48 protein-coding genes and 1 tRNA gene (1 of these 49 only partly in view) are annotated in these 47050 nt (G+C 28.7%); 21 read left to right on the top strand and 28 right to left on the bottom strand.

What is annotated here, in order from left to right; genetic code table 11:
• The 5 genes from rsmA to prfA form a co-directional block, all read left to right on the top strand.
• Positions 1-628: the 3' portion of a 16S rRNA (adenine(1518)-N(6)/adenine(1519)-N(6))-dimethyltransferase RsmA gene (gene rsmA, locus L8V85_RS02735; RefSeq protein WP_012660773.1), read on the top strand. It extends 194 nt beyond the left edge of the window; 628 of the gene's 822 nt are visible here — the last part of the coding sequence; its start codon lies off the left edge, out of view; the stop codon is at positions 626-628.
• A complete protein-coding gene (locus L8V85_RS02740; protein ID WP_263661398.1) occupies positions 594-2552 on the top strand; it encodes a ribonuclease J in 1959 nt (652 codons plus the stop codon). Before rsmA ends, L8V85_RS02740 begins: the two co-directional genes overlap by 35 nt.
• A 9-nt stretch (positions 2553-2561) precedes the next feature.
• Positions 2562-3323, top strand: coding sequence for a pseudouridine synthase (locus L8V85_RS02745; protein WP_263737433.1), 762 nt, complete (start codon positions 2562-2564; stop codon positions 3321-3323).
• Positions 3324-3412: 89 nt separating this feature from the next.
• A complete protein-coding gene (rpsT, locus tag L8V85_RS02750) occupies positions 3413-3676 on the top strand; it encodes a 30S ribosomal protein S20 (RefSeq protein ID WP_039617063.1) in 264 nt (87 codons plus the stop codon).
• 3 nt (positions 3677-3679) lie between these two features.
• The gene (prfA, locus tag L8V85_RS02755) at positions 3680-4747 is read left to right on the top strand and encodes a peptide chain release factor 1 (protein WP_133319093.1); all 1068 of its coding nucleotides are present in this window, start codon (positions 3680-3682) and stop codon (positions 4745-4747) included.
• A gap of 8 nt (positions 4748-4755) precedes the next feature.
• On the opposite strand, the gene L8V85_RS02760 is transcribed toward prfA, so the two are convergent.
• The 3 genes from L8V85_RS02760 to L8V85_RS02770 form a co-directional block, all read right to left on the bottom strand.
• Positions 4756-5334, bottom strand: coding sequence for a lytic transglycosylase domain-containing protein (locus L8V85_RS02760; RefSeq protein WP_133319092.1), 579 nt, complete (start codon positions 5332-5334; stop codon positions 4756-4758).
• 68 nt (positions 5335-5402) lie between these two features.
• The gene (gene recJ / locus L8V85_RS02765) at positions 5403-6974 is read right to left on the bottom strand and encodes a single-stranded-DNA-specific exonuclease RecJ (protein ID WP_263659219.1); all 1572 of its coding nucleotides are present in this window, start codon (positions 6972-6974) and stop codon (positions 5403-5405) included.
• Complete coding sequence (locus L8V85_RS02770) at positions 6964-8601, bottom strand: CTP synthase (protein ID WP_263659220.1); 1638 nt, start codon at positions 8599-8601, stop codon at positions 6964-6966. Before L8V85_RS02770 ends, recJ begins: the two co-directional genes overlap by 11 nt.
• Before the next feature lie 100 nt (positions 8602-8701).
• On the opposite strand from L8V85_RS02770, the gene thyX reads away from it, so the two are divergent.
• Complete coding sequence (gene thyX / locus L8V85_RS02775) at positions 8702-9334, top strand: FAD-dependent thymidylate synthase (RefSeq protein ID WP_039617054.1); 633 nt, start codon at positions 8702-8704, stop codon at positions 9332-9334.
• A 14-nt stretch (positions 9335-9348) separates the two neighbouring features.
• Here the strand turns inward: thyX and L8V85_RS02780 are convergent, their stop codons facing one another.
• From L8V85_RS02780 to dnaA, 15 genes are all read right to left on the bottom strand, one after another.
• Entirely contained in the window at positions 9349-9558 is a 210-nt protein-coding gene (locus L8V85_RS02780) for an alkylphosphonate utilization protein (RefSeq protein WP_133319089.1), read from the bottom strand.
• Positions 9559-9567: 9 nt separating this feature from the next.
• A complete protein-coding gene (locus L8V85_RS02785; protein ID WP_263737434.1) occupies positions 9568-10212 on the bottom strand; it encodes a porin family protein in 645 nt (214 codons plus the stop codon).
• Positions 10213-10264: 52 nt separating this feature from the next.
• Positions 10265-10651 (bottom strand): preQ(1) synthase, encoded by a 387-nt coding sequence (queF, locus tag L8V85_RS02790; RefSeq protein WP_039617048.1) that lies wholly within the window; start codon positions 10649-10651, stop codon positions 10265-10267.
• 46 nt (positions 10652-10697) lie between these two features.
• A complete protein-coding gene (locus tag L8V85_RS02795) occupies positions 10698-11450 on the bottom strand; it encodes an urease accessory protein UreD (protein WP_263659223.1) in 753 nt (250 codons plus the stop codon).
• A gap of 1 nt (position 11451) precedes the next feature.
• On the bottom strand, positions 11452-12051 hold the full coding sequence (gene ureG / locus L8V85_RS02800) for an urease accessory protein UreG (protein ID WP_214125663.1): 600 nt from the start codon (positions 12049-12051) through the stop codon (positions 11452-11454).
• Positions 12052-12061: 10 nt separating this feature from the next.
• Positions 12062-12730 (bottom strand): urease accessory protein UreF, encoded by a 669-nt coding sequence (locus L8V85_RS02805; RefSeq protein ID WP_263661393.1) that lies wholly within the window; start codon positions 12728-12730, stop codon positions 12062-12064.
• Between the two features lie 2 nt (positions 12731-12732).
• Positions 12733-13200, bottom strand: coding sequence for an urease accessory protein UreE (locus tag L8V85_RS02810; RefSeq protein WP_263737435.1), 468 nt, complete (start codon positions 13198-13200; stop codon positions 12733-12735).
• The gene (gene ureC, locus L8V85_RS02815) at positions 13200-14897 is read right to left on the bottom strand and encodes an urease subunit alpha (RefSeq protein ID WP_263737436.1); all 1698 of its coding nucleotides are present in this window, start codon (positions 14895-14897) and stop codon (positions 13200-13202) included. Before ureC ends, L8V85_RS02810 begins: the two co-directional genes overlap by 1 nt.
• Positions 14894-15565: an urease subunit beta gene (ureB, locus tag L8V85_RS02820; protein WP_133319084.1), complete on the bottom strand. Its 672-nt coding sequence runs from the start codon at positions 15563-15565 to the stop codon at positions 14894-14896. Before ureB ends, ureC begins: the two co-directional genes overlap by 4 nt.
• Positions 15566-15613: 48 nt before the next feature.
• On the bottom strand, positions 15614-16141 hold the full coding sequence (locus L8V85_RS02825) for an adenylate kinase (RefSeq protein WP_263737437.1): 528 nt from the start codon (positions 16139-16141) through the stop codon (positions 15614-15616).
• On the bottom strand, positions 16138-17133 hold the full coding sequence (locus tag L8V85_RS02830) for an adenosine deaminase (protein WP_263737438.1): 996 nt from the start codon (positions 17131-17133) through the stop codon (positions 16138-16140). Before L8V85_RS02830 ends, L8V85_RS02825 begins: the two co-directional genes overlap by 4 nt.
• Positions 17130-18842 carry a DUF262 domain-containing protein gene (locus L8V85_RS02835; RefSeq protein ID WP_263737439.1) on the bottom strand — a complete coding sequence of 571 codons (1713 nt, stop codon included), beginning with the start codon at positions 18840-18842 and terminating at the stop codon, positions 17130-17132. The genes L8V85_RS02830 and L8V85_RS02835 overlap by 4 nt, the downstream gene beginning before the upstream one ends.
• A 21-nt stretch (positions 18843-18863) precedes the next feature.
• Positions 18864-21182 carry a DNA topoisomerase (ATP-hydrolyzing) subunit B gene (gene gyrB, locus L8V85_RS02840; RefSeq protein ID WP_263671557.1) on the bottom strand — a complete coding sequence of 773 codons (2319 nt, stop codon included), beginning with the start codon at positions 21180-21182 and terminating at the stop codon, positions 18864-18866.
• Between the two features lie 9 nt (positions 21183-21191).
• Positions 21192-22259 carry a DNA polymerase III subunit beta gene (gene dnaN / locus L8V85_RS02845; RefSeq protein WP_039617031.1) on the bottom strand — a complete coding sequence of 356 codons (1068 nt, stop codon included), beginning with the start codon at positions 22257-22259 and terminating at the stop codon, positions 21192-21194.
• Between the two features lie 132 nt (positions 22260-22391).
• The gene (gene dnaA, locus L8V85_RS02850) at positions 22392-23720 is read right to left on the bottom strand and encodes a chromosomal replication initiator protein DnaA (RefSeq protein WP_263659229.1); all 1329 of its coding nucleotides are present in this window, start codon (positions 23718-23720) and stop codon (positions 22392-22394) included.
• 122 nt (positions 23721-23842) lie between these two features.
• Between dnaA and ruvC the strand changes: the two genes are divergently transcribed.
• Complete coding sequence (gene ruvC / locus L8V85_RS02855; RefSeq protein WP_039627288.1) at positions 23843-24319, top strand: crossover junction endodeoxyribonuclease RuvC; 477 nt, start codon at positions 23843-23845, stop codon at positions 24317-24319.
• A 2-nt stretch (positions 24320-24321) separates the two neighbouring features.
• Here the strand turns inward: ruvC and L8V85_RS02860 are convergent, their stop codons facing one another.
• Complete coding sequence (locus L8V85_RS02860) at positions 24322-24954, bottom strand: hypothetical protein (RefSeq protein ID WP_133319079.1); 633 nt, start codon at positions 24952-24954, stop codon at positions 24322-24324.
• Between the two features lie 121 nt (positions 24955-25075).
• On the opposite strand from L8V85_RS02860, the gene L8V85_RS02865 reads away from it, so the two are divergent.
• On the top strand, positions 25076-25696 hold the full coding sequence (locus L8V85_RS02865) for a DUF305 domain-containing protein (protein ID WP_263664528.1): 621 nt from the start codon (positions 25076-25078) through the stop codon (positions 25694-25696).
• Between the two features lie 25 nt (positions 25697-25721).
• On the opposite strand, the gene L8V85_RS02870 is transcribed toward L8V85_RS02865, so the two are convergent.
• The 3 genes from L8V85_RS02870 to L8V85_RS02880 all read right to left on the bottom strand — a co-directional run bounded on the left by L8V85_RS02870 (position 25722) and on the right by L8V85_RS02880 (position 28207).
• Positions 25722-25797 (bottom strand) — tRNA-Val (locus tag L8V85_RS02870).
• A 47-nt stretch (positions 25798-25844) separates the two neighbouring features.
• Positions 25845-27035 (bottom strand): replication-associated recombination protein A, encoded by a 1191-nt coding sequence (locus tag L8V85_RS02875; protein WP_263737440.1) that lies wholly within the window; start codon positions 27033-27035, stop codon positions 25845-25847.
• Positions 27032-28207 (bottom strand): YdgA family protein, encoded by a 1176-nt coding sequence (locus L8V85_RS02880; RefSeq protein ID WP_263737441.1) that lies wholly within the window; start codon positions 28205-28207, stop codon positions 27032-27034. Before L8V85_RS02880 ends, L8V85_RS02875 begins: the two co-directional genes overlap by 4 nt.
• A gap of 131 nt (positions 28208-28338) precedes the next feature.
• On the opposite strand from L8V85_RS02880, the gene glmM reads away from it, so the two are divergent.
• Genes glmM through hemJ form a run of 3 tightly spaced genes read left to right on the top strand, consistent with a single transcriptional unit; the run spans position 28339 to position 30567 of the window.
• Complete coding sequence (glmM, locus tag L8V85_RS02885; RefSeq protein ID WP_263737442.1) at positions 28339-29676, top strand: phosphoglucosamine mutase; 1338 nt, start codon at positions 28339-28341, stop codon at positions 29674-29676.
• Positions 29669-30124, top strand: coding sequence for a signal peptidase II (lspA, locus tag L8V85_RS02890; RefSeq protein WP_220555579.1), 456 nt, complete (start codon positions 29669-29671; stop codon positions 30122-30124). Before glmM ends, lspA begins: the two co-directional genes overlap by 8 nt.
• Entirely contained in the window at positions 30118-30567 is a 450-nt protein-coding gene (gene hemJ / locus L8V85_RS02895) for a protoporphyrinogen oxidase HemJ (protein WP_039629243.1), read from the top strand. Before lspA ends, hemJ begins: the two co-directional genes overlap by 7 nt.
• A gap of 21 nt (positions 30568-30588) precedes the next feature.
• Here the strand turns inward: hemJ and L8V85_RS02900 are convergent, their stop codons facing one another.
• The gene (locus L8V85_RS02900) at positions 30589-31926 is read right to left on the bottom strand and encodes a coproporphyrinogen III oxidase family protein (protein WP_133319070.1); all 1338 of its coding nucleotides are present in this window, start codon (positions 31924-31926) and stop codon (positions 30589-30591) included.
• Between the two features lie 75 nt (positions 31927-32001).
• Between L8V85_RS02900 and L8V85_RS02905 the strand changes: the two genes are divergently transcribed.
• Complete coding sequence (locus L8V85_RS02905) at positions 32002-32193, top strand: mini-MOMP protein (RefSeq protein ID WP_133319069.1); 192 nt, start codon at positions 32002-32004, stop codon at positions 32191-32193.
• 17 nt (positions 32194-32210) lie between these two features.
• Here the strand turns inward: L8V85_RS02905 and L8V85_RS02910 are convergent, their stop codons facing one another.
• The 5 genes from L8V85_RS02910 to ccoG form a co-directional block, all read right to left on the bottom strand.
• On the bottom strand, positions 32211-33653 hold the full coding sequence (locus tag L8V85_RS02910) for an efflux transporter outer membrane subunit (protein ID WP_263737443.1): 1443 nt from the start codon (positions 33651-33653) through the stop codon (positions 32211-32213).
• The gene (locus L8V85_RS02915) at positions 33646-36768 is read right to left on the bottom strand and encodes an efflux RND transporter permease subunit (RefSeq protein WP_220566942.1); all 3123 of its coding nucleotides are present in this window, start codon (positions 36766-36768) and stop codon (positions 33646-33648) included. Before L8V85_RS02915 ends, L8V85_RS02910 begins: the two co-directional genes overlap by 8 nt.
• On the bottom strand, positions 36768-37865 hold the full coding sequence (locus L8V85_RS02920; RefSeq protein ID WP_133319066.1) for an efflux RND transporter periplasmic adaptor subunit: 1098 nt from the start codon (positions 37863-37865) through the stop codon (positions 36768-36770). Before L8V85_RS02920 ends, L8V85_RS02915 begins: the two co-directional genes overlap by 1 nt.
• Before the next feature lie 83 nt (positions 37866-37948).
• The gene (locus tag L8V85_RS02925) at positions 37949-38572 is read right to left on the bottom strand and encodes a TetR/AcrR family transcriptional regulator (RefSeq protein ID WP_263737444.1); all 624 of its coding nucleotides are present in this window, start codon (positions 38570-38572) and stop codon (positions 37949-37951) included.
• 1 nt (position 38573) lies between these two features.
• Positions 38574-39947: a cytochrome c oxidase accessory protein CcoG gene (gene ccoG / locus L8V85_RS02930; RefSeq protein ID WP_133319064.1), complete on the bottom strand. Its 1374-nt coding sequence runs from the start codon at positions 39945-39947 to the stop codon at positions 38574-38576.
• A 185-nt stretch (positions 39948-40132) separates the two neighbouring features.
• On the opposite strand from ccoG, the gene rpsU reads away from it, so the two are divergent.
• The 9 genes from rpsU to L8V85_RS02975 all read left to right on the top strand — a co-directional run bounded on the left by rpsU (position 40133) and on the right by L8V85_RS02975 (position 46968).
• Positions 40133-40345, top strand: coding sequence for a 30S ribosomal protein S21 (gene rpsU, locus L8V85_RS02935; RefSeq protein ID WP_002780697.1), 213 nt, complete (start codon positions 40133-40135; stop codon positions 40343-40345).
• 42 nt (positions 40346-40387) lie between these two features.
• Complete coding sequence (locus tag L8V85_RS02940; protein WP_220566939.1) at positions 40388-40993, top strand: LysE family transporter; 606 nt, start codon at positions 40388-40390, stop codon at positions 40991-40993.
• Between the two features lie 76 nt (positions 40994-41069).
• The gene (locus tag L8V85_RS02945) at positions 41070-41690 is read left to right on the top strand and encodes a UPF0323 family lipoprotein (protein ID WP_133319062.1); all 621 of its coding nucleotides are present in this window, start codon (positions 41070-41072) and stop codon (positions 41688-41690) included.
• An 11-nt stretch (positions 41691-41701) separates the two neighbouring features.
• The gene (locus L8V85_RS02950; RefSeq protein WP_258107722.1) at positions 41702-42874 is read left to right on the top strand and encodes a glutathionylspermidine synthase family protein; all 1173 of its coding nucleotides are present in this window, start codon (positions 41702-41704) and stop codon (positions 42872-42874) included.
• 3 nt (positions 42875-42877) lie between these two features.
• On the top strand, positions 42878-43810 hold the full coding sequence (locus L8V85_RS02955) for a D-2-hydroxyacid dehydrogenase (protein WP_263737445.1): 933 nt from the start codon (positions 42878-42880) through the stop codon (positions 43808-43810).
• Entirely contained in the window at positions 43800-44291 is a 492-nt protein-coding gene (locus L8V85_RS02960; RefSeq protein ID WP_263737446.1) for a YajQ family cyclic di-GMP-binding protein, read from the top strand. Before L8V85_RS02955 ends, L8V85_RS02960 begins: the two co-directional genes overlap by 11 nt.
• Positions 44288-44767 (top strand): hypothetical protein, encoded by a 480-nt coding sequence (locus L8V85_RS02965; RefSeq protein WP_220566936.1) that lies wholly within the window; start codon positions 44288-44290, stop codon positions 44765-44767. Before L8V85_RS02960 ends, L8V85_RS02965 begins: the two co-directional genes overlap by 4 nt.
• Positions 44768-44775: 8 nt before the next feature.
• Positions 44776-46488, top strand: a complete 1713-nt coding sequence (locus L8V85_RS02970; protein WP_263666512.1) for an ATP-binding protein — start codon at positions 44776-44778, stop codon at positions 46486-46488.
• 60 nt (positions 46489-46548) lie between these two features.
• On the top strand, positions 46549-46968 hold the full coding sequence (locus tag L8V85_RS02975; RefSeq protein ID WP_263737447.1) for a PepSY-like domain-containing protein: 420 nt from the start codon (positions 46549-46551) through the stop codon (positions 46966-46968).
• Positions 46969-47050: the final 82 nt, after the last annotated feature.

Genomic DNA, 47050 nt, shown 5'->3' on the forward strand with positions numbered 1-47050 from the left:
TCCTATTTTAAATAAAAAATTTCAAAATGAGATTGAAGGTGGAAATTTTGAGCTTATTCATCAAAATGCAAGTGATGCTTTTGATCAAGGAAGTTTAAGCGATAAAGAGTACTTTTTAGTAGCAAATTTACCATATTATATTGCTACAAATTTGATTTTAAAAGCCCTAGAAGATCAAAATTGCCTTGGGCTTATAGTAATGGTGCAAAAAGAAGTGGCACAGAAATTTTGTGCGAATGAAAAAGAAAGTAATTTTTCGGCCTTAGGGGTGCTTTGTGCATTAATATGCCAAAGACAAATGCTTTTTGATATACAACCACAAAGCTTTAATCCTCCACCAAAAGTTACTTCAGCTGTAATGAAGTTAATAAAAACTACTCATTATCAGCAAAAATGTGAAAATATAGAAGCTTTTAAAGAATTTCTTAGAGCTTGTTTTCAAAATCCTAGAAAACAACTCTTATCTAATTTTAAAAATAAAAAAGAAAAAATTCTAAAAGCATTTGAAGCACTAGACATCTCTTCTACCTCAAGAGCTCATGAAATTAGCGTTGATTCATACCTTAAAATTTATGACTATTTAAAGGATGACTATGAGCGAAGAAAACAAAACTCAAGAACAAAATAAAACTAAAAGATTTAATAAATTTAGAAACAAAAGAAAAAAAGATTCACAAAATCAAGAGCAAAATAGTGAAATTAAAAATGAAACAAAAGTAGAAAATGCTCAAACTGAAGCTAGCGAAGAAAAAAAGAAAAAGAAAAAAAATAGAAATTTACCATCTAAATTAAGTGGTAATGAAGAATGGCAAATAGAACTTGCCAAAAGTATAGAAGCTAATAAAATCATGCACGAGCTAAGACTTCACCCTTTAAAACACAACAACTCAAGCGAACATAAAATTCGTATTACACCTTTGGGCGGGCTTGGGGAAATCGGTGGAAATATCACTGTTTTTGAAACTAATAATGATGCGATTATCATTGATATAGGTATGAGTTTTCCAGATGGAACTATGCATGGAGTAGATATTATCATACCTGATTTTGACTATGTAAGAAAGATTAAAAATAAAATTCGTGCTATCATCATCACTCATGCTCATGAAGATCACATCGGTGCTGTGCCATATTTTTTCAAAGAATTTCAATTTCCTATCTACGCAACACCTTTAGCACTAGGTATGATTTCAAATAAATTTGAAGAGCATGGTTTAAAGGCTGAGCGTAAATGGTTTAGACCTATAACAAAAAGACAAATTTATGAAATAGGTGAATTTAATTTAGAATGGATTCACATAACCCACTCTATCATCGATGCTTGTGCTTTGGCTATTAAAACTAAAGCAGGAACCATCATACACACTGGCGATTTTAAAATAGATCAAACACCAATTGATGGCTATCCAACGGATTTAAGTCGTTTAGCTCAATATGGCGAAGAAGGCGTACTTTGTCTTTTAAGTGATAGTACAAACTCATATAAAGAAGGTTATACAAAAAGTGAAAGCTCCGTAGGACCTACTTTTGATCAAATTTTTGCCAAAACTAAAGGCAGGGTAATCATGAGCACCTTTAGCTCTAATATCCACCGTGTATATCAAGCTATTAGTTATGGTTTAAAATATGGCAGAAAAGTGTGCGTTATAGGGCGTTCTATGGAAAGAAATCTCTATACTACTATGGAACTTGGCTATATCAAGCTTGATAGAAAAATTTTCATTGACGCTGATGAAGTAAGCAAATATAAAGATAATGAAGTGCTAATTGTTACCACAGGAAGTCAAGGCGAGACTATGAGTGCTTTATATAGAATGGCAACTGATGAGCATAAATTTATCAAAATCAAACCTAGCGATCAAGTTATCATTTCAGCTAAAGCAATACCAGGTAATGAAGCAAATGTTTCTGCTGTGCTTGATTTTCTTTTAAAAGCAGGAGCTAAAGTAGCTTATCAAGAATTTAGTGAAATTCATGTAAGCGGACATGCTAGTATAGAAGAACAAAAACTCATGCTAACTTTAGTAAAACCTAAATTTTTCTTACCAGTGCATGGAGAGTATAATCATATCAATAAACACAAAGAAACTGCTCTAAAATGTGGTATACCTGAAAGAAACATCTACTTAATGAGTGATGGGGATCAAGTAGAGCTTTGTCAAAAATACATCAAACGTGTAAAAACAGTTAAAACAGGAAAAGTCTTTGTGGATAATCAAATCAACAAACAAATCGCAGATGATGTGGTAATTGATAGACAAAAACTAGCAGATAGCGGTATAGTTGTCATCATCGCCCAGCTTGATAAAGCAAGTAAAACACTAATTAATAAACCAAGAGTATTTAGTTATGGCTTGGTAGCTGATAAACAAGATGGAGCATTCTCAAAAGAAATGAGTGATGTTTTAAGTCAATTTTTCCCAAATGTAAAAGATGAAATTTTAGATAATCCAAAAGTTTTAGAAGCTCAAATTAGACAAGTACTAAGAAAGCATATTTTTAGAAAAATCAAAAAATATCCAACCATAGTACCAACTATTTTTGTGATGTAAAGTAAAATTATGAGAATTAATAAATTCATCTCACACAATAGCAAATATTCTCGCCGTGAAGCTGATGAGCTAATCAAGCAAGGCTTAGTAAAAATCAATAAAAAAACAGCCTTACTAAGTGATAGTGTAAATGCTGAAGATAAAGTTTTTATCAATGGTAAAAAGCTTCATAAAAAAACACAATTTTCAGTCATCATTTATCATAAACAAAAAGGTGAAATAGTTAGTAAAAAAGATGATAGAGGCAGAAAAACCATCTATCATACTTTACCAAAACAATTTAGCACTTGGCTTAGCGTAGGAAGACTTGACTTTGCAAGCGAGGGATTGCTTTTATTAACTGATTCACCTGTAATAGCAGATGCACTTATGCATAGTGATTTAGAAAGAGAATATTACTTAAAAGTAAAAGGTAATATAGATAAAAATGTCATCGAAGCTATGCAAAATGGCTTAGAAATTCAAAATGAAAAAAAAGGGGCTCACGCCAAAACTAAAATAACCTCAATGAGTTTTGCTCCATTTTTAGGCTTTGAAATTTTTGGCTCAAGCGGAGGCTATACGAAACTAAAAGTAATCATTAATGAAGGTAAAAATAGGGAGCTAAGACGCTTTTTTGGACATTTTGATTTAGAAGTGATGGATCTTAAAAGAGTGGCATTTGGAGCATTAGATCTTGGTATGTTAAAAGCTGGCAAATATCGTTATTTGGAAAATGGTGAGTATGAAAAACTGCGCGATTTTTTAAAAATAAATGATATTAGGTATTAAAATTAATACTTTAAAAATACTTAAATTAATTAAAATTTAATTTTAATTTTGTATAATTAGCAATTTAATTTATATAAAAAAGGAAAATTATGGCAAACCATAAATCTGCTGAAAAAAGAGCAAGACAAACTATCAAAAGAACTGAAAGAAATAGATTTTATAGAACAAGATTAAAAAACATTACAAAAGCGGTTCGTGAAGCAGCGGCAAATAACGATAAAGAAGCTGCACAAAATGCATTAAAAGTAGCTAATAAAAGCATTCACGCTATGGTAAGTCGCGGATTTTTGAAAAAACAAACTGCATCACGCCGTGTTAGCAGATTAGCATTATTGGTAAACAAATTAGCATAATTAATGTTAGCTGATAAACTCAAACCTTTTTTAGCACGCTTTGATGAGTTAAATACTCTTCTTAGTGATGTTAATATCTCTAATGATATTTCTAAAATGACAGCTCTATCTAAAGAGCAAAAAAATTTAGAACCCATAGTAGAAAAAGCAAAAGAATATCTCAAAACCTTAGATGATATAGAAGAAAATAAACTTCTTTTATCTGATCCTGAACTAGGTGAACTTGCAAAAGAAGAACTTAAAAATCTCGAAGTTTTAAAGCCACAACTTGAAGAAAAATTAAAAATTCTCTTATTACCTAAAGATCCAAACGATGATAAGAATATCTTTTTAGAAATTCGTGCAGGCACAGGTGGTGATGAAGCTTCTTTATTTGTTGGGGATTTAGTAAAAGCTTATATACGCTATGCTGAAAATCGTGATTACAAATATGAAATTGTAAGTTCAAGTGAAGGTAGCGTAGGTGGATTTAAAGAAATCATCATTCTTATCAAAGGAAATGGAGCTTATTCAAGGCTAAAATACGAAGGTGGCACACATAGAGTTCAAAGAGTACCTGAAACAGAATCTCAAGGTAGAGTTCATACTTCAGCTATTACAGTGGCTATTATGCCTGAAGTTGATGATGTTGAAATTCAAATCAATCCAAATGATTTAAAAATCGATGTAATGCGTAGTAGCGGTCATGGTGGTCAAAGCGTAAATACCACAGATAGTGCTGTAAGAATCACTCACATTCCAACAGGTATAGTTGTAGTAAATCAAGATGGCAAAAGCCAACATAAAAACAAAGAAAGTGCCATGAAAGTCTTAAAGGCAAGGCTTTTTGAAATGCAAGAACAAGAACGCTTAGCTAAAGAAAGTCAAGCAAGAAAATCACAAGTTGGAAGTGGTGATAGAAGCGAACGCATACGCACTTATAATTTCCCTCAAAATAGAATTAGTGATCATAGAATAAATCTTACTTTATATAGACTTGATGCGATTTTAGAAGGTGGACTTTTTGATGAAATCATCGAGCCATTAATCGCTTATTATCAAGCAGAGGCTTTAAAACAAGAAAATTTATAATTCTTGTTTTAATTATTGCTTGCTAATAAAATTCTATATTGTTCTTTATCAACATTTATCAAAAGTGAAACTAATTTAAAAGCTCTAAATTTTTCCATTACAAAAAGATCTTTACTATCTTTTAAAACTATAGCAACTAAATTTTTCATTACTTTATCAAGCCAAATATTTTTATATTTATCATTTGCTGAATGATATCTTCCAATAGCATTCCAATTAAACCCGTATCGTTGTATAATTTCATAAAGTAATCTTGCTGCTATGTCTATATTTGCACTAACTTTTACAATCTCTTTTTCGCTAACACCATAACGCTTTAAATGAATACTATTAATTTGCATTAAACCATAATCTCTTGTTTGATTTTTATTTCTACCAATGATATTATGTTCATAAGCTGCATTCTCTGTCAAAGCTATGGCTTTAAGTAATGCCATGGGTATATTATACTTTCTAGCCGCGATTTTAAAATCTTTATCATATTTATAAAAATTTTCAGGTATATAAATATCACCTATAAAAATTTTTGTATCAAAAGCAAAAGTAAAATTAAAAAATATTGCTAATAATAAAATCCTTTTTAACATTTTACTCCTTTATAGTACTTATGCTATAGCAAATTTATAAATAAAAATTATGCAAATAAGTTAATAAATTATCTAAGAATTTCTTTTATAGTAAGTTGAGGGGTGATTAATCCTCTAAAATTATTTTTAGAAATACTAGCTATAAAATCAATATTTTCACCAATTTCTGGCTCATAGTCAAAATTAAAAAATAAAGCTTCTAAAGTCTTATTTCCTTGTGTTAAAATAAGTTTTATATGATTTTCATCTTTACCAAGTCTTTTTTTGTTTTTTACAAAAAGCTTATCAAATTTAAAATATGGTCTTGGGTTTTTATGCCCAAAAGGTTCAAAAAATTCCAATATCTCTAAAAGTTCAAAATCAACTTCATTTGGATCAATACTACCTAAAACCTCATCAGTATTGTAAAAATCATCTTTAGGGATATTTTGACAAATTTCATAAAGCTTATTTTTAAAAATACCAAATTTTTCAAGCTCGACTAAAACTCCAGCTGCACCTTTATGTCCACCATAGCTTAACACAAATTCTTTAGCTTGTTCTATAACATTTAAAATATCTATCCTACCCACGCTTCTAACGCTAGCTTTAGCCTTTTGCTCACATTCTGAAAAAACAAAGGCAGGCTTGTTAAAATGCTTTGCTAAACGACTTGCAACTATACCCAAAACACCCTCATGCCAATTTTGGCCATTGACAATAATCACAGGATCATTTTCATCAACTTGTTCTAAACATTGTTTAAAAAGCTCGCGCTCTTCATCTTTACGGCTATTATTATAAGTAATGATTTGTTCTAAATAACCCATAACCTCATTAATATTTTTAGAATGCAAAAATTTATAAGAAATAATCGCATCATCCATTCTACCTGCACTATTAATCAAAGGTGCAATTAAAAAACTAATATTATCAAGCTCAAATTTATCCTTACCAAAATACTGCTTGATAGCTTTAAATGCAACTCGTTTTGAATCATTAATACATTCTATGCCTTTTCTAACTAAGGCTCTATTTAAATCCCTAAGCTCCATCATATCTGCGATAATTGCGATAGATAAAAGCTCTATAAATTTACACATATTATAATTAATTTTACATACTTCTTTTATAGCAGCAACTAAATACCAAGCCACTTGAGCACCACAAATTTCAATATCAGGAAATTCACAATCTTGTTGTTTAGGATTAATAATCGCATAAGCTTTTGGTAAAGTAGCTGGAGGCATATGATGATCGGTAATGATTAAATCAATTCCTTTTTGTAAACAAAGCTCTGCTGCATCAAAAGCTGCTATACCATTATCTACAGTGATGATTAAATCTACCCCATTAAGTTCATTGATGATTTCTTCATTTAGACCATATCCATCTTTAAAACGATTTGGAATTTTTACCACATAGTCATATCCGATATCATCAAAAAATTCAGATAAAATCACACAAGAAATCACCCCATCTACATCATAATCTCCAACAATAGCAAGCTTTTGATTTTTTTCAATCGCTTCTTTAATACGCAAAGCACCCTTATAGACATCTTTTAAACAAGATGGCATAGGTAAATCACAAAGCTTTACATGTGTATCATTGATAAAACGCTGGTGTAAAATTTCTTTTATTTTGGCTTTATTTAGCATGATTTGTTAAAGATGCCTTGATAAAAGAAAAAATAGCCGGATTAACCCTAACTAAGCGTGAAGTAAATTCAGGGTGAAACTGCACTGCTAAGAAAAATGGATGATCTTTAAGCTCTACAGCCTCAACTAAACCTTCATTTTCCCCACTTATAATAAGCCCATTTTTTTCAAACATTTCTTTATATTTTGGATTAGCTTCATAGCGGTGGCGGTGACGTTCTTTAACGCTTTTTTGATTATCATAAACCTTACTTAAAAGTGTATTTGGCTTGATATGACACTCATAAGCTCCAAGACGCATAGTTCCACCAAGTGGAGTTTTACTTGTTCTAATTTGCTTTTCTCCACTTGCGTCAATAAATTCATCAATCAAAAAGATGATAGGATTTTTACAATTTGGATTGAATTCATGAGAATTTGCATCTTCTAGTTTTAAAACATTGCGTGCAAATTCCACTAAAGAAAGCTGCATACCCAAACAAATTCCTAAAAATGGAATTTTATTTTCTCTTGCATATTGTATGGCTTTGATTTTTCCTTCTACTCCACGGTAGCCAAAACCACCTGCTACTAAAATCCCATTTACATCTTTAAAGCTTTCTTCGACATTTGCATTTTCTAATTTTTCACTATCGATCCATTTTAAATTTACTCTTGCATCAAGTGCTGCACCTGCATGGATAATGGCCTCTGTTAAGCTTTTATAGCTTTCTTTTAAATCTACATATTTTCCTACAAAAGCGATGCTAAGTTCATTGCTTGGAGCGATGACTCTTTTTACTAAAGAATCCCATTCGTTCATACTTGGCTTTAAATTTTGAAGATCTAATAAACTTGCAATAGAATTTAAAATATCTTGTTTTAAAAAATTTAGTGGAATTTGATAAATACTAGCTGCATCCACACTTTCTATAACGCAGTTTTTTTCAACTCCGCATGAAATTGCGATTTTGTCTTTTAACTCTCTATCTAAAGATTTTTCACTTCTGCAAATGATCATATCAGGGCTTATACCTATACGGCGTAATTCCCCCACACTATGTTGAGTTGGTTTTGTTTTAAGTTCTCCTGCTGCTTTGATAAATGGCACTAAAGTCAAGTGAATATTAATAGCGTTGTATTTACCCACTTCAAGTTTTAAAGCTCTAATAGCTTCTAAAAATGGTAAGCCTTCTATATCTCCTACCGTGCCACCTATTTCAACGATTAAAATATCTTTATCAACTCCGGCCTTTTTAATGCGATCTTTTATCTCATCAACTATATGAGGGATTACTTGTATAGTTTTTCCTAAGTAATCTCCTCTTCTTTCTTTTTCTATAACACTTTGATAAACTCTTCCTGTTGTGAAGTTATTATCTTGAGTTAAATTCTCATTTAAAAATCTCTCATAATGTCCTAAGTCTAAATCTGTCTCAGCTCCATCTTCAGTTACAAACACTTCCCCATGCTCTAAAGGACTCATCGTGCCAGGATCTACATTAATATAAGGATCTGCTTTTAAAATACTTACTTTTAAACCTGAATTTTTTAAAATAGTAGCAATAGATGCTGCTGCTATACCTTTTCCTAATGAGCTTAAAACACCACCGGTTACAAAAATATACTTAGTTTGTTTTAATTTCATAAAATAACCTTAATTTCTTTTTTTAAAATTATAACGAATAAAAAATTTTATTTTTATAAACATTTGTGTAAAATTCAATTATTTTTGAAGGAAATTTTCGATGAAAATCACATTATTAAATCATACTCCACTTTCTGTATGCTCTCATGCAACAAGAACATGTTGGCAAAGTTTTGACAAAGGTGATTGTGGTGGTGAGAAAGACAAAGAATTAATCGATCGAGTGGGAAATAAATTCAAACATGCTTCAACCTTAGAGCATTTAAACTATACTTTTTATATACAAGGTATTTCAAGAGCATGCTTACAAGAAGTTGCAAGACACCGCCACACTAGTCCTAGTGTAAAAAGCACAAGATATACTTTAAAAGAACTAAGAAATGAAAGCGAATTTAAAGAAAATGACTTTGAAAATGCTAAAAGATACTTAGTATTAACCGGAAATGAAGTAGTAGATAATGCAAGTATCAAAGCTTTAGAAAATCTGCGTTTGATTTTGCAAAATAGCATTAGTTTAGATATAGCAAAATACTGCTTACCAGAAAGTTATAAAACAGAATTAACTTTAACAATTAATGCAAGAAGTTTGCAAAATTTTATTACTCTAAGAAGCTCAAAATCAGCCCTTTGGGAGATAAGACAACTCGCAAATGCTTTATTTGAAAACTTGCCTGAGGAACATCAATTTATTTTTAAACATTGTGTTTATCAAGAAGAAAATTCCCAAGATTAATTGGGAATTTTTACTTATATTTTTTTAAGAAATTCAGTTTTCAAAACAATCACACCAAATTTATCTACTTTAGCTTCAATTTCAGTGTCTTTGTTTGTAAGCTTAATATTTTTTATAGTCGTTCCACGCTTTAAAGTAGTGCTTGCACCTTTTACCTTTAAATCTTTCACAACACTTACACTATCACCTGTATTAAGCTCAGTTCCATTTGCATCTTTTGGCATATATTCTCCTTAGAATTTATAAGTATATCCTAGATATAAACCATAATTTGTTTGTTTAGGATCGTAAAAGTTTGAACCTACCATATTTTGATAAAAATTTCTTGTATTATAATGAGTTTGCTCGGCTTTAAAACCAAACTCAATTTCATTTGCTTGATTTAACTCATATAAAGCACCGATTTTTGCTCCATAAGTATAACCATCAAAATCTTGAGATAATGATAAAAAGCTTGTTTTTAAAGTAATATCTGTTCTTGCATAACCACCATATACCCCTAAAACTGCTCTTGCTTTTTCAAAGATTTTTGGAGTAAAATCATAACCAAACAAAAACTTATGTGTAGTAAATTCTCCATCAATTTTTAATCTTGTGGTATTGATTACATCACTAAATTCGCTTGAATAATTATAAGCACCATAAATTCTATGATTTTCACTAAAGCGATAACCAACTCTTAAACCAAAAACAGGAACATCACCTTCTAAATCACCATTAAATTTTTTATTATTTTTAGTATGATCAAGATCAGATTTTACCTTAGTATGAAACCAACCAGCATCAATACCTAATAATATTCCTGAATTTTCATCAGCTAAAGCTAAATTTGAAACCAAAGCAACACTTGCAACTAAACTAAATAATTTTAATTTCATATTTTCCTCCTTAAAATAAGACTTAATATATCCTTTTATTTTTAATAAAAACTTAATTTTGTGGTACCACTAAATCAGATCTACACTCAATCACGGTATGAACATTACCACGAGGGTTAAAATCACCTACTACTTTTATCCATTTTGGATCAAGTTTTTCTTTTAAAGTATTATAAATTTCATTAATACTTGCTTCATGTGAAACATTTCTATACATAAAGGTATTAATATAAAGTTTGATTGCTTTAAGTTCTACTACTAATTTATTTGGAATGTATTCTAAGTAAATTGTAGCAAAATCAGGATACCCACTACGCGGACAACAACACATAAATTCAGGTAAAGTGATTTTAATCACATAATCATTTTTAGCATCATTTGGCCAAACTTCCATATTTTCTACACTAAATTCTTTGATTTCTTTTTCACCATATCGCATTTATAATCCTTAGTTTGTTTTTAAAACTTTATAATACCACAATATTTTATATTTTATTTTGACAAAATTTAAAAAGCTTATCTTGAAGTAAAAGTAATTTTTCACTTTCATTACTAAGAATTTTTATACACAAACCCTCATAAAAAAGTTGATTTATATCGTCAAATGAAGCTTTTAATTCTTCATAAAACTCATCGTATCCAAAAAGATAAATACTCAAATAATGCGTATGATTTGCAAAAAAATTTAAATCATTTTCTTTCATATAAGAAGGATTGATTTTAATTTTATCATTTAAAATTAAAGTATCATTTCTATAAATTTGAGTTAAACTCTCATAATTTTTAAAAGCAAATTTTTCATCCATAGCCACTCTACCAAAAATGACAAAATCAACATAAACTAATCTTGAAAAAGAAGCCAGATTAATCTTTGTATTTTGTATAAAATTTGCATTTTCTTGAAGCAAAAGTGGCTTTGGCATATAAAAAAAGCTTGCATTTTCTTCAAGAGTAAAATCAATATTTTTACTCGCAAAAGAATCTTTAGTATCATATACCTTTTCATAACTTTGTGTGAGTATAGCGGTGTTTGTACTTTTCTTACATATGATTTCAAAACTTAAATGATCCTCTTTAAAAATTCCAGCACTAGAGTTTAAAACATATATACTAGTTAATTTTTTATCATAAAAATTCCTCATAAGTTTAAAAGGAGGAGTAAAAAAAGAATTTTTTATGATAGTTTTTTCATTGATAGTATCTAATGTAAGTTTAAAAACACTCTTTTGAGCAAACAAATCAATCCTTTAAAAGTGTGTATTTTTTAATCCAAGTAATGATTTCATCTAAACCTTCTTTAGTTTGAAGATTACTCATGATAAAAGGTCTATCTCCACGCATTTTTAAAGTATCTTCTTGCATGATTTTTAAAGAAGCATTCACATAAGGAGCTAAATCTATTTTATTGATAATCATTAAATCAGATCTACAAATAGCAGGACCACCTTTGCGTGGAATTTTTTCTCCTTGAGCAACATCTATAACAAAGATAAAAAAATCCACAAGTTCAGGTGAAAAAGTCATTGATAAATTATCTCCACCACTTTCTATAAAAATAAGATCTAAATCGCTAAAGCGTTCTTGTAAAAGTTCAACAGCTTCAAGATTACAAGAAGCATCTTCTCTAATGGCTGTATGAGGACAACCTCCAGTTTGCACTCCAATGATTCTTTCTTTTTCAAGAACGCCTTGTTTGATTAAAAAATTTGCATCTTCATTTGTATAAATATCATTCGTAATTACAGCCAAAGAAAGCTCATCTTTTAAAGCTTGACATAAATTTAATACTAAAGCTGTTTTACCACTACCTACAGGACCACCTATGCCTATTTTAACCATTATAACCCTTTTAAGAAATATAAATTTTAAATGCTAAATTTTGGTGTTTTATACCCAAATAATCATTTAAGATATTGTGATTTTCACACCAATCTTTTAAAGTTAAATTTTGTAATTTAGAAAGAACCTTTTGAAAATCTTGCTGTAATTGAAAAAGTAAAATCTGCCCTTCATTTTGCGATAAAGGCACGATTTTTACAAGAATATTAACAAAATTACTCATTAAAGCAAATAAAAAACTTTCATACATAAAATCAAGCTCATTATCTTTACAAAATAAAGCATACACAAAAGGATAAATAGGAGTTTGATTTCCTTTAATGTATTGATTTAATAAAGGATTTGATAATCCATAAAGACTGACATTTTTTACAAAGCGTTTAGCTAAAAAAACATAAGCTTGACTTTGTTCTTTTGCAACTATACTTGATAAAAATTTTCTTTGAAAGACTAGTAAATTTTTTACATCATTTGCATTTTCATAAGCTATTTTCAAAGCTAAAAGTTCAAAATACAAAATATTAGAATAAAGCTGAGTTTTTAAAACTTTTTTAGCATCTTCTATATTTTTTATATAAGCAAAATTCACATAAGATTCTAAACCAAAAGAATGTGAAAAAGCTCCTATAGGAAAAGAAGAATCACTAATTTGCAAAAGTAAAAAGTTTAATTTATTCATCTTTATTCTTTAATAAGTTTAAAATTTGGATCAACTTGGATAAAACTTGGCATATCAAGCATATATTTTGGCTCTAAAATTTCCTCACATTTTTCGTATTTTATATTAAATTTTTCTAAAAACCTTATGATAGAGTTTTGTTCTAAAGTAAGAAGTTTATGATCTTTATAAAATAAATTTAAGTGCATATTACCCACTTGATAACTTATTAAAGCAAGGTTGTATTCATTTTCTATGTGAATTTTTAAAACTTTTTCAGGTTTAATCTTCACTAAAATCAAAAAATCCTCATCATATAAACAATCATTATGATTTAAACCTTTATTACCAGGTATTTTTATAGCGACATCTAGTCCTTTTAAAGTCGTTGTTCTTAATATCTTTTTAAAAGTATCAAACCAACTAAGCTCTAAAAAATCGCATTCTTTGTTTAAATCATAATGCGTTATTTTATTTTGAAGTAAAATCATCAAATCATAAAATATTTTCTAGCTAAAGCTAAAGAATCAACACTCTTAGAGCTAATAAGCTCACCATTTATTTTTACTTCATAAGTTTGTGGATTTACTTCTATATCTTGAACTTTATCATTAAATTTCAAGTCTTTTTTAGTAATATTTCTACAATTTTTTACTGCAACACATTTTCTTTTTAAGCTTAATTTTTCAGGCATATTAGCTTCTAAAGAAACTTTAGAAACAAAATGTAAAGCATTTTCATTTAAATTTGCTCCAAACATTTTTTCATAGATAATAGGCTCAGGTGTTGGGATAGAAGCATTAGCATCGCCTATTTTTGCACCTACTATCAAGCCACCTTTTAAAATAAGCTTTGGTTTTACTCCAAAAAATTTAGGTTGCCAAAGCACTAAATCAGCAAATTTTCCTACTTCAATAGAACCAACATAACTATCAATCCCATGTGCAATAGCAGGATTTATAGTGTATTTTGCTATATAGCGTTTAATACGGAAATTATCGTCTAAATCATTATCTTCTTTCAAGGCACCAAATTCTTTTTTACATTTATCAGCACTTTGCCATGTTCTTAAAATCACCTCACCTACGCGTCCCATAGCTTGAGAATCACTACTCATAATGCTAAAAACACCCATATCATGAAGTTTATCTTCTGCTGCTATAGTTTCAGGACGAATTCTACTATCTGCAAATTCAACATCTTCTTTGATTTTATTATCTAAATGATGACAAACCATAAGCATATCTAAATGTTCATCAATGGTATTTTTAGTAAAAGGCATAGTAGGATTAGTACTTGCAGGTAAAACATTTTCAAAACCTGCCATTTTAATAATATCAGGAGCATGGCCACCACCTGCACCTTCAGTATGAAAAGTATGGATAACTCTACCATTAATAGCTTTAATCGTATCTTCTACAAAACCTGCTTCATTTAAAGTATCTGTATGGATAGCTACTTGTATATCCATTTCATCAGCTATATTTAAACTAGCATCAATCACACTAGAAGTAGCACCCCAATCTTCATGAATTTTTAAGCCGCATGCACCGGCTATGATTTGCTCTTTTAAAGCATTTTTATTACTTGAATTTCCTTTACCTAAAAAGCCAAAATTCATAGGGTAATTTTGCGTAGCTTTTAACATAGAATGTATATGATAAGCCCCACTTGTGCAAGTTGTAGCATTTGTTCCCTCACTTGGTCCTATGCCACCTCCTATCATAGTAGTAACACCACTATATAAGGCACATTCAATTTGAGTTGGGGAGATAAAATGTATATGAGTATCAATACCACCTGCAGTTACTATTAAACCTTCTGCACCGATAATATCTGTACTTGTGCCTATAACTAAGCTAGGATCAACTCCATCTTGTATATCAGGATTGCCTGCTTTTCCTATACCTACTATATAGCCATTTTTTATCCCAATATCTGCTTTATAAATACCGGTATAATCAACAATCAAAGCATTAGTTAAAACTAAATCCGGAAATTCTCCCTCACTTACACTTTGAGCCATACCATCTCTAATATTTTTACCACCACCAAATTTAACTTCTTCGCCATATAAAGTATAATCTTTTTCTACTCTTAAAATCAAATCTGTATCTGCTAATCTTACTCTATCATTAGTTGTTGGACCATACATATTCACATAGTCTTTTTTGCTAATCTTAATCAAAGAAATCCTTTCTCTTTTGCTTTTGATAAAGCTTTAGTTTTATTTTCATCATTGATAAAATCATCACAAAGATTATTAAAACCTAAAACCTTTTTTAAACCACCAAATTCTATTAAACTTACTGTTTTTTCTTCACCTGGTTCAAATCTCACACTTGTTCCTGAAGCGATATTTAACCTTTTACCATAAGCTTTTTCTCTGTCAAAAGACAAAAAGCGATTAACTTCAAAGAAATGAAAATGCGAACCAACTTGTATAGGACGATCACCTTTATTGCTTACTTTAATTTCTATAGAAGTTTTATTTTCATTAAGCACAATAAATTCTGATGATAAAAATATCTCTCCAGCTTTTATTTTATCATCATTTGCTATAGGCTCATGTATAGTAACTAATTTTGTGCCATCTTCAAAAGGAAGTTCTATTTGAATTTCTTCAAGCATACTTGCAACACCATCAATCACATCTTCACTTGTAAGTAAAGTTTTCCCTATGCTCATCAATTCACTCACACTTAAATTTTTTCTTGCAAGTTCCATTAATTCATAACATATATAAGCTAAAGCTTCATTATAATTTAATTTTATTTTTTGCTCTTTTCTATCTTTAGCGATTTTCCCTGCATAATGAAGCATTAATCGTTGCAATTGCTGCTGAGTAAAATGCATTTTAATCCTTATAAATTTTTTAGATATTATATAACTATTTGCTTGCTTTTAAGCAAAAAATTCTATTACATTTTTTAATTCTATTTTATAGTCTTTTTGAATTTCTATAAAAGGAAGATTTAAATTTTCACATTGAGCTTTAAATTTTTGATGATTTAAAATAAGAGTGTTTATTTCTTCTTTTTCACTAAATAAACGCTTTTCTATAACATTTTCATTTTGATAGATTAATTCATAATTTTGCAAAATATATTTTTTTGAAAAAAGAATAAAAAGTATTTTAATATCAGAATGATTTTGAAATTTTTGTAACTTTTTTGGAGTAAGATAAAATCCTTCAATGATTAAATTTTGTTTATTTTCTATACAAGTTTGAATCATACCATCTACAATAGGAAATAAAAACTCAGCTATTTTTTCATCCTCATCTACTTTAAAAGGAAAATTTTTCATTCCTTTAATCAAACCCATTTTTAGATGGTCTAAACTCAAATAAGGATAAGAAAATTTTTCAAGAAGTTTTTGAGCAAGCAAGGTCTTACCTGTGTGACTTTCTCCCCCAAGTAAAAAAATCATTCTTGAAAATTAAAAATTAGCTTTCTTAAATTTTCTTTTTCATTTTCTTGTAAAAAAGAAGCATTAATGGCATTAATACAAAGTTTTTTAACCTCATCTTTACTAAGTTTAAAAGCTTCATCTAAGGTTATAAAATTTTCTAAAATATATCCTCCAAAATACGCTGGATCATCTGAATTTACACAAACACAGACATTTTTTTGTAAAAGTTTTAAAATATTATGTTCTTGCATATTTTGAAAAACTTTTAATTTTATATTTGATAAAGGGCACATTGTTAGCGGAATTTGTTTTTGAATAATTTCTTTTAAAAGCATATTATCATGCTCACATTTAACACCATGATCTATTCTACTTACACCAAGTTCTAAAGCTTGTTTGATATACTCACTATTTCCTTCTTCACCCGCATGCATAACTAATAAAAAGCCTTCTTCTTTGGCTTTTTGAAATAAATTTTTAAATTTAAAAGGAGGATTATTAAGTTCAGAACTATCAAGTCCTATGGCTTTGATCTTATCTTTATATAAACAAAGCTCATCTAAAGTTTTTAAACCCTCATCCTCGCTTAAATGCCTTAAAATACAAACGATTAAAAAACTTGAAATTCCAAATTCTTCTTTTGCTTTTTGCAAAGCTTGCCAAATTCCTTCTATAACATCTTTTAAAGCTATATTTCTAGCAGTATGAGTTTGAGGATCGAAAAAAATTTCAGTATGAACTACATTTTGCTCTTTACACTTTTTCATATAAGCAAAGGTTAAATCATAAAAATCTTGCTTGGTTTGTAAGACATTTGCACCTTGATAATATATATCTAAAAAATCTTGTAAATTTGAAAAATCATAAGCTTTTTTTATCTCATCCTCACTTTTATATTTTAAAACAATGTTATTTCTTTTAGCTAATTCAAACATCATTTTAGGCTCTAATGAGCCTTCAATGTGTAAGTGCAATTCTACTTTTGGAATATTTTGTAAAAAAGTTTTCATTTATTAAATAACTCAACATTCCATATTTCAAAAAATTCATTGATAAATTCTTCTGTTCTGGATTTAATTTCATCTTTATTCCATAATTCTTTGTTCAATAACTCTTTATTTATTAGTAAATCAGCGTTTTTACGAATATAATTTTTAGCTTTTCCATCACCATTAAGTTTAGCTTGCCAATTCATATTTCTTAAAGATGAATTAAGACTTCCTTTTAATAAAGTCATATTTCCTATTTGATATATAATTTCTTCAGCTTCATCATCATTAATAATATCGTTCCAATGTTCTTTCCAACTTTGTGGCAATAAATGTTCTAAAGTATAGACATAATTCAAACCTAAAGTATTATCTTTATAATCTTTATTTTTATATTGTCTATATAATTCAATCCAAAATAAAATAAAATTAGCATCCTTATTTTTTATACAATATAACCAATTTCTAACTTCATTTTTATTAAAATATTCCCCATATCTATCATAACTTTCAAATTTTATAATATTTATTATATTATCAATATTACTATTTTGAATTTTTTTAATAATTTTTGAAAAAAATTTATTATAATCTTTTGTTTCAGGATTTAATAAAATCAGCATTTCTAGTAAATATAAACATTCTTTATAAATATTTTCATTTTGACTTAATATTTTTTTAAGAAATAAAATTAAAGGCATAACAGTATTAGTATTATATACACTAATTATATGAAAAAACCTCAACTCATAATTTTCATATTTTAAAACAGTTGTTTTATTTATATCCGGAAAATTACGATATATCCTTGCATAATCTTTTAATTCTTTTAATAATTCTTTTAAATCATTTTCATTTAAATTTTCGATATGTTTTTTATACAAATCACTTAAATTACTTAAATTATGTATTTCTGTATTAAAAATATCTTTTATTATTGCATAAGAATATAAAAATATTTCACTTTTATTTCTTTTAACTCTACCACTTTCAATTTCTTCATTCCAAAATTCTTGTTCGATTTCATCTTTGTCAAATACACTATCCCAATATTCTTTATAATATTGCATAGCTTTATCTTCATTAGTTATATCTATAATTTTACCAAATAAGGCATTTTTTATAATATCAGTAGAGGATAATCTTTGCCCTGTAGAATTTATAGAATCAAAGATTTTTTGCTCATCTTCATCTTTATTTAAGCAGACAACAACCCATAATTTACTTCCTATAATAAATTCCACAAAATTATATAAATTAATATTTTGTTTTAAATTTTCAACTTCTTTTTTAAAATAATTATAACAACCAAAAATTCCATCTTTTTCTTGATTATCTATATTTTCATCTTTTAAAACTTTTTCATATTTTTCTTTGTCTAATTTAGAATGATTAATTCTTGGTTCCTTTTTAGTAAATAAAAAAGTTTTTAATTCTAAATCTTCTCTTTGCTCTTGATTTAAAAAATCATATAAAACTTTAATTAAAATTGAAAAAGTAGTAAGTCTTTGTTGTCCATCAATAACAATAGAATAATTTTCAACTCCATTATTTCGCTTTAAAACAATAGAACCTAAAAAATGCTCTTTTTTATTTAAAAAACTATTTTTTAAATCATTTAATAATTGTTCCCAATGTTCTTTTTTCCATACATAAGGTCTTTGAAAAAAAGGAATAACTATCTTTCTTTCATCTCTTATAAAATTAAATTTGTTTTCTCTAGCTTCCATATTATCTCCTTATTTAATAAATCAAACATCTAAATGTTTAACATCTTTAGCATGAGCTTGTATGTACTCACGGCGTGGTTCTACATCATCACCCATGAAAAGGTTGAAAGTATCATTTGCTCTTTGAGCATCCTCTATGGTGATCTTTAACAAACGACGATTACTTGGATCCATAGTTGTTTCCCAAAGTTGTTCAGGATTCATCTCACCAAGACCTTTATAGCGTTGTATATAAGCACCTTTTTTAGCATTTTTTTCAACTTCATCTAAAATTTCTAAAATATCTTTATCAAATTTTAAGTCTCTATCTTTAATTTTTTGATAAATATAATTTGCCTCTTCATATAAAGGATTAGCAAATAAATCATCATTGATGATAAGCTCTTCTAAACCATTTTCAGTTTGTACATAAACACGAATTTCATTTTCATTGATATATGAATTTAAGATATTGTGATTTTGTTTTTCTAAAAATTCTTTTATGACTTTAAATAATTCTTCATTAGAAGCTTTTATCAAATCAGGATTTTCTATCAAATACCTAATCACTGAAATTACATTAAATCTTTTTTCTAATTCTTTTAAAACACTTCTATAAGCTGCAACTATTTTTAGAAAATCTTTTAAATCGTTTAATCCTATACCCTCATAAGTAGAACTTTCTATACCTGTTTCGATCAAATAATCATTTAAAGCTTTTTCATCTTTTAGATAAATTTCTTTTTTTTGACCTTTTTTATAGCGATATAAAGGTGGTTGAGCTAAATAAATATGTCCATTTGTTACAAGATCATTCATAAAACGGAAGAAAAATGTCAAAAGCAAAGTTTGTATGTGAGAACCATCTACATCAGCATCTGTCATAATGATGATTTTATGATATCTTAGTTTTTCTATATCAAACTCATCACCGATCCCACAACCAAAAGCTGTGATCATATTTTGAATTTGTTCACTTTTTAAAATTTTATCTAGTCTTGCTTTTTCAACATTGAGTATTTTACCTCTTAAAGGTAAAATCGCTTGGAAAGTTCTTTCTCTACCTTGTTTTGCAGAACCTCCCGCACTATCACCCTCAACTAAATAAATTTCGCTTTCACTCGGATCTTTACTTTGACAATCAGCTAATTTTCCTGGTAAAGTCCCTACACTTGAACTTTCTTTTTTACGGGTTAATTCTCTAGCTTTTTTAGCTGCTTCTCTACCACGAGCTGCCATTAAAGCTTTATTCATGATAGCTTTTGCTTCGATAGGATTTTCTTCAAAGTATTTTGTCAAATACTCAAAAGAAGCCTTAGAAACTATAGGTCTAACATAGCTTGAACCTAATTTTCCTTTAGTTTGTCCTTCAAATTGTGGCTCAGGTACTTTAACACTTACAACTGCTATTAAACCTTCTCTTACATCATCACCTGTGATTTTAGAGTCTTTCTCTCTAGCACTAGCATTTGCTTCAATGTAATTGCTAATAACACGAGTTAAGCCCATTCTAAAACCTGCTTCGTGCGTTCCACCATCTGGAGTTTTTATATTATTAACAAAAGAAAGTAAATTTTCACTATAACTATCATTATAAAGCAATGCTACTTCAACATTTACATCTTCTTCATCTACATTGAAAAATATTGCCTTAGTTAGAGCTTGTTTTTTATTTAAATCTGTAACAAATTGACTTATACCACCTTCAAAATGAAAGCTTTCTGCTTTTCCTACACGATTATCTTTAAAATTTATAGTAATTTTTGGATTTAAATATGCAAGTTCACGAAATCTTTTAGCTAAAATTTCATAATCAAAATCAGTCACTTCAAAAATTTGATCATCTGGCCAAAATTCTATGATTGTTCCTGTTTTTTTACTTTTACCTATGGTTTCAAAATTACTTGTAACTTTACCTTCTGAAAATTCTTGGCGATAAATTTCTCCATCTCTATGCACTGTAGCAACTAATTTTCTTGATAAAGCATTTACAACGCTTACACCAACCCCGTGTAAACCACCTGAAACTTTATAAGTATCTTTATCAAATTTTCCACCTGCATGAAGCACGGTTAAAACTACAGTTAAAGTAGGGATATTTTCAGTAGGGTGAATTCCCACAGGAATTCCTCTACCATTATCACTTACTATACAAGAGCCTTCTGTAGTAATTTCTACATTAATCGTATCACAAAAACCTGCCATAGCTTCATCAATAGAATTATCCACTACTTCATAAATCATATGATGAAGACCGCCTATGTTGGTATCACCTATGTACATACCAGGGCGTTTTCTAACAGCTTCTAAGCCTTTTAAAACTTTAATATTTCCTGCGCCATAATTTTGATTTTCTTGCATTTATTTTCCTTATAAAATAACTGGCATAATTACAGTTTGTAATTCTTCACTTGAAACTAAGAATGCCATATGAGGTTCATTTATGCTAAGTTTGAATGTTTCACTTTCAATAGAATTTAAAAAGTCAGTGATGAATTTATTTTTAATGCAAAGATTAAATTCTTCATCTATATTAAGTTCCATTTCAAGTTCAGTTTTTGCTTCCATATTATCTAAACTAATACCTTCAAATACAAGTTTATCTTTATGAAAATTTAATTTCATTTTTTCAGTGATTACATTGATTTTTTTCAATGCATCCATAAATTCTTCTGTTTTAAAAATAAATTCTTTTGTGATATTTTTTGGAATTACTCTTTCATAATCAGGGAATTTATCATTAATAAGTTTTGTAAAAAACTCAAAATTATCATTTTTTGCAATCAATATATTTTCATCATAATAAATTTCAATTTTTTCAAAAAAGATTTTTTGCATTTCTAAAATAGCTTTTTTAGGGATACAAAGATTAAATTCTTTTTCGTTTGTTTTATTTAGTGTAAAAACCGCTAAGCGTTTAGTATCTGTTCCTACAAAGCTAATGTGGGTTGTTTTTATATCAAGTAAAGCACCATTTAAAGAATACTTTGGATTATTTGTATCAACTGCAGGTAGGATTTTTTTCAAAGATCTACTTAAATCACTTGAATCAATATCAAATTTATCTTTTCCTTCAGTGCTTGGGAAATTTGGAAAATCTTCATAATTAAACATAGGAAGTTTATATTTAGTTCCTTTTTGTCTAATAAAAAGGAAATTTTCTATAGTTTCTAAGACCACATCTTCATTATTTAAACTTTTAATGATATCTAAAATACTTTTAGCATTAGCAGTTGCAAAACCTGCACTTTCAACTTTAATTTTTTTGATTTTATAGTTAATACCTATTTCATAATCACTTGCCCTTATGATTAATTTATCTTCAACTACTTCAAAAAGTAAGTGAGAAGCGATGTTGCTTGAGTCTTTTTTATCTACATAAGAGTTAGTTAAAACTATGGCAGATTCTAAAGTGTTTTTATTAATGCTAATTTTCATTTTTACTTCCTTTGTTTTTTAAATTTATTTTATCATAATAATAAGCAATGTGAAAATGTGAAATGCTTTTTAAAAGCCTTTTTTTATAGAAATTTTACTCATAGAATAAAATTTTTTATTTTTCACTTTTATTCACAGGGTACTTTTTATTTTTGTTAAAATTTTATTTCTTAATTCATCTACTATGGCTTTTAGGTTTTCATTTTCACTCATTAACTCTTGAATTTTTTTAATATTATGTGAAATGGCAGTGTGATCTTTCATATTAAAAAATCTAGCAAGTTGAGGCATAGACATAGTTGTAAGCTCTCTTGCTAAATATATCACAACCCTTCTTGCCATAACGATATTTTGTGTTTTTTTATTTGATTTTATATCATTTGATTTAAGATTATAGCTTTTTGAAACATCAGCAAGTATGTCTTCAACACTAATATTTTCTTTTGTTTCTTTAATGTGATCTTTCATAAAGCTTTTAACGATTTCTAAAGTGATTTCTTGATTAAAAAGCCTTGCTTGGGCATTTAGATTTGTAATCATACCTTCAATTTCTCGGATGTTATCTCCCATTGAAGTAGCGATGTAGCTTATAACTTCAGGTTTGAGATAAATAGCATTAAATTCACATTTTTTCTTGATAATTGCGATTTTTGTATCAAGCTGAGGTGGAGTGATATCTGCGATGATCCCATTTGCAAAACGGCTTTTTAAGCGTTCTGTTATGCCTTTTAACATATTTGGAGGATTATCACTTGTCATGATGATTTGTCCAAATTTTTCTTTTATTTCATTAAAAGTAAAGAAAAATTCTTCTTGAATTTTATCTGTTTTACCTAAAAACTGCACATCATCGATGAGTAAAACATCGCAATTTTTGTATTTTTCATGAAATTTACTCATAGTTTTGTTATTTAAATGCATGGTAAAATCATTGATAAAATTATCACTTGTAGCATAAATAACCTTATATCCATTATCTAAGCACACATTTCCGACAGCTTGAAGCAAGTGAGTTTTTCCAAGTCCTGTAGGGCCATAGATAAAGATGGGGTTGTATAATTTTCCAAGTTTGCTTTTATCGGTAATAGCTTTGCAAGTTGCATAGGCAAATTGATTAGAATCTCCTACAACAAAGCTTTCAAAAGTAAAAGAAGGATTTAAAATAGTACTTTGAAATTTAATCTGTGAAATATCTGTAGAAAAATGTTTTTTCTCTATCTTTTGATCATTTGTAATGATTTTAACTTGAGGGTTAATCCCTGTTTTTACTTCATAAAAATAAGCTAGTTTTTGTGCGTATTTTGTTTGTATAAATTTAGCTAAAAAATGATTTGGTGCGATAAATACTAAGATATTATTTTTACTTAATTTTTCACTAAATTGTAAGTGAGAAATGTAAGTATTGTATTCGTTATTGCTAATTTCAGTTTTAAATTCAAATAAAAAATCTTTTATATTCATTATTATTCTTATAAATTATGATGTAAAACTTGAAATTCTAGCTTATTTTTTATAAAAAATGGTTAAAATTATTCACATAAAAATTTAAATTTCACATCTATGTGAATAAAAAGGTGAAAAGTTTGAAAGTTTTAGGGATAGATCCTGGTTCTAGATATTGTGGATATGCTATTGTAGAAAGAATAAATAATAAAAATCAACTTATAGAAGCAGGGCTTATCAAAATCAAACCCAATGATTTACAGTATCAAATCACAGAATTATGTGAAGGACTTGATCTAATCTTTAAAAATCATCAGTTTGATGAGGTAGCTATAGAAGATATATTTTTTGCTTATAATCCAAAAACGGTTCTAAAACTAGCACAATTTCGTGGAGCTTTGAGTTTAAAAATCTTACAAATTCATGGAGAATTTGCAGAATACACACCTTTACAAGTGAAAAAAACCGTAACAGGTAAAGCAAAAGCTACTAAAGAGCAAGTAGCTTTTATGGTAAAAAGATTACTTGGAATTTCAAAAGACATCAAGCCACTTGATATTACCGATGCTATCGCAGTAGCTTTGACGCATTTAGCAAATTTGAGAGTAAAAAAGTGATTTTACTTTCCATTTCCTATAAAATAAATTTCAACATCATGTAGAAGTTTTTCACATACAGCAGAATCAGTATTTTTTTCTACTACTAGGTTGATATGATTTTTGGTATCTCTAAAACTTCCTGCAGATTTTGAATTTTTTAATTCTAATTTTTGATTATCTTTTAAATATTTAATAGTTATTACAAATTTATGTGCCGCAGTAGCTTCGCCTAGATTTGTTTCTATCAAAACATTCATATTTGATGCTTTTGCTAGGGTTGCTTGAGTTTTGTTAATCACTTCTTTCATTCTTCTATTGAGTTCTAAAATTCTTGAGATGAATTTATTATCTATACTTTCAAATGCTATTTTTAGTTTATTCATAATTTCTTGATTAGTAGGTTTATCAGGTGCTACATAAACCATATAAAGTCCATTTTTAATATCTACTTTAGTGCTTTTAGTATCACGCCCACTACCAAAAACTTTTATATATATAGCATTATCAAGATATACTCTATCTATCATAGGACCATAGATTTCATATTCTCTTTTTCTTACGATTACTTCTCTTGCGGCTACTTGAATTTTTACTGAACAATCATGAATTATAGGTTCCATTTCTTTTTTTATTTCAAGTAGTTCTTTTAGCATATAACATCCTTATTATTTTTTTAGTATTATAGATTATAACAAAAAAATGTTTTTTTCTTTGTTAATTTTAGTTTATATAATTTTTATAACATTCCAAAGTTATTTTAAAAAAAGGAAAAAAATGAAAATTAAAATTATAGTTTCAAGTTTAGTTTTAGCAAGTGCTTTATTTGCTGCAAATTCTCATCATGCTCATCATGGAGCTTCTGGAAGTATTTCATCACAAATCATGATGAGTATGCATGAACCTATGATGAAAAATCCTTTAGTACAAAGCAATGACATAGAAAGAGATTTTTTAGCTAATATGATTCCACATCACCAAGGTGCTATTGATTCATCTAAGCTTTTATTAGAACATACTAAAAGTGAAGAGATGAAAAAAATCGCTCAAAATATCATAAAAGCTCAAGAAAAAGAAATTCAAGAATTTCAAGAAATTCTAGATAAAAATCTTTATACAAAAACTCAAATTGATGAAGAAACTTATAAAAAATTTGTCCAAGAAGAAAAAGAGTTAATGCAAAAAATGATGATTTTAATGAGTTCAGTTAAAGAAAGCAAAAACATCAATAAAGACTTTTTAGAAGCGATGATAGCACATCATCAAGGTGCAGTAGATGCTTCAAAACAAATTTTATTTTATTCTAAAGACAAAACTATCACTGATATTGCTAAAAAAATCATCTTAGATCAAGAAAAAGAAATCCAAGAATTTACGAATTTGTTAAAGTATATGTAGTGAATTGATCGAAAGAAATAAAAAATGGTGGCTCCGATTGGACTTGAACCAACGACCACCACCATGTCAAGGTGGTGCTCTACCAACTGAGCTACGGAACCTTAAAAAACAAAAATTATATAAAAATATTTTTACATTGTGCTTAAAATCACTTTTTAATTTTTTTCATATCATTTAGCCATAAATCTAGCTGTGCTTCAAAACCTATACCTTTGCTATGATAAAATTTCAAATCTTTTTCTAAGTATCTTTGCTTAACCCAGCCACCAAAATCATGCGGGTAAAGGTAGTTTTTTCTTTGTGGGTTGTTATTATCAAGATAGGGAAGTATTTTTAATGCAGGATTATTTTGTACATAATTTAGTGCTTCATTTATAGCAAGATAGCTTGAGTTTGACTTGGGCGAACTTGCTAAAAATACTACACATTGAGCTAAGATGATCCTAGCTTCAGGATAGCCTATGTTTTTTACTGCTATGAGTGTGCTTGTGGCTAGATTAAGTGCTTGTGGGTTTGCATTTGAGATATCTTCACTTGCAAATATCACTAATCTTCTAGCGATGAAATCTGCACTTTCACCCCCATCAATCAACCTTGCAAGATAATACAAACTCGCATCTACATCACTTCCTCTTAAGCTTTTTATCATAGAACTAGCTAGTTTATAGTGTGTGTCTTTACTTGAAGTACCATCGCTTAAAACATTTGCTCTTAATTTTTTCAAAGTTTCAAGCGTGATATGAGTGCTATCTAAAGCCAAAGCAAACTCACATAAATTTAAAAAGCTTCTTGCATCATTTGCACTAGAAGTGATTAAAAAGTCTTTAGCATCATCATCGATTTTACATTGGAGTTTTTCTTGCACTTTTGTGGCAAGTTTTTCTAAGTCTTTATACTCTAAACCTTTAAATTCAAAAAGCATACTTCTGCTTCTTATGCCTGAAGTTAAAGTAAAGTAGGGGTTTTCAGTGCTTGCGCCTATGAAAAGGCATTTTTGATTTTCCAAAGGGATTAAAAGCATTTCTTGTTGGGTTTTTGAAAGCCTATGTACCTCATCAATAAATATCAAAGGTTTATATAAAGAATTTTCATAATTACTTAGTATTTTTCTAAGCTCTTCAAGTTTAAAATTCCCTCCATCAAATTCATAAAAATCAAGTTTATACTCATACGCTATTGCTCTTGCAAAAGAAGTCTTCCCGCAACCTGCTGGGCCAAAAAATACACTATGAGGGAGTTTTGAAACTTGTATGAATTTTTTAAAAATTTCTACTAAATTTTCTTGTCCTAAAACCTCATCTAAAGTTTTAGGACGAAAAGTTAAGCTTAAATTTGTCATTGTGGATTTATGGTAAGTCTTTCACCATTAATGATAGTTGTAACATCACTTTTATTAGAATCATCATAGATAAAATCAAGCATATAAGAGCCATTATTGTCTACGAAATAAGTATCAAAATTTGCAAAATCAGGCCAAATTTGACTAGGAAGAATTTCTGTGTTTGCATGAAATTGTGATTTTATATTGTTTTCAGTGAAAATAGTTTGTCCATTTGCGTCAAATTTTTTACCTTCTTTTTCAAAACTTAGATTATTTAAGATGATTTGTGGGTTTGCTTTTAAAAACTGACTTGCCAAAAGCATCATAGAAAAAATATCAGTGTTTGAATTTTGCATTAAGCTATCATAAGCTTTTTTAGAAAGATTATTAAAATTCATATCTAAATTAATATTATTTAACATAAAGTTTTCATTTGCAAGATTAAATTTAGCTAAATCTAGTTTTAAAACACTATCATAATCGTTTTGAGCATTTTGAGCTGTTTTTGCAAAAATTTTTAATTTATCAAAGTCAAAAGCAATAGAACTTATAAAACTAGCACTATCAATGCTTATATTTTGCTTACTATTTCTACTAGGACTAAAGATATCATTAAAACTTAATTTTTGTATAGGAAATTCAGAAATTTTGATATTTTTTGCTTCTAATTTTTCTTTATGAGATAGTTGTTCTAATAAAACATAACCTAGATTAAGTTCCATATTTTTTACAAATTCATCAGAACCTATAATCTTAAATGATGTATTATTTAAAACTAAATTTGTATCATTGCGTGTGAAATTAATATCATTTATTTTTGCATTGATGTTAATGTCACCACCTTTGACGCTAACTAAGATTTTAAAGATTTCTTCGTTTGGAAAAATGCCTTTTAAGTCTTCATTTTCATTTAAAATAGAAACGATAGCATTATTACTTGCAAAAAAATTATTGGAAAAATCCACATTCACTTTAAAACTATAAGGTAAATCATTAAGTGTAGCTATAAAACTTCCTTTGGAATTTAAAAGTCCTTTAGTGTAATTAGTATCTTCAACATTATAATATGCTGTATCTTGGCTCATTTGTGCAAAGATTTTTTCATTGATTGAGTTAATATAAGAAGCTGAGGTAAAAAACCCTATAACTAGTAAAATTACTACTACAACCCCTGCGATGATTTTTTTCATTCATTTTCCTTAAGTGAAATTTTAAAAATTATATATTTTTATTACTAACTAATGCTTATAAAATTCTCACATTTATACATTACTTAACTTTTTTACTTATAATTGCACTATTTAAAATCAAAGGTAAAAAAATGAAACTTTTTGGAACAGATGGAGTACGCGGTAAAGCGGGGGAGTTTTTGGATTCATTTTTAGCAATGCGTTTGGCTATGGCTGCTGGAATTTATTTTAAAGACAAAGCCCTTACAAACAATATCTTAGTAGGAAAAGATACAAGAAGAAGTGGTTATATGATAGAAAATGCTATCGTTTCAGGACTTACTTCTATAGGTTATAATGTTATAGAAATAGGCCCTATGCCAACACCTGCTATTGCGTTTTTAACTGAAGATATGCGTTGTGATGCAGGGATTATGATATCAGCTTCACACAATCCTTACTATGATAATGGCATTAAATTTTTTGATGCACACGGAAATAAACTTGATGAGCAAGCAGAAGCAAAAATAGAAGAAATTTATTTTAATGATAAACTCATAGAAGAAGCAAGAACAACAAAATCACAAATTGGTCAAGCAAAAAGAATTGATGATGTGATAGGAAGATATATTGTTTCTATAAAAAATTCTTTTCCTAAAGAGCTGACTTTAAAGTCTTTACGCGTTGTGTTAGATGTGGCTCATGGAGCTTCTTATAAGGTAGCACCTACGGTTTTTAAAGAACTTGGTGCAGATGTGATTGTGATCAATGATAAGCCAAATGGTTTAAATATCAATGAAAATTGCGGGGCTTTACATCCTTTAAATTTAGCTTTAGAGGTAAAGAAATTTAGAGCAGATGTGGGTTTTGCTTTTGATGGGGATGCGGATCGTTTGGTTGTTGTGGATGAAAAAGGCGAAGTAGCTCATGGAGATAGTCTTTTGGGTGTTTTAGCTTTATTTTTGAAAAAACAAGGCAAGTTAAAATCAAGTGTAGTTAGCACTATAATGAGCAATGGTGCTTTAAAAGAGTTTTTAACTAAACATAAAATCACACATGAAACTTGCAATGTAGGCGATAAATATGTACTTGAAAAACTCAAAGAATGCGGTGGAAATTTTGGTGGTGAGCAGAGTGGGCATATTATTTTTAGTGACTATGCAAAAACTGGAGATGGTTTGGTAGCTGCTTTACAATTTAGTGCTTTAATGCTAAGTGAAGCAAAAAGTGCAAGTGAAATTTTAAGTCAAGTTAAACCTTACCCACAGCTTTTGCATAATCTTAAAATTTCAGAGAAAAAAGACTTAAGCAAGCTTGCAGGCTTAGAAGAGTTGAAAAAAGATTTAGAAAAAAAAGGAATTGCTAGTTTGTTTAGGTATTCAGGTACAGAAAATTTAATACGCTTATTACTTGAAGCAAAAGATATTAAGCTTTTAGAAAAAGAAATGAAAGCTGTTGAAAGCTTTTTTATGAAAGCATTGAATGCTTAAAATTTTATCTTTAAAATTTTGGCTTGTTTTTGCTTTAGTTTTTATACTAGATCAAGTAAGTAAGTATTTGTTTTTGCAAGGGCTTGAGTATAGGGGTGAATTTTTTGATTTAGTTTTAACCTATAATACCGGTGTAGCCTTTTCAATGTTTGCATTTTTAGGAGAGTATTTAAAATACATACAACTTGTTTTTATTTTAGCTTTGTTTGTGTATTTGCTTTATCAAAAAGAATTTTTTAAAACACATTTGATCGCTTTTGCTATTATGCTATCTGCTGGGTGTTCAAATTTACTTGATCGCTTTGTGCATATAGGTGTGGTGGATTTTGTATTTTGGCATAAGTGGTTTGAATTTGCTGTGTTTAATTTAGCTGATGTGATGATAAACATTAGTGTAGCTTTGATTTTAATAAAAGAAATTTTTAATAAAAAAGGAGAAAAATGTTAGATTTTTTAACTGACTGGTATTTGTGGATTAAAATGGTGCATTATTTAGCTTTTGTTTCTTGGATGGCTGGATTGTTTTATTTACCAAGACTTTTTGTCTATCATACAGAGCATAAAGATAATAAAGGCTTTGTAGAAGTGGTAAAAATTCAAGAAAGAAAATTGTATTTTTATATCCAAACTCCTGCGATGATAGTAACTTTAATAAGTGGAAGTTTGATGTTGCATGTAAATAAAGTTTTGATGGTTGGATCAGGATTTATGCATGCTAAATTAACCTGTGCTTTGCTTTTGATTATTTATCATTTGCAAAATTATTATTATTTAAAACAACTTCAAAATGATACTTGCAAAAAGAGTGGGAAATTTTTTAGAGCTTATAATGAAATTCCAACGATATTATTTATAATTATTGCTATTATGATGGTGGTAAGACCATTTTAGTAAAAAGCCTTTAAAGGCTTTTTATCCTTTAAACTCCATACTTTTAAAATCAAGTGGATCAACATTTTCTTGCATGATATTAATGTGTTCTTTATCTTGTAAGCGTTTATTATCTCTAAATACAGCACGCACTAAATCCATACCGGTGTAAAAATCTTTCATTAATACCATAAACAAATAACGCCCAAATTCACTTGTGTATAAAGTATTATTTTCTTTTTTTATAGCCTTGCTTAGCTTAAGACCTAAAAGTTCTATGAAAAGATCTTTTTCTAAATTGCAATCTAAAGTTTTGTTAAATTTATCAATCTCGATTTTACCTGCAAACATTTCAGTTAAAAAGACATATTTGATGATTTCTTTTTTACCAAAATTAGCTTTAGCAATATTTGCATTTTGCTTTTCTTTGATGAGTTTAGAATAATCATTTAAATTAAAAGCATTGATTAAAAGCTCTCCATCTAAAAAGCTAAAAGCCCCACTTCCCACGCCTAAATACTCATGGTGGCTACTTACATACTCATCATTAAAGCTACTTTTTTCTAAAGAAAATGACCATGCATTATTTCTTTCATAATCTTTGAAAAAATCTATAATGATTTTATAAAACTCAAATTCATTATCTTTAAAACTTACTCCTAGAGTTTTTGCGATATTATCTTTTGTGAGGTTTGATTTCATTAAAGGATAAGTTGTGATTTGTTGAGGTTTTAAATTTTTGGCTATTTCTAAATCATTGAGTAATTGCTCTTTAGTTTGAGAAGGAAAGTTAAAAATCAAATCAAGACTCATAATAGGAAGCACGCCTATAGCTTTAGAAAGCTTTTCTTGAAGCTCTTTACTTGAACCAAATTTATGATATCTTGCTACTTTTTTTAAAGTATCATCATCAAAACTTTGTATACCACAACTTAAACGATCTATAAGCCCTTTAAACATTTCTAGCTTTTTAGGTTCGATATGATTAGGATCGCTCTCACAAGAAATTTCTTTAATATTAAATAATTTTTTGCAAAGTTCTAAAGTTTTAGCAAGTTCTTCTTCGTTGATCAAAGTAGTGCCGCCACCCACATACATAGAAGTAAAATCAAATCCTTTGTCTTTGATTTGTTTGATTTCTTCTCTTAAGCTTTCAAAATATCTTTTTGCCAAATCTTCACTATAATAATACTTATGAAAACTACAATATGGACAAAAAGTATGGCAAAATGGTATATGAGCATAGAGCATATAAGATTTTTTTGGATTAACTTTTTTTTCTTGTCCTTCTTTTAAAAGTTTCACATCAAAACCATTCTCTAAAGATTTTTGCATGGCTTTATGTGAGTAAGAAAGAGCTAAGTTTTGTAAAAAATTCATATTTTTCCTAAAAATTTCATTTTGTAGTTATTTAAAAAGACTATAATTGTATCATATTTTTACAAAGGCTTTATAATGAAAAATATTTTTATAGCATTTTTTATATTTTTATTAGGGCTTATAAGCGTGTCAAATTCTGCACCTTTAGATGAAATTTTTCAAGATGTTAATGTTTCAGGTAATATGCGTTATCGTTTTGAGCATAATAGCCCAAAAGATAGAGGAAATAATAATTTTAATCAAAGAATTCAAATTCAAATGCATTAACAACTAAGCCTTAAGGCTCAGTTGTTATAAAAGTTTTCTTTTAAGTTTTCTTCCATAGCTTTGATATTTTCTTTTGATTCTTCTTTAGTGTTAAATCCACCACCAAAGGCTTTCATAACATCTACAATGGAATTTGCAAGCTCATAAGATGAGTTAGTGTAAGAAAGTTTAGCATTTAGGTAATTTCTTTGATCTTGTAAAAAATCAGCTAAATTAATCACACCATTTTCATATCTTAAGGTAGAAATTTCATAAATTTTACTTTGAGCTAGAAATAAATTTTTATAATTTTGCTCATTTTCATAATAGCTTTGGCGGTTAAATAAAGCAAGTCTTATTTCTCCAAAGGCTGTTTTTAAGGTGTTTTCATATTGTAAAAACGCTTCATCTTTGGTAAGTTTTGCGATATTAACATTATTCATAATCTCACCCCAATGAAAAATCGGCATTGCAAAATTTCCAGCTACATTCCAAGTATTACTTCCATGTTTAACTAAAAGATCTAAATCATTACTTTGAAAACCCAAAAGTCCTGTTAAAGAAAGGTTTGGTAAAAATGCAGTTCTGGCTACTCCAACAAGATAGTTTTTTTCTTCTAAAATTTTTAAACTAGCTTGTATATCAGGTCTTTGAAGTAAAATTTCACTACCAATACCTTCAGGTATGCTAAGCTCGTATTGTCCTATTTTTTTATACTCTATGCTATTATAAAGTATATCATCAATATCATTTGAAGTTAAGATTTTTAAAGCTTTGGTATTAGCTTCTTTTTGAATTTTAGCATTTGTGAGTAAAACTCTTGAATTTTCAAGTTCAGCTTTAAATTTGTTAAGCTCATACTCACTAATTACTCCAAGTTTAAAATGCTCTAATTTTAACTCATAAGTTTTTTGATAACTTTGGGTTGTTTCTTCTAAAATTTTTACTTGCTCACTTAAGCTTGCTAGATTAAAATAAGTTTTTACTACATTAGAAATTAAGCTTAATCTTGCACTTTCATAGTCAAACTCACTAGCTTGTAATTTTGCTTTTGAAGCATTATAAGTATCTCTGTATTTACCCCATAAATCTACTTCATAACTTAAATTTAAACCCATATTAAAATCATTGCCATAGACAAATTCATTACTTTTGTTGCTTGGAGCATTGATGCTAGTTTTTGCTCTTGCTCCGCTAGCACTTCCATCTAGTTTAGGAAGCAGATCGCTTCTTGCTATACCTAAAGCCTCATAAGCTTTTTGTAAATTCATATATGCAATTTGCAAGTCGTTATTGTTTTTTAAAGCTTGATCGACTAAGGTGTTTAAATAATTATCATCAAAAGCTTTCCACCATTGTTTGTTAATGCTAATGTTTTGATCTAAGCTTTTAGTGTAATTTACATCTTTAATTTCTAAATTTGGTTTTAAACTGCAAGCTGTTATTAAAAAACAACTTGCAAAAATTATTAACTTACGCATTGATTTTACCTCTTTTTTTATCAAGCCATTTATTAAAACTTTCTAGTAAATAGAAAAATAAAGGTACAAAGAAAATGGCTATAGTAGAAGCTGCTATCATACCACCTATAATACCTGTACCTATCGCATGGCGGCTTGCACTTCCTGCTCCATATGCAAAGAAAAGCGGTAAAATACCACAAATAAATGCCAATGAAGTCATTACAATAGGTCTAAATCTCAATTTTGCTGCACTAATAGAAGCTTCAAAAATACTCTTTCCTTTTTTAAGATGCTCTTCCATAGCAAATTCAACAATCAAAATGGCATTTTTAGCAGAAAGGCCTATTAAAAGTAAAAGTCCCGTTTGAAAATATATATCATTTTCTAATCCTCTAAGCCATACAAAAAGCAAAGAACCAAATACTGCAAAAGGCACAGCCGTAATTACTGCTAAAGGCATGAGCCATCTTTCATATTGTGCTGCTAGAATTAAAAATACAAATAATAGTCCTAGCATAAATGCTATTTGTCCAGCACCGCTACTTGTAACTTCTTGATAAGCTGAACCTGACCAAGCAATAGAATAATCCTCTCCTAAAGTTTCTTTTGCCACTTGTGCAATTGCATCAATGGCTTGTCCTGAAGTATAGCCAGGAGCAGGATCACCTTGCACTAAAGCCGATGGAAACATATTAAAGCGTTTTACATCATCAGGACCAACACTTCTTTGTAATGTTAAAACGCTATCTAGAGCTATCATAGAACCATCTTTTGATCTAACAAAGATGTTTTTTAAAGCATTTTGAGTATTTCTAAAATCTCCAATTGCGCTTATATTTACACGATAATTTTTTCCAAGCATAGAAAAATCATTTACATAATAAGTTCCTATGGTGGCATTTAGAGTGCTAAATACATCAGCTAAATTTAAACCATAAAGTTTTACTTTATCGCGATCAATTTCTAGTTTTAATTGCGGAAAATTAGTATCAAGCGTTGTTCTTACATTGTGAAGTTCGGGACGCTTGTTTGCTGCTTCAACTAATTTATTTACATCAACTTGAATTTGATCATAACTTTTTCCGCTACGATTTTGTGCATACATCTCAAAACCACCAGTTAAGCTTAAACCTTGGATTGGTGGTGGATTAACAAAGAAAGTTTGAAAATTTGGATTTAAGAAGTATTGTTTGTTATAAGATCCAACTAAATCAAAACTACTAATATCTCTATCATCCCAATTTTTCAAATTAACAAACATTGCGCCAGAATTTTCTTTTAAAGAACCTGTAAAAAGATCATAGCCTATAAGTCCTACCACATTAGTTACATTCTCATTTTTGCGGATTTCTTCTGCCATAGCATCCATTGATTGAGTAGTTCTATTAAGCGAAGATGCTGCGGGTAGATTGACAATAGTTAAAAAGTTTCCTTGATCTTCATTTGGAACAAGTGAATTTGGAACAAGTTTGAAAAGTCCATATAAACCACCCAAAAAGATTACAAAAATTAACATAAAACGCACTGTTCTTTTAAGTATATAAGCCACACCAGCACCAAAAACTTCGGTAGACCAATCAAAAATATCATTAAATTTTTTCACAAAATAAAAAGGTTCACCTTCATTTCTTCTTAAAAAAATTGCACATAAAGAAGGAGTTAGTGTTAAAGCTACAAAGCCTGATATAGTAACAGATATTGCTAAGGTTATGGCAAATTGTTTTTGGATTTCTCCCACAAAACCTGATATAAATGAAACGGGTATGAAAACCGCACAAAGTACAAGAACTATAGAAACAACAGGTGCAGCAACTTCATCCATAGCTTTAATAGCTGCTTCTTTTATGCTTATATTTGGATCTTCATGCATAATTCTATCGATATTTTCAACTACTATAATTGCATCATCAACAACAATACCAATAGCCAATACTAAGGCAAAAAGCGTAAGTAGATTGATACTAAAACCTAAGACATATAATCCTGCAAAAGTTCCCAAAATAGAAACAGGAACAGCAATCATTGGTATAATAGTTGAGCGGAAATTTTTTAAGAACAAATACATTACAATTACAACTAAAATTAATGCTTCAAAGAAAGTTTTTACCACTTCTTTAATGGAAGCTTTAATAAATATAGTTGTATCATAAGGTACTTTATAAGTTAATCCTTCAGGGAAATTTTTAGAAAGTTCTTCAAATTTTTTCTGCACTAATTCTGCTGTATTTACAGCATTTGCTCCGGTTTGTAAGAAAATCAAAATAGGAGTAGCGTCATTTCCGTTTAATCTACCTTTAAAAGTATATTCTCTTGATCCTAAAGAAACTTCGGCTACATCTTTAAGTCTTAAAAAAGAGCCATCACTATTTGCTCTTATGATAATATCTTCAAATTCTTTAGTATTTTTTAATCTTCCTTGCATAGTTACTGAATACACATAAGGAGATCTTTCCACCACAGGTTCTTGACCTATCTTACCAGTAGCATATTGAGCATTTTGCTCGCTAACTGCAGCAATAACATCAGTCGCAGTAACTTGATATTTGTTTAATAAATCAGGATTAAGCCAAATTCTCATAGAATAATTTCTTGCACCAATAGCTACGGCATTACCCACACCAGGAACCCTAGCAAGATCATCTAAAATATTTAATGCAGCATAATTATACACTTCGAGTGAATCCATAGAGCCATCAGGAGAATATAAAGTAGCAACTTCTAATATACTTGAACCGGTTTTTCTTACACTAACACCAGTTTTTTTAACATCTTCAGGTAGTTTTGCCATAGCAGCTGAAATTCTATTATTAACATCAACTGTTGCTTGGTCAGGATCTGTACCTATATTAAAATATACACTTAAGCTCATATCTCCTGAAGAGCTTGAAGTTGAATCCATATAAATCATATTTTCAACCCCATTGATTGCATCTTCAAGAGGAATAGCCACCGTTTGAGCCACCGTTTGAGCATCAGCTCCTGAGTAAGTTGCACTTACCTTAACAACGGGTGGAGTTAAGGAAGGATATTGCTCCACGGGTAAAGAATAAAGTCCTATAATACCTGCTAAAGAAATGATAATAGCTACAACAGAAGCAAATACAGGTCTTTCTATAAAGAATTTAGAAAACATTATTTATTCTCCATTACGCTAACACTTGCACCAGGACGGATTTTTTTGAAGTTATTTAAAATCACTTTATCCCCATTTTTTAAGCCCTTATCAATAATTGCTTTATCAGAAGTTTGATAAATAACATTAACAATAGTTTTAACTACTTTTCCATCTACAAGGGTATAAACATAAGTAGCACTATCATCTTGCAAAAGCGCAACTTGAGGAATTTCAAAACCATCTTTTTGAACAAAACCACCAACATGAACATTTGCGAATGAGCCAGGCATTAAGTTTGAATTGTTGTTATCAAAAATAGCCTTTGCTTTTACTCCACCACTATGAGTATCTATAACGCTATCTACGAAATATAATTTTCCATTGAAAAGTTCTCCACCAACATTAGCTTGTACTTGGATATTTTCTAATTTCCAATTGCCACTTTGAATATTTTTATTCATATTGATTTTATCTACATCAGAAATATAAAAATCTGCAAAAATTGGGTTAATGTTTGTAATGCGTACAAGTTCAGTAGATGAAGCATTTACATAATCACCCACATCCATTAATGCATCACCTAAAATTCCATCAAAAGGAGCACTTACTATGGTGTATTTTAAGTCTAATCTTGCATTAGCAAGTTTTGCTCTAGCGCTTTCTAGATTAGCTTTTGTGGAGTTAAATTTAGCTAAACTTGCATCAAATTCTTTTTGTGAAATAGCATTTTTTTCTATTAAAATACTATCTCTTTTAAAATTTTTTTCAGCATCATCAAAATTAGCTCTTGCCACCAAAGCTTCTCCATAAGCCATATTTACACTTGCTTGGTATTTGTCAGGTTCTATAAGAAAAAGCTTATCGCCTTTTTTTACAGCTTGACCACTTTTGAAGTATTTTGCTTTGATTTCACCGCTTACTTTAGGTTTGACTACTACATCTAATTCAGTACTTAATCTCGCAGGATAAGTAAATTCTAAAGGTAAATTAGCACTTTGCATAGTCATAATACTAACAGGTTGAGGAGGGAGTTGTTTAACTTGTGCATTCTTATCATCTGAACATGCTATAAAGATAAGAGAAGCGCAAGCTAGAGTTAAAAGTTTTGTTTTCATTTGTTTCCTTAAGTTATTTATTTAGCTAAATAAAAAGTAATTTATATTACAAAATTAATAAATACTATTTTATCAATCTTTAGTTAATTAAAATTAACAAGACCTTGAGTAAAAAGCTTTACGATTTTTTTTGCGTGGCTTTGTTGTTCTTTTTTATTCATTGAAACTTTATTTTCAAAAGTGCTTTGTATAAAAAATGTCCCTCTAAGCATAGCGCAAAAAGTATAACTTAAAAATTCAGCATTTTGAGCTAAAATTTCATTTTCTTCTTCAAATCTTTTTCGAAGAACATATTCTACTTCTTTTCTATTGCTTCCTTTAAACCATTTTCCAAAATCAAATTTTTCATTATAAATTTCAGAATATAAAAGTCTTACTATAGCTATAGTTTTAGTATCGTTAAAAATCCCTAAATAAGCTTTTGCAAATTGATATAAGAATTCTTCTAAATTAGCACCAGGTGAAAGTCGCATATTCTTTTTCAAAATAGCTAAAAAATGATTTTCTGCAAAATCATTTAAAACCGCTTCAAATAAACCTTCTTTGCTTTTAAAATGCTCATATACGCAAGAAAAAGATCCACCAGCTTGTTTGATAATATCTTTAAGATTAGTTGCTTCGTAGCCATTTTTTAAAAATGACTCCGCAGCGATTTGTTTGATTTTTTCAAGCCTTGCTTGAGATTTTGAAGAAATTCTTTTTTTCATTTTAGTATTTTTTATGCTCTATGATAGAATTTTTAGGATATACAAAATTGCTCTCACGTAATATGACAATATTTTTATCATCAAGTGCATAGGCTTTGATGGTTAATGGTATTACAGTGTCTTTTCTATCATTATCGGCTAGTTTTTTAGTAGCTTTTAAAACAACTATATGTTTATCTTTTTCGCCAGCTTTTAGTTTAAAAGATTTTTTAGGTCTAATGATTTCTAAGCCATCTTCAATGCCTTGTAATTTCACATCAAAATAATACTCATGAGTTTTATTATCGGTGTTTTGAAATAAAAATACATAAGCATTACTAATAATTAATTCTCCATCATGGGTTTTTCTGATTTGATAAAGCTCGCTAGAACGGTTGATATTTAAAAGCATATTTTCTTTTTTACTTCCCATTAAAACTAAAGCCACAAAAACACCACATAAAACAACTAAATATCCAATAGTTCTAAATCTAAAATATTTTACTTTTTCCCTTGTTTCAATAGCTTTTGCACTAGTCCAATTAATTAAGCTAGGACGATTAAATTTGGCTTGAACTTTTGAACAAGCATCGGCACATTCAAGACAATTAATACACTCAAGTTGCATTCCTTGGCGTATATCTATATGTGTAGGACAAATTTTTACACAGGCTTCACATCCTATACATTCACCTTGTGGTGGCTTTTGATAAAGTTTGGTATGTCCATCATAAATCATACCTCCTCTTTTATCATCATATATTACTTGAACGGTGTTATTATCAAACATTACAGATTGAATTCTTGCATAAGGACATACATAAACACAAAATTTTTCACCCAAATATACTATATCAAAAGTAAAAGCCAAAGAAGCACAAAATAAAATCCCTAAAAGCAATAAATGATCAGCAGGATTTTGAATGTATGTAAAAAAATCTTCAGGTGGTACAAAATACCATAAAAATGCACTCATCATTAACAATGAAAAAAGATAAAAAATCACAATACTTAAAGCTTTTTTGACGAAAAATCCACTGACTTGCTTTTGTTTATTTGCTGTGCTTTTATGAATTTTAAAGATTTTTGTTTGCAAAAGATCTCTATAAATAACTCTAGCAATAGTTTGAGGACAGCTCCAAGCACACCAAATTCTTCCTGCTAAAGTAGTAACAAAAAGTATAGTTAAAAACATACCCATGATAACAAAAGGCATTAAATACAGCTCTTGAGTATCAAAAGCGATAAAAAATAAATTAAGTTTTTTATGATCAAAGCTTAATAAAAAGAAATGATTTCCATTTATTTTTATAAAAGGTAGTGCTATAAAAATGATCATAGAAATGATATAAGCTATATATCTTTTTTTAGTATAGTTTGTGATGTGAGCATTCATTTTATTTTCCTTAGAAATATTTCTTTATATTGTAGTATTAGAAAAATTAAATCAAACTTTGTCTTAATTAATAATTTATATTTAATTTTTATTTATATAATTATTACAAAAATAAGTTTTATTTTCAAGAAAATTATGATATAATCTTTATTTTAAAATTTATTTAAAGAAAGGTGGTGAGGGTCGTGCCAGGAATCAAGGTACATCCTAATGAGTCTTTTGATGAAGCGTATAGAAAATTCAAAAAGCAAGTAGATAGAAATCTAGTTGTTACTGAAGTTCGCGCTAGAAGATTTTTTGAGCCTATGACTGAAATTCGCAAAAAACAAAAAATTTCAGCACGCAAAAAAATGCTTAAAAGACTTTATATGCTTAGACGCTACGAGTCAAGACTCTAATACCAAAAAGCCGAGAAATCGGCTTTCTTCGTTAAAATATTTATGTTTTTTTGGATTATAATTATTCATTTTTTCGGACTTATTTTACCAGGACCTGATTTTTTCTTAGTAAGTTCATATGCATTAAGAGAAGGGGTTAAAAGTGCTTTAAAGGCAAGCTTGGGAGTAAGTTTAGCTGTTAGTATATGGATTATACTTTCTATACTCGGATTAAATGCCGTTTTTCATAAATTCCCATTTTTACAAATTATACTATCAAGTTTTGGAGCATTTTATCTTTTGTATTTATCTTTTAAGATTTACAAGAATACAAAAAATGACAAAATTAAAGTTCAAAAAACTTATATATCTGCATTTTTAAGTGGAATGATTACAAATTTATCTAATCCTAAAGCAATTTTTTATTTCGCCAGTGTTTTTGCAAGTTTTGATTTTACACAAATGCGATGGATGCTGATAGTCTTGATATTTGTTTTGATTTTAGAAACTATAATTTATTTTTCTTTGATTTCTTTATTATTTTCTAAACCATTTATGGTAAGAATTTATCAAAAGAATTTAAAACTTATTGATTATCTAAGTGCTTTTATATTTTTTGCTTTTGCTGTGTTTATTTTAAGTAGTAATTTAATGACTATGATAAACTAAAACAATTAATTTTTATTAATACTTTTTTTGTTAAAATCTTATTAAGTTAAATTTATAAATTTTTATAGGAAAGATTATGAAACATATTAAAACTATACTCAAACTTAGTATGATAAGTGGTATTGCTGCAATTAGTGCAGGTGCTTTAAGTGCATGTAGTAATAATACAAATGATTCTAGCAATAACGCTTTAAGTCAAGCGGCAAATACTCAAGGGGCCTTTGTTATTATTGAAGAAACCGCTCCAAATCAATACAAAATCAAAGATCAATTTCCAAGTGATGAAACTAGGGTAGTCTTAAAACAACTTGATGGAACTGAAAGGGTTTTAAGCAAAGAAGAAATGGATAAATTAATCCAAGAAGAAGCTGCTAAAATAGACAATGGTACTTCAAATTTAACAAATCCAAACAATGCCCAAATGAGTAGCGGTGGGCTTTCTTTAGGCGAGACATTGCTTGCGAGTGCAGCTGGAGCTATTTTGGGAAGTTGGATAGGTTCAAAGCTTTTTAACAATCAAAATTTTGCAAATCAACAAAGAGGAGCATTTTCAAATCAAAGTGCTTATCAAAGAAGTGTAAATAGCTTTAATAAAGCAAGTACAAGTGCTACTTCAGGATCAAATGCAAAAAAATCAGGCTTTTTTGGTGGTGGCTCTAAAGCTACTTCAAGTTCTACAAATTCTTTTGGCTCTTAAAAGGTGAAAAAATGAATTTTTTAAAAGTAAATCCTTTAGAAAAATCTTATTTAGAGCAAATAGGTTTTTCATGGCATACGGATAATGATGGAAGTGATTATTTAGATTCTAATTTAGTTTGTGTAAGGGAAGATGAAGCAAATGCATACTACGAAGCAGTTAATGAGCTTTATGATATGTTTGTAGCTGCTGCACAAGAAGTGATTGATAATGATCGTTTTGACGAGCTTGGAATTCCTTTTAATTTGGTTGATGCGATTAAGATGAGTTGGGAAAATGATGTACATTGGCATTTATATGGTAGGTTTGACTTAGCAGGTGGGCTTGATGGTAAGCCTATAAAACTAATAGAATTTAATGCTGATACTCCAACATCTTTATTTGAAAGTGCTATTTTGCAATGGGCTATTTTAAAGCAAAACAACCTAGATGAAAGCTCGCAATTTAATAATATATATGAAGCTTTAAGAGATAATTTTAAAAGACTTATAACCTTAGAAGAAGATGTAAGTGAATTTGAAAAATATTATGAAGGTTGGAAAATATTGTTTTCTTCAATTGCAGGTAGTGATGAGGATATGATTACAACAAAACTTTTAGCACACATTGCTAGTGAAGCTGGTTTTGAGAGTGAATTTTCTTATATTGATGAGGTAGAATTTTCACCCGAAGGAATTTTTAAAAATGATGTAAATTTTGAGTATTTTTTCAAACTCATTCCTTGGGAAAGTATAGCTATAGAAGAGGGTGAACTTGCTATGCTCTTAACTCAAATTATGCAAAATCAAAAAGCAATTATTTTAAATCCTGCTTATACTTTACTTTTTCAAAGCAAGGGTATAATGAAAATTTTATGGGAGCTTTATCCAAATCATCCTTTATTGCTTGAAACAAGTGATGAACCTTTAGTGGGTAAAAAATGTGTTAAAAAGCCTGTTTTTGGTAGAGAAGGAGCAAATGTTTCTATTATAGAAGCTAATGGAGATATAAGTTTTGAAACAAGTGGAGATTATCAAAACAATCGTTTTGTGTATCAAGAATTTGCTGAGTTTAATCAAAATGAAAATGATTATTATCAAGCAGGAGTTTTCTTTGCTTATGAGGGTTGTGGTTTAGGTTTTAGAAAAGGTGGTTTGGTGCTTGATAATTATTCTAAATTTGTAGGGCACATTGTTAAAGGATAAAAAATGAAAATAGTATGTTTAGATGCTGCTACTTTAGGTGGAACTGATTTAACAGCTTTTGAAAGTATTGGGGAATTTATAAGTTATGAACTTACATCTAAAGATGAGGTTATCTCAAGAATATCTGATGCACAAGTTGTGATGATAAATAAAGTCATCATTGATCAAGAAGTTATAGATAACACCAATTTAAAGCTCATTTTGCAGCTTGGCACAGGGGTAAATAATATAGATGTAGCTTATGCAAATTCTAAAGGTATAATAGTAAAAAATGCAGCTGGGTATTCTACCAAAAGTGTTTTAAGTCATACATTTGCTTTGCTTTTTGCTTTTTTAAATCAAATCCCATATTATGATGGATGGACCAAACAAGGGCTTTGGGTAAAAAGCCCAATATTCACTGATTTTAGTAGAACTTTACATACTCTAACAGGAAAAAAACATGGTATTATAGGGCTTGGAGTTATAGGTAAAGAGGTAGCTAAGGCTTCGCAAATATTTGGAGCAAATGTTTGTTATTATTCTACCTCAGGGGTTAATAATGATGATACATATGAGAAAGTAAGCCTTGAAGAGCTTTTAAAAACTTCTGATGTGATAAGTATCCATGCACCTTTAAATAAAAAAACAAAAAATTTATTAAGCAAGAAAGAATTAATGCTTTTAAAAGATGAGGCCATTTTAATTAATGTAGGTCGTGGTGGGATTATTAATGAAGTAGATTTAGCTCAAATTATGGATGAAAAAAATATTAGAGTAGGGCTTGATGTACTTGAAGTAGAACCTATGGTTGAAAATCATCCTTTGCTTAATATAAAAAATAAAGAAAATTTAATTATCACTCCACATGTTGCATGGGCTAGTGAAGAATCCATACAAAATTTAGTCCAAATCGTATTTAATAATCTTAAGGAGTTTATAGAAAATGGCAAATGAGCATAGTTTTGACATTAGTGGGGAAATTGACAAACAAGAGCTAAAAAATGCTTTAGAGCAAGCTAAAAAAGAGCTTGATAGCAGATATGATTTAAAAGGCATTAAAAGTGAAATAGAGCTAAATGAAAAAGAAAGTATTTATAAGCTTACTTGTTCAAGTGAAGCAAAAATTGAAGTGCTAAAAGATATTGTTATTTCAAAACTTATCAAAAGAGGGATTAACCCTAATGGTATTAAAGAGTTAAGCAGGGAGAGTAGAGCAAATTTTAGATTGAATTTAAAAGTTAATGATGCTATTGATGCTGATAGTGCTAAGAAGATTAATAAAGCTATAAAAGATAGTAAGCTAAAGGTAACTTCAAGTATTAGAGGCAATGAAATTCGCGTAGTTGGTAAGCAAATTGATGATTTACAAAGCGTGATGAAAATAGTAAAAGAGTTAAATTTAGAACTTAATCTTAGTTTTAAAAACCTTAAATGATAAAGTCACTTCAAATAATTTTTTTGTGTTTTGTGTGTGTTTTTTTAAGCTCTTGTGCTTTAAAAAGTAAAACACAATCACAAAGTGCTTATATTGTTTTAAAAACCCCTCAATTTAGATTTGCTGATTATGGCTTTTTATATGAGGGAAAAAATTTTACAAGTTTAGAACTTTATAGTGCCTCTAAGGCTTTACTTGAGTTAAAAATCATGGATAAAATTTGCATTAATGGTGTATGTTATGCAAAAACTTTTTTTAATAAAAGATTTTTTAATAATGAATATTATGATGATTTTTTGCAAGATTTAATTTACAAAAAACCTATTTTTTATGGGAAAAATAAGCAAATCACTTCTTGTGGTTTTACTCAAAATATTATAAGCAAAAATTATGATATTTTTTATGAGGTTTGTGATAAAAATATGAGTTTTAGTGACAAAAAATCTAAAATTAAATTTAGCATAAAATCAATATAAAGGAAAATATGAAAGATTTAAAACTTTTTCTTAATGATACTTTTAAAAGCAATATTTATAAAAACTTACAATGCAGTGAAGATGAAATTTTAATTTTAAAGCATTTGTGTAAAAATTATTTACAAGCAAATGTAAGCATTAATGCCTATAATCTTCTTAGTGAAGTTTTTAAAAATGATGAATATGAGTATTTAGATCATTTAAAAGATCTTAAAAATCTTATAGAAAAAGGTTTTATTATTCAAATTTTTTCTGATTTTAAATCGAGTAAAAACTCAAGTTTATTTTTAAATTTGTTACAATGCGAGTTAAGTTTAAGTGAGGTTTTTTTACAAATTTTAGAAAATAAAACTATACAAGATTTTATGCAAGATCAAATTTATGAAGATCATATTGCATATTTAAAAGATGAATTTTTTAAAATCGAGCTATATCAAAGATTGCGTTTTTTTGCTAAAAGCTCTCAAAGTAAGAATATTAAAAAAGATATAGCTATATTTGAAGCATATATTAAAGAGCGTTTAAAAAAGAGTAAAATTTCTAATGTTTTGGCAGATATTTTTAAAGAGTATGCTTTAAACGATAAAGAATGTTTGATATTTATTAGTTTATTAAAAGAAGAGTATTTGCTAAACACTGAAAATTCTTATAGCAGAGATTTTAATTTTTTACTTCATTTAATTAGCGAAGATGATATTCAAAAACAAGAAAACAAAGTCTTACTAGAAGAAGATTCTAAGCTACTTAGTTCAAATCTTTTAGAATATGATGAATTTGTTAATTCTTTGGGTGATATAACTAAGATTTTTTATTTAAGTGATGATATTTTACAAAGAATTATTAATTTTAAAGAACCAAAGAAGAATAAAAAAATTAAACTTCAAAATTTAGTTAAAGAACAAGATATTTTTGAGCTAATTGAGCCAAATATTAATATAGATGATGTTATTATGCCCCAAAGCACTAAAGATCTATTGGAAAGTATATTAAAACAACAAGATAAAAAGGTTTTGGAAAGATTAAATAAATGGGGTATAAAAACAAATAAAAACATAGAAGCTAAGATAATTTTCTATGGTCCTGCTGGCACGGGTAAGACTATGAGTGCGCTAAGTATGGCAAAAGCTATGAAAAAATCTATTTTGAGTTTTGATTGTTCTAAAATTTTAAGCAAATATGTGGGCGAGAGCGAGCAAAATGTAAGAAAAATTTTTGATACTTATAAAGAGCTTTGTCAAACAAGCAAACAAAGTCCTATTTTGCTTTTAAATGAAGCTGATCAATTTTTAAGTACTAGGGTAGAAAGTAGTGGCGGTGCTGATAAAATGCACAATCAAATGCAAAATATTTTTCTAGAACAAATTGAGCGTTTTAGTGGAGTTATCATAGCTACGACTAATTTTTTAGAAAGTTTAGATGTAGCTTTTTCAAGAAGATTTGAGTATAAAATAGAATTTAAAAAGCCAAATTACGAACAACGCTTGATGATATGGCAAAAAGCTTTACCTAAAAATGCTAAATTTGATGATAATTTTGATTTAAAAAACCTTGCTTTGTATGAGCTAAGTGGAGCTCAAATTGCCATGGTAGTTAAAAATACAGCTTTGAAAGCAGCTATTTCTAAGGATGGTGTTTTTAAAATGAGTGATTTTTTACATACAATAGAAAAAGAAATAGAATCTTCATTTGATAAAAATAAAATAGTTGGTTTTAAAAATTAAATTCACATAAATTTCACAAGCAGTTAATATCATTTTTTACTTTTATTTAAAGGAGAAAAAATGAAAATAAAATTAATGTTAGTTAGTTTAGTTTGTGCAAGTTCTATGTTTGCAGATATGGTTGTAAGTCCAAATGCTCTACCTCAAAAGGCTCAAGAGTTTTTAAATACTCATTTTAAAGGTGTAAATGTAGGTTATGTAAAACAAGATGTAGATTCTTATGAAGTAAATTTAGTTGATGGGACTGAAATTGACTTTATCATCAATGGAGACTGGAAAGAAGTTGATGGTAAATACAAAGGCATTCCAACAGGATTTATCCCAAAAGAAATTATTGCAAAAGTACAAGCAGTACAACCAAATGCAGCTATTGTAGAAGTAGATAAAAAAATAAATGGCTATAAATTTAGAACAAACAATATGATGGAAATTTATACAGATTTTAAAGGTAATATTTTAGGCCAAAAATTCGACGATTAATAATCACCAACCCCAGCTTAGCAATTAACACTTAAAATCTTATATCACTCAAACTAAACCCATTAAGGGTTTAGTTTAATTA

The organism is Campylobacter sp. IFREMER_LSEM_CL2090 (assembly GCF_025771865.1).
Taxonomy (GTDB): domain Bacteria; phylum Campylobacterota; class Campylobacteria; order Campylobacterales; family Campylobacteraceae; genus Campylobacter_D; species Campylobacter_D lari_D.

Excerpts from the sequence above, each read along its gene's own strand:
- L8V85_RS02905 (WP_133319069.1), top strand. The coding sequence starts at position 32,002 with ATGAAAAATATTTTTATAGCATTTTTTATATTTTTATTAGGGCTTATA.
- ureG (WP_214125663.1), bottom strand. The coding sequence starts at position 12,051 with ATGGTTAAAATAGGCATAGGTGGTCCTGTAGGTAGTGGTAAAACAGCT.
- L8V85_RS02910 (WP_263737443.1), bottom strand. The coding sequence starts at position 33,653 with ATGCGTAAGTTAATAATTTTTGCAAGTTGTTTTTTAATAACAGCTTGC.
- L8V85_RS02960 (WP_263737446.1), top strand. The coding sequence starts at position 43,800 with ATGGCAAATGAGCATAGTTTTGACATTAGTGGGGAAATTGACAAACAA.
- L8V85_RS02810 (WP_263737435.1), bottom strand. The coding sequence starts at position 13,200 with ATGATTTTACTTCAAAATAAAATAACGCATTATGATTTAAACAAAGAA.
- L8V85_RS02740 (WP_263661398.1), top strand. The coding sequence starts at position 594 with ATGAGCGAAGAAAACAAAACTCAAGAACAAAATAAAACTAAAAGATTT.
- L8V85_RS02860 (WP_133319079.1), bottom strand. The coding sequence starts at position 24,954 with ATGCTAAAAGAACTACTTGAAATAAAAAAAGAAATGGAACCTATAATT.
- recJ (WP_263659219.1), bottom strand. The coding sequence starts at position 6,974 with ATGCTAAATAAAGCCAAAATAAAAGAAATTTTACACCAGCGTTTTATC.
- gyrB (WP_263671557.1), bottom strand. The coding sequence starts at position 21,182 with ATGCAAGAAAATCAAAATTATGGCGCAGGAAATATTAAAGTTTTAAAA.
- L8V85_RS02925 (WP_263737444.1), bottom strand. The coding sequence starts at position 38,572 with ATGAAAAAAAGAATTTCTTCAAAATCTCAAGCAAGGCTTGAAAAAATC.
- L8V85_RS02805 (WP_263661393.1), bottom strand. The coding sequence starts at position 12,730 with ATGAATAAATTAAACTTTTTACTTTTGCAAATTAGTGATTCTTCTTTT.
- L8V85_RS02785 (WP_263737434.1), bottom strand. The coding sequence starts at position 10,212 with ATGAAATTAAAATTATTTAGTTTAGTTGCAAGTGTTGCTTTGGTTTCA.
- L8V85_RS02830 (WP_263737438.1), bottom strand. The coding sequence starts at position 17,133 with ATGAAAACTTTTTTACAAAATATTCCAAAAGTAGAATTGCACTTACAC.
- L8V85_RS02940 (WP_220566939.1), top strand. The coding sequence starts at position 40,388 with ATGTTTTTTTGGATTATAATTATTCATTTTTTCGGACTTATTTTACCA.
- L8V85_RS02945 (WP_133319062.1), top strand. The coding sequence starts at position 41,070 with ATGAAACATATTAAAACTATACTCAAACTTAGTATGATAAGTGGTATT.
- ccoG (WP_133319064.1), bottom strand. The coding sequence starts at position 39,947 with ATGAATGCTCACATCACAAACTATACTAAAAAAAGATATATAGCTTAT.
- L8V85_RS02965 (WP_220566936.1), top strand. The coding sequence starts at position 44,288 with ATGATAAAGTCACTTCAAATAATTTTTTTGTGTTTTGTGTGTGTTTTT.
- L8V85_RS02780 (WP_133319089.1), bottom strand. The coding sequence starts at position 9,558 with ATGCCAAAAGATGCAAATGGAACTGAGCTTAATACAGGTGATAGTGTA.
- L8V85_RS02970 (WP_263666512.1), top strand. The coding sequence starts at position 44,776 with ATGAAAGATTTAAAACTTTTTCTTAATGATACTTTTAAAAGCAATATT.
- L8V85_RS02955 (WP_263737445.1), top strand. The coding sequence starts at position 42,878 with ATGAAAATAGTATGTTTAGATGCTGCTACTTTAGGTGGAACTGATTTA.
- L8V85_RS02950 (WP_258107722.1), top strand. The coding sequence starts at position 41,702 with ATGAATTTTTTAAAAGTAAATCCTTTAGAAAAATCTTATTTAGAGCAA.
- L8V85_RS02975 (WP_263737447.1), top strand. The coding sequence starts at position 46,549 with ATGAAAATAAAATTAATGTTAGTTAGTTTAGTTTGTGCAAGTTCTATG.
- L8V85_RS02835 (WP_263737439.1), bottom strand. The coding sequence starts at position 18,842 with ATGGAAGCTAGAGAAAACAAATTTAATTTTATAAGAGATGAAAGAAAG.
- L8V85_RS02760 (WP_133319092.1), bottom strand. The coding sequence starts at position 5,334 with ATGTTAAAAAGGATTTTATTATTAGCAATATTTTTTAATTTTACTTTT.
- prfA (WP_133319093.1), top strand. The coding sequence starts at position 3,680 with ATGTTAGCTGATAAACTCAAACCTTTTTTAGCACGCTTTGATGAGTTA.
- queF (WP_039617048.1), bottom strand. The coding sequence starts at position 10,651 with ATGCGATATGGTGAAAAAGAAATCAAAGAATTTAGTGTAGAAAATATG.
- L8V85_RS02915 (WP_220566942.1), bottom strand. The coding sequence starts at position 36,768 with ATGTTTTCTAAATTCTTTATAGAAAGACCTGTATTTGCTTCTGTTGTA.
- L8V85_RS02920 (WP_133319066.1), bottom strand. The coding sequence starts at position 37,865 with ATGAAAACAAAACTTTTAACTCTAGCTTGCGCTTCTCTTATCTTTATA.
- rpsT (WP_039617063.1), top strand. The coding sequence starts at position 3,413 with ATGGCAAACCATAAATCTGCTGAAAAAAGAGCAAGACAAACTATCAAA.
- thyX (WP_039617054.1), top strand. The coding sequence starts at position 8,702 with ATGAAAATCACATTATTAAATCATACTCCACTTTCTGTATGCTCTCAT.
- glmM (WP_263737442.1), top strand. The coding sequence starts at position 28,339 with ATGAAACTTTTTGGAACAGATGGAGTACGCGGTAAAGCGGGGGAGTTT.
- dnaN (WP_039617031.1), bottom strand. The coding sequence starts at position 22,259 with ATGAAAATTAGCATTAATAAAAACACTTTAGAATCTGCCATAGTTTTA.
- L8V85_RS02825 (WP_263737437.1), bottom strand. The coding sequence starts at position 16,141 with ATGATTTTTTTACTTGGGGGAGAAAGTCACACAGGTAAGACCTTGCTT.
- hemJ (WP_039629243.1), top strand. The coding sequence starts at position 30,118 with ATGTTAGATTTTTTAACTGACTGGTATTTGTGGATTAAAATGGTGCAT.
- L8V85_RS02770 (WP_263659220.1), bottom strand. The coding sequence starts at position 8,601 with ATGAAATTAAAACAAACTAAGTATATTTTTGTAACCGGTGGTGTTTTA.
- ureB (WP_133319084.1), bottom strand. The coding sequence starts at position 15,565 with ATGCATTTTACTCAGCAGCAATTGCAACGATTAATGCTTCATTATGCA.
- L8V85_RS02875 (WP_263737440.1), bottom strand. The coding sequence starts at position 27,035 with ATGACAAATTTAAGCTTAACTTTTCGTCCTAAAACTTTAGATGAGGTT.
- L8V85_RS02745 (WP_263737433.1), top strand. The coding sequence starts at position 2,562 with ATGAGAATTAATAAATTCATCTCACACAATAGCAAATATTCTCGCCGT.
- L8V85_RS02880 (WP_263737441.1), bottom strand. The coding sequence starts at position 28,207 with ATGAAAAAAATCATCGCAGGGGTTGTAGTAGTAATTTTACTAGTTATA.
- lspA (WP_220555579.1), top strand. The coding sequence starts at position 29,669 with ATGCTTAAAATTTTATCTTTAAAATTTTGGCTTGTTTTTGCTTTAGTT.
- L8V85_RS02865 (WP_263664528.1), top strand. The coding sequence starts at position 25,076 with ATGAAAATTAAAATTATAGTTTCAAGTTTAGTTTTAGCAAGTGCTTTA.
- L8V85_RS02900 (WP_133319070.1), bottom strand. The coding sequence starts at position 31,926 with ATGAATTTTTTACAAAACTTAGCTCTTTCTTACTCACATAAAGCCATG.
- dnaA (WP_263659229.1), bottom strand. The coding sequence starts at position 23,720 with ATGAATATAAAAGATTTTTTATTTGAATTTAAAACTGAAATTAGCAAT.